This window comes from Providencia sp. PROV267, assembly GCF_028477825.1.
In the GTDB taxonomy this organism is placed as follows: domain Bacteria; phylum Pseudomonadota; class Gammaproteobacteria; order Enterobacterales; family Enterobacteriaceae; genus Providencia; species Providencia stuartii.
Map to the genome: position 1 here is coordinate 1 of NZ_JAMPLX010000018.1, position 56,729 is coordinate 56,729.

Sequence of the window (56,729 nt, forward strand, 5' to 3'; positions counted from 1 at the left end):
TTACTTTAAGTGCTGGTGATGTTGGCGCGTATACAAAGGCAGAAACAGATACTAAAGTTGCTGATGCGAAAAAGGCAAGCTCAGATGCACAAGCGACCGCCAATGCAGCCAACACTGTAGCAAACAATGCGAATAATAACGCGAATGGACGGGTACCAAGTGGGCGCAAAGTAAACAATAAAGCACTGACCGCAGATATAGTACTGAATGCAGGGGACGTGGGCGCGTATACCAAGGCTGAGGTGGATAGCAAATTTGCGGCAGGGAGTGGACTAGGTTATGGACAAACTTGGCAGAATGTTAAAGCTTCACGTGCAGTTGGCACGGTTTACACCAATTCGACAGGGAAACCTATTGTAATACTCGTTACTGCCAGTACTTCTGCAAATGACCGTATGAATGGCGTTAATATTCATGTTAACGGCGTCGTGATTGCGACTTCTATGACTTACGGTAACGGAGCCAAAGCCCCTGTATCTGCAGTTATTCCCCACGGTTCAACTTACAAAATTGACTATCCAAGCGGAACCGTTAGCCCATTTATTCATCAATGGTTTGAGTTGAGGTCATAATGAAATATTACAAAGACAAAAACAATGAAGTATATGCCTATGAATCAGATGGATCACAGGATGCATTTATTGCTGATGATTTAGTCCTTATTGCTGAGCAAGAGGCATTAGCGATCACCAATCCACCTCCAACAAAAGAGCAATTAATCGCTGAAGCCGAGTATCAAAAACAAGCACTATTAAATGAGGCTACCGCCGCAATTGCACCTTTGCAAGATGCCGTTGACCTTGGTATCGCAACAGATGAAGAACGGGAGCAGTTAAGGGTGTGGAAAGAGTATCGAGTAGAGGTGAATAGGGTGGATGTTGGGTTGGGGTTGTGTGTTAATTGGCCAGTTAGTCTAAAGTGACAATACAATAAGGATTTAATGATGTACTGAATTTGCTTTCTATTTGTGCTTATTAGTTGATATTTTCCTTATTCAAATTAGCTCCTTTATCTGAACAGATAAAGTATCCATATTAGCTAATGATTATGTTTTTTTCGTGTATTATCTGTTCAGATAAGCTATTATAAATAGCTAAGGAATGGTGGGGCTTACTCAGAAGGCATTAGTTATGGTTCATATAGAAAATAAACTATTACAAGATATGATAGAAACGCTAAAGGACACACTGGAATGTGAAGTCACTGACTTTAAAGCACTCTCTAATAATATCGGTATTGACTATGTATTTGAGGTTAATACAGAACGAGGGATATGGATCGTGCCCGTTGAGGTGAAAAAACAAGCATATCCAAGAGATGTAAAACATGCTATCTGGATATTTAATGAATTTTGCCAAAAATACAAATATGAGCAAAATGTTATGCCTATATTTGTAGCTGAATTGATTAGCGAAGGCGCAAGAGAAATACTGAAAGCTCATAATATTGGATATTATGAGCTCAATGGAACCTTTTTTGTCAAAAATAAGCAGATACTTATTGATATTCAAAGACCCCGAAAAAGAATGACAAAAACAGGGGGGGTTGATCTCTTTAGCGATGCGCGCGAAATGGTCATTCATGCACTATTACAGTCTCATGGGGATTGGTTTTCTGGTGAGGAGTTAAGCAGTTTTTCTGATACATCAGCATATACGGTTTCTGGTGTTCTCAAAGAACTTGAGCTCAGAGAGTGGGTTGTTAAATCCAATGAAGGTGGGCGTTCTCAAAGGCGTAGATTGGTTAATCCGACCGCCTTACTTAACGCTTGGACTGAAACAATAAAGCAACGTAAGAAAAATAAATTTTATGGCTATATATTTGCATCAGATATAGTGGATTGCGTCATAAATATTGGCCATGAAGTGAACTCCTTCGACAACAACATAAACTGGGCTATCACTGGTGCATTAGCGGCAAATCAAGCCTCACCATTATTAACGGGTGTTAATGTAGCTGAAATTATTGTTCCACAGGGTAAAGCGGAAATATTTGCAAAATCAACAGGCATCAAACAGGCTGAAAAAGGATATAATGTGGTAGTGCATGAGTGGACGGCAGCTGGTTTACAGTTTATAAAAGTGAAAAATGGGTTACCAGTTGCTAGTAACTTCATTCAGTATTTATCTTTATTGGACGGAAAAGGGCGAAATGCGGAACTTGCTGAGCAATTCCGTCGGGAAATTTTGGAGATGTAACCATGGCTGGTCATAGTAAACCTAAAAATAGAACTGGATATTCAGCAATCAATACAGAAATGTGTGAACGTGTTTTAGTTACATTACTAACTACCTTTGGAACAATGAAAGGGACTTTACGCCTAATAGGGGGACTTGTGCCTCGTTATTTAACCCCTGAACAGCCACCTATGATACCTGAGCATTTTGGCACAACTGATGTTGATATAGTACTAAACCTTCAAGTTATTGCAGACGGTGAGAATTATGCATCTTTACACGATCAACTTGTGGAAAAAGGTTTCAGAAAAAATTCTGAGAAAAACTCATGGCGTTGGGAGTTTCCTATTCCTGATGGATCGTCAATACTAGTGGAATTTTTGCAAGGTACTAGCGTTGATGGAAAACCCGGAAGATCAGTTCCAATTGATGGAGAAGGCGTTTCAGCTCTAGTGATCCCTTTCGCAGAAATATCACATGATTGGTACCGCGAAATAGAAATTACGGCGACCCTCTTTGGGGCGAATGGAGTCGAAAATGCAGGTATTTCTATCGAGACTATACGTTTTGCAGATGAAGTCGCATTTATTCTTCTAAAAGCTATTTCATTTGACAATCGTAAAGAACCCAAGGATGCAGCAGATTTAATTCATGTTATGCGTTATGCAGGGAAGCCTAATGAAATTGCAGCAAAATTCCTAAATCGCATAGAAAGTGGTGAGCATCAGGAAGCTATATCCACTGGGTTGGCAGCCTTACAAAAATGCTTTGCTGAAGGCAATGGTGATATAGAAGGATATACGTTAGCTGGCCCAGTTCTTTATGGTCAATTTATGCATGGTGATGACCCAACTCTAGAGGACGAGAGATTGCGAGAACAGCGTTTTGCAGCTGGCTTAGTTACTGAAATTTTAAGGATTATAAGAAAAGGTAGCTCGGTTTCTCAGTAAAATATCATTGATTCATCTATTGCGAATCTTGTTGATAGCTAGATTAGGTTTAAACAAGAACAGCTGAGGCGAATCAATTCGCCTCACATTCCATCAAAACACGCCCATCCCCCCCCAACATCCACCCCCTCCAATCTTTCCCTCACATCCTCATTCACCCGACTTAACGACAACGTAAAATCTATTTTTTTCGCTTTACCGTCAGTAAAAAATTCTGTCCTATCCATAACCAGATTGGTGATTACATACATACCGTGAATCGTTCCTGTGCCCTCAATCAAAGGTAGTGGCTTAGCCACATAGGCCGAGGTTTTTAATAATTCCAGCGACACATCACCGCCAGTGACTTCGGGATAAAGCGTACCGGCCAGTGTGATCTTATCTTCACCGGCGCCAACATACTGCCATTTGGCACTGCGGCCAACACGATCATTTTTCACATGGCGCCGATCTAGTGAGTGGTTAAAGGTTTGATAGGGGGCGGTGCGTAGCTCAAACACAAACATGCCATAAATCATCATCATAATATTAGTCCTGATCTTTTAAGCTGGAACGGCGGCGGCTATCACGTTCACGTAACAAGGTGGTTAATTGCTGTTTCACAATGTCGGCAATTTCTTTTTTATTGCTCATATCAACCCCGTAAAAATTCAACTCAAAAGTATTGTATTCCGGCTGCATGATTTGGCGTTCTGGCCGTGTCGGCGATACTGCCACCGGTACCGCATTTAATTTGGGTTGAATAGGGGCTAAGGTATTAATCAACACATCATTGAATTGTGGAAATAGTGAGGTTTTTCTCGCAGCGATACGGGGCTCTTGATATAGCCCATCAACCGTGGTCACAGCTGGAAAGTTTTTAAACACAATATCGCCGAGTTTATTTCTATCGACACTTTCGGCCGCATCGCTTAACGCGGATTTACTGCCTTTTTGCTTGCTCTTTTTCTCTGCGCCGTCATACACCAAGGTACCGTATTTTTCCGCATTTTCTAGCGGGTTTACGTCATTGGCTTTTTTCTGTAGTTCGCTACTTTTCTCAAGCTGTTTACCGGCAACGGTGACGCTACTGGTGATTTTACTGGTTGCCTCGGCTTGCTGTTTTTGTGCCTGTTCGTTGGCCTTGGCGATTTTCCCTGCATAAGCAGAAACGGAGTTTAGCACCTTGAATGGGTCTTTTTCGTTTGGGTCAACGCCCATGGCACGCGCTGCATCGGCGGCAGCTTCGGCCGCGGAGGGAATAACACCCAGTTTTTCTAATATCCAGCCAAGCCCTTTGGCGACTTGCTGAATGGGAAAGAATAGGGCGCTGATAGCGTTACCCACTACCTCGCCGAACACTTGACCCGCTTCGGTACACGATTTCAATTCTTCCGTAGATAATTGAACTGGTGATAGCAATTCTTTAAACCAATTCCACACCTTGCTGACCGCATTTGAAATACCGTCGAATATCGGGGCGAACGGGGCAAAAGTGGCACTGAAAGCCACACCAATTGGCGCAAGGGCAGCCGTGAAACCATCCCAAAACCCGCTAAAAAAGGCTTTAATCGGCTCCCAATATTGATAAATTAATACCCCAGCGGCCACTATGGCGGCAACAAATAAACCCACAGGGCTCAATAACAAAGAAAACCCACCGCCAATAAGATTAATGGCATTACTGCCTGCGACCATTAAGCCGCCAAAACCTTGACTGCCGGTAAGCATAAATAGACTGAGTCGCATCGCGGCAAACGGCACAATCACCGTGGCAGCGGCAAGGGCTAACGCGCCAAGGGCAGTGACTAAAGTGGCAATTGCTATCGCTCCAACCGCAAGGGCTTGCGTGGTTTTAGGGTGTTCTTTCATCCACTGGCCAACTTTGCCAATAAAACCTGTTAATGATTGGGTGACACGGCGTAAAGGGGAATCGACATTTTCTTGAATCTCAATGCCGAGATCTTCCCATGCAGACTCTAACTGTTTCAGGTCGCCTTTTAAGTTATCAATTTTAACTTTGGCGTTTTTATCGGCTTCACCCTCGGCGCCCATGTTGGCCGTTTTCAGTGCGTCATAGCGGCCATTCATGACTGCATCAATGACGGCGCCCATACCGACCATCGCTTCCTCGCCGAAAATGTCTTTTTTCATGCGAATTTGGCTAGCTTGGTCAAACTTACGCATGCTTTTGCCAACGTCTTTTAAGATTTCGTCGGCATCGCGGAGTTTGCCGCTAGCGTCTTTAACACTGACACCCAGCTTATCAAGGGCGGCTTGGCCTTTGCCGACTGGAGCAACCATGCGCGATAAGCCAGCGCGCAGTGACGTACCCGCCATACTGCCACGAATACCGTTATCTGCCATGGTTCCTGCCATTGCGGCCATACTTTCAAGGCTGACACCAAGTTGTGCAGCAATAGGGCCTGCATACGTCATGGTTTCACCAAGTTGGCGTAGATCGGTATTACTGCGGGTAAAGGTGGCCGTGAGCACATCAGAAACACGGTTCATATCTTCGGCTTTTAATTGAAATTGCGTCAGAACGTTTGAGCCAATGTCGGAAGCCTCACCGAGATCCATATCACCGGCCAATCCCATGTTTAACACGCCACCTAATGCAGCCTTAATGGCATCTGGTGTAAAACCGGCCATTGCTAAAAACTTTTGGCCGGCTGCAACATCAGTAGAGGTATAAGCGGTACTGGCGCCCAATTCTCGCGCTTGCTGACGTAGCATGGCGAGTTGTGGCGAGTTTTTATCTAATCGGGTAAGTGCCTGTACTGTTGACATACCCTCGTCAAAGTCTCGACCAGGAGCAGTGATCCGTGCGCCTGCGTATAATGCGCCTGTACCACCGGCTACCGCCATTGCACCACCCATCGCCAATTTATTTCTGACTTCTTTTGCCTTAGTGTATTGAGTCTGGGCGCGAGTCGTTGCCGCTAACCGGCGCCGTTGTTCATCCAATTGTCGGTTGTAGGCCTCGGTGCGCCTTGTGGCTTGTGCGGTTACATCGGCACTATTGCGTGCTGAAATTCCTTGTCGGTATAATTCGGCTCGTACTGTGGCTAGGCGTTGTTTTTCTTTATCGAGAGTTCGGCCAAGTCTGTCTCGCTCTAAACGTGCAGCGGCAAGTGCTTTTTTTTGTGCTTCGGTTTGTTGATTCAGGGGTGGGTAAGCATCACGCAATGCTTTGACTTTATTTTTAGCGTCATCATAAGCACGAGTATTCTTCTCAATTGATTGAGATAGGCGCTCGAATGTTTTTGCTTGCCCTTGAAGGTTACGTATAGAAGATTGGGTTGTTCTAATTTTAGCAGAAAGCCCCGCGGCGCTACGCTGCGCAGCACCAAGAGGGCCTGATAAAAGGTTCGCAGCACTTAACGACACCCTGATATTTAAATTGCGATCACTCATGATTCATTTCCTGTTCTGGCGGCTGCGCGTTTATGCCATAACAGGATTTCGCCAACCGTCATGGCGTCATATTCAGACGGCGCCCAGTGGAAAACGGTGGCGATATCAGCGATTAACTCATCCGTTTCAATGTTCGGGCATTCGATTACTCGTCCGCGTTGTCTGTCATCTCTTGCGGGGAGTTCGGTACTAAAAAATTAGCAATACCAGTGGCAAGTGCATTAAAGGCAGGGATAGGCAGCAGCGAAACATCACGCTCGCTCATACGGGGTGATGTCACACGCGGCAGCAATTTAATCAGTGAATCCACATCGGAGGTCATCACGTCATACAGTTTTAAGCCACGTAAGGCGCCAACTTGTTTCATCGTGTCGGTGATGGTGATCTCAGTGATTTCTAACCCCGACTCTAATTTGATTGGAGCGTCGAATTGAATAACTTCAGCCATGGTTACTATTCCTATTTAAATAAATATAAAATGGGGGGGGTGATTAAACCCACCGTATTAATTAGTGGCCAATGTTGGCTCGGTGTTTTTCCAGCATGTCTTTGCCGTTGACTTTCCACACCATGTTGAGCAAATCCACTTCAAACGTTTCTTTGTTATTGATGGTGATTTTGCAGTACGTATTTTTGATGGTGTATTTGTGCTGAGTGTTATCACCGGCTTTCGCACTGCCGAAATCCAATTCAGTAAAACGCCCACGAGTTTGAATTTCACACGGAACGGATTCACCGGTTGAATCATTGTAGTAAGAGCCCGCAAAGCGGAATTGCTTACCGTCAATGGTGGCGCCCCAACTTTCCAGCAATTCAGACATTAAGCCCCCCATAGAGGCATCCATATCTAATGCGCCAGAATCAAAGCCCATCATGACAGCAACAGAGCCCACCATACCGGCACCTTGATAATCCTCTGTTTTTAATGACAGCTTTGGTGGGGTGACTTCTTCTACTTGTCCAAGGTAGGTTTGGCCATCAATAAACAGGTCAAACATAAAAAGTTTTTTAGGCATACCCATAATTCAATTTCCTTAGCCCAGTTGATCAAAAACAGCGAAATACTCGTCAGTGAATTCCTGCGTTAAAGACAGGTTTTCCAGTGGCGGTACGGGGGTGTATTTATAGCGAATGTGCGCCTTGCCATCGCGTAAATTTTCTTTCGGGTTATCCGATGGGTCATACCAACATTGGAACCCTAATAAACGGCCTTGCGTGACGAGTTGTGCGCCTTTGCGGTTGATCCCATCAACAATATCTTTCACCAATGAGGGCGTGAGTGTTTTGTCGATATAGCTAAAGTGCGCCTCGGCGATCATTTCAGCCAAGATTTGCGCAGTACGGGTATACACTTCAAAGGTATAAATTTCTTTATCACCGGTGCGATTACCCCAAATGTGGTACCCATCGCGCTTAATCAGCGTGGTGATTTGGTGGCTGTTTAAATCGTTGGCGTCGGTGTCTTTACCTTGTAACGTCCAGTAAATATCCGCGCTAATACCCAAAATACCATTAACCGGCACGTTAGAAATCGACTTATGCCAGCCTTGTTCCGCATCAATCTTGGCACGCAAACCAATAGCGTAAGCGGTGGCGGGGATAACTTCATTTTGGCCGCTTTCTTTGTTGTACGCGATAAATTCAGGATAGATGATCATCACTTCGCGTTGATTGAAATCTTCGCGGTATTTCTTGGCTTCGGCGATGGTCTTGCAACCGTTGGCGCTGATATAGGCAAAGGCTTTGATTTGCTCGGCAAAAATCGCAAGCTGCATGGCAACCGGTTTAGTGTCCAGTTTGGGTACCGCTAAAATACGCGGACGCTCACCGATATTGGCTTCAGCGGTTAGCAATGCATAAAGGCCGGTATAGCGTCCATCGTTACCCGTGCCGCCAATGACTAATTGGTCTTGGGTCTTTTCGCTGCCTTCTTTCGCTTCAGGAACGCGCACAATGACTACTTTTGGGCTGCATTGGTCATCAATCGCTTTTAAAGTAGTGTAAAGCGTACCGGTTTTACCCGCTTTGCTGAGTACCGTTTTAATGCGTGTGACTAATACGGGGGTGTCGAGTGGGAACGCCTCGGGGTCGGCATCTTCTGCGGTGCAGACAATACCAATCACTGAGGTGTCGATATCTCGAATAAGGGTGCTGAGGTCGGTGGTTTCATGGACTTCAACACCGTGATGATATACGGCCATCGTTATTATCTCCTGATGTCTATTTATCTTTATTCTCAGGGATGTTTGATAACAAATCATGTACTTAGGGTTCTCACAGGCACAAGAGAACCACGGATGATTGCTCACCTACGCGCGCGACGACAATCTAGGCATATTGAATTGGCTAGGTGGTGAATATGTCTTTTACGGATTGGACAGAGGGGAATTTAGTCAAAGTTCCTGCATTTGATTTAACGGTCGGTGGCGTGCAGCTCCTGAGCGTCAATGACCGGCTTATGTCATTGACATTAACGGATAATCGGGGTTTTGAGGCTGATACCTTAGAACTCACTATCGATGATACCGACGGTAAAATTGCGTTACCGGCGCGTGGGGCTGAGATTTCCATTTCCCTTGGTTGGCAGGGGGAAGCCTTGGTACACAAAGGGATATATACCGTTGATGAAATTAGCCATTCAGGCCCACCTGACCAAATCACGGTAACTGCCCGTAGCGCGGACTTTCGGCAGGACTTTAACGTCAAACGCGAATACAGCTGGCACGATATCAAAGTACCTGATGTAGTGAGTGCGATAGCGGGGCGTTATAACCTCAAGCCAGCGGTGAGTAAACAATTGATGCACATTGAAATTGACCACGCCGACCAGACCAATGAAAGTGATATTAGCTTTTTAACGCGCATGGCTGAAATGCTCGGCGCGATAGCCACCATTAAAAACGGCAGTCTGTTATTTATTGTGCCTAATCAGGGAGTCACGCAAAGCGGCAAGCCATTGCCCGTCATTACCATTATGCGGGAAAGTGGGGATAGGCATTATTTCAGGTTAGCAGACCGTCAAGCGTACACCGGCGTGCAAGCCTATTGGCTCGATTTGGACTATGGCCAACAAAAGAAAACTAATCTTAAACGCAAGCAAAAACCCAAAAAAGAGAAGTCGAGCAAAAAAGAGGGTGATTACATCGAGGGAGCTGAGGGTAACGTTTTTGTGATGCGACAAACTTTTAAAAACGAACAATCCGCTAAGCGTGCCGCCGCGGCCAAGTGGTCAAAATTACAAAGGGGCGTGGCAGAATTTAATATCACGTTGGCCGAGGGTCGCGCCGATTTATACCCTGAAATGCCTGTCACGGTATCTGGCTTTAAACCGACCATTGATAGTCACCAGTGGGTGATTAGCCGTGTTGTTCACCAAATCGATGGTCACGGCTTTATCACAAGTTTGGAGTTAGAAATAAGGATCAAAGATGTTGGTATTGATGAAGGGTAGGTTCTTCAGAGGTTGGTGTTATTTTTATAAACTTATCCTTTTCAACTAGGTTCACATCGTCATTGTTGACAAATATACATCTAGGGGGAGTTTTTTCAGGTCTAAAGAAATCAAATTCAATTCTTGTGGTTAATGATTTAATATCATCATAGTTACAAAAGATAGAATGCGTTGGTGTTTGAAATGCATTGAAAGCAGTCATTTGAATTTTATTCAGTGTTGCAGGAATAGGTGTGTCAGCATCATGCCATTTTTTTGCTGTTATTTCGATTTTGTTTTTATTAATGAAATGTATGGAGTCAAAGGTTTTATAAGCCAAAAGGTTAAGAATATTAGTGGTGAAGGATAAAAATATTAAATACAGTGATAGATAAACAGTCTTTTTTATGATTCCAATGTTTGGGAGTAAAAGTATCACGTTTGGAATTGTATATAAGATAAGGCACAAGCTAACAAATGGTATGAAAGCATCTTCTAATTGCATTTCACCATCAAGGTTATTTACTAATGCAGAGATAGATAGTATAGACATAGGAATGATAAGCAGTGAAAACAATAATAGCATTATAAATCTATCACGATTTGTTATTCGGTTGTTGCCTTTTTTACTTCTGAAAATATCTTTAAATTCATTAGGGTGTGTCATGAAATAAGGTATTTTTGTTATTGTTTGGAAGGTCTTTTTCACTAAACTGAATAATGCTTTTTGGGCTTTTTTGAAATTAAAAACAGTTTCGGTTAGTACAAATGAAAGGCAAAGAAAGTAAGGCACAGATGCTAAATGATATTTTTTCTCGCTAAAATAACTATAAACTATAATAAAACCAATTGTTAAAAATAAAATGCTAATAGTTTTGTATAAAAGAATTTTGTAAAAATTTAATTTTATTTTTATGATTTTAACATTGTTCTTGTATCGTAATATTAGTAGTGCCATTACTATAAATGTCATGAATGCCATGAGTGTCACATATTTGGGATGATCCACCGTTAAATAAATCATAGAAAATATTACAATTGGACTTATATATATTGATAGTAAATAACTCCAAATAGATAATCTAAAGTTTTGCTTTATATTATTATCATTGGTTATTTCAATGGATAGATTAATAAATTTAAATGTTAAAAATGGAAGACTATAAAATATAAACGTAAAAACAAACCAAGCGATAGAAATAAATATCAGATAAGGGAATAAGTAGCTCTCTTGTAATAAAAAAGAAAAGAAATTTTGAGCATTCAGTGTACTAAGATAAATAAATAATATTATGGGTGATATAAGGACAGATACGGATATCAATAATGTGATTTTAGAAGAATATGAACCTTTAGACATATAATAAAATCCTTTTAATTGATTTTTGTGATGAATAGATTAACCTAACTTAAGGCATACTCCAAACCCAAGGTTAAAAAATGGCGTTCAATTGTCCCCTGTGTGGCGCTGTGACCTATACCAAAACCAGTAAATCCATGAGCAGTGAAACCCGTAGAAGCTATCACCAATGTCAAAACATGCTGTGTGGCTGCTCTTTTACGACAATAACCTCAGTGGAGGTCTATCTAACAAAAACAATTCCACAAGAGTTACCAGAAGGTTTTGAGATCCAGATAGATGAGCTACCTAGATCACATCGAGGAGAGAAACAGATGGAGATGTTTTGATAAACAGTATTATATTAATAACTTGATTAAGATAATAAGGAATGTTGAATTTTGAAAATTTTAAATACAAACAGGGAGTTAAAATCTAATTTAAAAAGGATGATTTCATGTTATAAGTATATTTCTTTTGGTGTTGCATGGGCTACGTCAAAAACGGATTTATATGAGTTGCTTCTTAGCCACAAAAATAAGATAAAAATAGGTGTCATTGGAACTCACTTTTACCAAACGCATCCGGATGTTTTAGATGATTTTTGTATGTCTAAAAAGGTTAAATTCATCTTACAGCCTAATGGAGTTTTCCACCCTAAAATATATCTTTTTTGGAATGATGAATATGATTGGAGCGTAGTTATCGGTAGTGCGAATTTTACATATGGCGCCATGGAAAAAAATACAGAATTATGTGTATTAATCCAGCAAGACGATTCGAATTATGAGCTTGAATATTTTGTTGGTCTAATAAGTAATTATGAAAAAAATGCCCAAAGTATTACTGTAAATGAGGCGAAGAGATATAGAAATATCTGGAATGTTAGATCACGATCCTTAATGAAAATTGCAGAAGTCTATAATAAAAGTAAAAATACTAATATATTACATAGTAAAGTATTAACAATGGATTGGAATGAGCTATATAAAGAAATACAAAATGATCCATATCATGGGTTTAAAGACCGAATAAATTTGTTAAAAAAAATAAATTATTATTTTGAGGGGAATGTACATTTCTCAAATATGGATGTAGGTGTCAGATGTGGTATAGCAGGGCTTAGAAGTGAAGAAATAAAAAATTGGGCTTGGTTTGGTTCCATGATCGGGGCTGGGAAATATTATAATGCCATTAATTCAAATAACATAAATATATCTAATGCACTAGATGAAATATCGTTAAGTGGAACGATAACGAGAGATTCTTACTTGGAATATGTTGAATTGTTTAAGCGAGCGTTTCCTGAAGGGCGGGATGGCGTTGGTATTGCCACACGGCTATTATCTATGAAACGACCTGACCAGTTTATTTGTTATAATGAACAGAATAAAAAAGGGCTTGCAGAAGAGTTCTGTTTATCTAAGCGTAACTTAAATTATGAGGAATATTGGGATTTGATTATTGAAAGAATCATGGTTACTCCTTGGTGGAACTCTGAATGGCCATCCTCAGGAATTGAACGAAGTGCATGGCAAGGCCGAGTAGCGATGCTCGATGTTCTATTTTATAAAGAAAAATAATTATGTTCAATGATAATACTGAATACGAATTATCAAGAGGAAGCGACATAGTTAGGGATGGCATGTTCCTTGAATTAACTGCTGCAAATACTAACCCAATATTACAACTTGCTGAAGTCTTTTACTCGGATGTTACCCTCCAATTTACATTAACTTGTTTTGAGCCGAACATTCCTCTTGAGGTAATTGAAACTTTGATTGAGCAAGCTAAAAAACTCCTCCCACCCATTGAAAAATAAGCAAAAATAAAGCCTCTCGTCAAAAGAGGCTTTATAAGTGTGGTCAATATGTGGACATTAACCATTGACTAAATCCATTTAAATCAATTATTTAACTCACTTTTAGAACGCCGCACTTAGCGCATTTGACTACCTAATCCGCACCAGTACCAGAACCGCTGAATAATTGTTAATTCAGTAGGTTGTACCCAAAGGCACTCGGGGGCGAGTGCCTTTTTTTGTGCATATGATTAAGTCGTGCCGAGATTATTTTAACCGCCTTAGTGAGTGATATTTAAACTAAATCAGTCAGCAAAGATAAAGGAATGTATGCGAGTGAGATTCATTTCATGTACTTAAGGTAAATTTAAGGTTGAGACTATGCACTGATATTCGTTAATGATAAATGGAATTATTATGTTTGATGGCCTTGGTTATGTTATTGCGATCGGTGCGGTGATCTTAATTACTTTATGTATACAAACCAACGAAAGCGATATTAGCTTTTTAACGCGCATGGCTGAAATGCTCGGCGTGATAACCACCATTAAAAACGGCAGTCTGTTATTTATCCTGTCTAATTAGGGGGCACGCAAAGCGGCAAGCTCTTACAGGTGATAACAATCATGTGGGAAAGTGGGGATAGGCATTATTTTTGATTGGCTGACCGGCAAGCGTACACCTGCGTACAAGCTTACTGGTTAGATTTGAACTACGCTCAACAAAAGAAAACCAATCTTAAACGCAAGCAAAAACCCAAAAAAGAGGGCGATTACATCGAGGGCGCGGCAGAATTTAATATTACGTTGGCTGAGGGGTGAGCCAACCTTTACCCTGAAATACCCGTCACGGTAACTGGCTTTAAACCGACCATTGATTGTCACCAGTGGGGTGATTAGCCGAGTGACACACACCATTGATGGGAACGGGTTTATTGCCCATTTAGAACTGGAAATATCGCTAAAAGGAATAGAAATAATTGGATAGTTTATTTTACTAAGCTATCCAAATTTTAAATGAAAATGATATCTTCTGATTTAGCAAGGAAACATCTAGATTTATTTGTTAAATTTGATTTTTCGCTGTTACTTTCATTATTATTGGAATTGAGTATTTTAAAGCTTAACTCGAAAAGATGGGGCCTTTTATCAAATTTGTATCAAAAGACACTCGATTGCGAGTGTCTTTTGTACGAAATTATCATGCAAAATAGCTTATTCTCAAAGCAACATCCCAACAAGCCAAAGAATTATCGCAATCCGAACTAATGAATATCCTCGTGACTGCGGTAAATTAACTCTAATTGCGGATGGCTCCATAAACTGGCGGGGGTCACTGTCGCACGCTCCCAAGGAATATGACCGATAAACCATAATTTCCAAAAGTTAAGTTTGGCTTCGGGGTTTTTACTTAATAAATCTTTAAAAGTTTCAATTTCACCTACGTTAATTGAAAGCGCTGACTGGTAAATATCAAATACAAATTTCGAGCAGAACTGGCGGGAAGAGTGATAATCAAAGCCAGTATGATAAAATTTATTAAGTCTTGAAGGAACTTCTGCAACTAAAGCTGCTTTTTGTTCATCCGTTAGGTGGTGAGTAAGTCGGCGAACACCATATCTTTGCCCAGCCGAACGTTGAATAAAGCGAGTCAAAGTCGTGACAGTTGATAGCGGTACTCGGCTTTCTGCTACTAAATAATCTTGCCCGTTATGACCAATTATCAAGCCAACATGATTGCTCCAACATAAAGAGGCTGACGCTATTTGGCGAAATAACGTAGTGCCAATACTTGTAAAGATAATATCGCCGACCTCGAGGTTTTTAGGGGGAGTATTATTTGTCATTATTCATACCTCTCAATAATTTTAACTCTGTTTGATAGTAATCCCTGACAAAGAGTAACAGCAATGAGAATACGGATTAAAATCGCGTATTAAATTAAATAATACGTTTTCGTTTAGGTTATATTGATTATAGGTTATGCAACTCAATTTATTTTATTGTTTGTAGGGCATGGCTCAATGCGATAATACTACGCGTAATCTCAGTTTCAGTATGTGCAGCATAACCGAATAAAATAGCGTTGTTTTCATGACTATTCATACAATAACGAGACAGTGGCTGTACACCAAAACCTAACTGATGGCAGGTAGAGAGTATAAACGGCAAACTAATTCCCGGCTTTAACCAACAAACAGCATGGATCCCTGAATCTGTTTGCTCAACGTTAAATACATGGGGCAAATAGGTGTTAATTGCACTAATTAATGCATTTTGGCGTGAATAGCAAACTTTACGAACTTTACGCACATGGCGTGCATAATGCCCCTCTTGAATAAACTGTGCTAAAGCGGCTTGTTCTAAGTAACCTGAATGGCTATCACTGTAATATTTCATCATAGTAAAAGGCTCGATCAGAATTTTTGGCACAATTAAAAATCCTAAACGAAAACCCGGATACATCATTTTAGAAAAGGTGCCGGCATAAATAACACGTTGATGTGCATCAAGCCCTTGAAGTGCTTGAATAGGTTTAGATAAATAGCGAAATTCACTGTTGTAGTCATCTTCAAAAATCCATGCTTGATTCTTGTTTGCCCACTCTAATAGCGCTAATCGTTTTGTTAAGCTCAAAGTCGTACCAAGAGGAAATTGATGGGAAGGGGCGGTGTAAACTAAGCAAGCGTCAGGGTAAGTTTGTGCGGCCATCGTAATATTCATTCCATCACTCTCAGAAGGAATTGGGCAAATATTGGCTCCACGAGCAGTTAAAATAGCTCGCGCACTGTCATATCCAGGATCATCTAACCAGACTGAGCTACCTTGTTGTAATAATACGCTTGCGGTTAAATTAATCGCCTGCTGAGTACCATTTACAATAATAATTTGCTCTTCGCTGCAATTAACCCCACGCGTTGAGTGCACATAATCGACTAATATTCTTTTTAGTGGCGGATAACCTGCCGGATGATTGTAGTGAGGAATTTCTTGTTTTGATCTTCTCCAAACCCTTCCTAGTAATCTTCCCCATAAATCATGGGGAAACTGATCAACGCAACCAATGCCGATATTGAACATCTGTTTTTTATTCGTATTAGGCCGAGACGTTTTCCATAATGTCGCTAAATGACTCATCACGGGATTGAGATTAGGTGCAGAATATTGCTGTTTATCGAGAGGATCTGTCTTGGATGTTAATTTAACCAGCTCATCAGGTATGGTTGTAGAAACATAGGTACCAGAGCCTTGACGAGTAACTAAATAACCCTCGTCGATTAATCGTTCAAAACCAGCAATGACTGAATTGCGAGATATCGACATCATTTCAGCAAAAGCACGACTCGAGGGCAGTTTGATCCCCGCAGATAATCGCCCATCAAGAATGGCATTTCTGATGGTGTGATAAACATTTTCTTTAATACAACCTGCTTCTAAGAGTAAATGAGGGAAGAGAGCTTGCGGTTTACGTTTCATTAGAAGTGGATCCTAAATAAATAGCAAAAGTGTATCTTATTTAGTACCAGATTGATATGTAATATAACGCCATTGTTTTATATGTCGAATCGTTAAAGGATATATCATGAATAACAATATGTTACCTGTTACTGTTGAGTTTGTGTCACCCGAGCATTATCCGCAATGGCTAGTTTATTGGTTGCAGTATCAAGAATTTTATAAAGTGGATTTAAGCGAAGAAATCACATTAAAAACATGGGAGCGTTTTTTCGATGAAAATGAGCCTATGTATTGCGCCGTTGCACTTGAAGGTGAAAAAGTGGTTGGTTTTGTCAATTACCTCTACCATCGCTCCACATGGGCGGAAAATAATTTCTGCTATTTGGAAGATTTATTTGTTTCGCCAGACGTAAGGGGGCGTCAGGTAGGAAAACATCTGATTGAATTCGTGCATGAACAAGCAAAAAAACAAGCTTGTGGACGTCTGTATTGGCATACGCAGGAAACCAATTTACGAGGGCAGCGCTTATATGATTGGGTTGCTGAAAAACCAGGTGTGATTGAATATAGAATGCCGTTGTAATCTTTTAGTGATTTATTCATGAGATAGGTTACATACCCACTCATCATCCGAAGATTTTTTATCCTACTTGTGATCTCTTGGCGATTTCTGCCATCCCCACTGTTTTTGCGAGCGGTGGGGCTTTTATCTCCTTTGCTATGCTCATTGTTTTAATTTCAGACAAAGTTCAAAGTAGCTTTTTGTTAAGTTATATCCGACTGTTATTGAAAAATAACAGTAAACAATCACTACATGTGATATTCAAAGGAAAACACCTTGTTGACACCCGTCAACGAAGTAACTACAGTACGGATACAGGAGGGAAATGAAGAGACATCCAAACAAACACATTCAATCAGCGATTGAATATGCTGTCTCTAAAGGCTGGGTTTTGGTATCAGCGGGTCATAGTTCGCATGCCTTTTGCCGTTTACGCTGTGGTGACGCGAATGATGCACATCAAAACCATCAAATGAGCGTGTGGTCCACACCAAGCCGTCCTGAGGATCATGCTAAACAGATCAAACGGAAAGTTGATAGTTGTTATCGGTCTGGAAATTAATTTAAGACGGCATTGCCGCCTGTTTCAAGCGAATAATCTAGGGGATGAGAAAGGTCACCTAGAACGGTATAGATAATAAAATGGTCTCAGTTAAAGGTATCTATTAACGAATCCATTAATGTATGGCGAGTATCAAGGAGAAGACAGTGTCACTATACAATTTCACGTTGGTGCTTTCAGGTGTTAATGCTGATACCCCAGGACTCGAAGATGCGCTGTATGAAAGTGGTTGCGGTGATGCGCTAATCTGTTTTTATGGTAAATCGGTCTATCTAGAATTTGATAGAGAGGCTAAATCATTAGATGATGCAATTGAGTCAGCTATCCATCATGTTGAAACATCTGGGTTAGGGGCAAGAGTAGAATCGGTTGATTCGGTGCTCGTCGGCTTGAGTGATATTGCTGATTTAACACATCTCTCAAGGCAAGCGGTTGCAATGCTGAAAGATGGTAAGCGGGGTGCAGGGGATTTTCCAAACCCAATACAGCGTATTAAAGGCCAATCCCCTTTATGGGATTGGGCTGAGGTTGCTAATTGGTTACAAATTAATGGCAGGTTAAATCACCATCCTGAATTAGTGACGAATGCGAAGGCATTAAGTAAATGGAACTTGGTATTACGATCAAGTGTATGTGATGATTTGCTTGAAGTTGAAGCGATAACGAAAAAAATCGTCGATAATAGGCAAAAAAGAGCAGCATACGCCGATAAAACGAATGTTAAATAACCAATCTTAAAATACTCCCTTATTGACATAAGGGGGTAACTTTAATGCTCATGATATCTAAGCCGCCAGCTACAACTCGAATACTCAATGCTTGTGGTAGCAGGGAAGCCAATTTTCTTGGTTCAATGTTAGAGTGAGTAAGGAATGTTTTAAGTTGCTAGTTGTTTACGTACTTCCATAAGCGCAAAACCTAATAAATTGAGCCCTTTCCAAGTGAGAGGGTTCTCGATATTTTCACTATCTTCAGCAAGGCCGATCCCCCATATTTTATCAACAGGGCTTGCCTCCACTAATATTCTTTCATTGGTATTTAATAAAAATGTTTTTAACTCTTCATTTTGTGAAAACTTAGCAAGATTTGCTGCGACAACAATATTAAATCTATGTTCATCCCATATGCTCTGTTGAAAGCCTCGTACCTCTCTACCGAATGCTTTTGCAGCGCCAGGATTTGGGGCATGGATAATTTTCTCGAAACTTTCATTGTCATCAAATAATCGTGCTTTTTCTGCCATCATAAAATGTTCAGCACTGGCAAAGCGATTGCCTTCAACCATAAAAGTAGCTGGATACCATTGGCTCAGGCAACTCTTGGTAACTTGTTTTTGTTTTGATTGATGACCCCAGAAAAAGAGGTATTTCAATTTTTTACCTGTTCGGTATTGTTTGCAAAGGGTTTGGATATCCATAATAAATTGTTCTAATAAATTTCTATTGGGGTAGCGTATCGATAAATTCTTCGAAATACCATAAGAAAGACCTGTAGTTATAGCTTAAATAGATTGATTAAAAAGTAACTGGCAAGTGTTGAAAATTAAATAAAACGTGAGGCATCAGACATTTTTTATAAATGATATAAAAAGTCGCATTTTCACGCATGAATAGAGCCATTTTTACCTAACTATTACATTTTGTTAACGATACAGTAAGCCCTCTTATTGGGTAAGGTTATTAACGAAAGTAAAGTATAAAAATATGGAACAAATATTGTTAGTTTTATGGCCTTTATTTGCACTGATAGCAATGGGTTTTATATTACGTCGTTCATCGCTGTTTTCGGTTGATTTTTGGCCTAGCGCTGAAAAACTGAACTATTTTATTTTGTTTCCTGCTTTATTGATTAACAGTTTAGCGAGTGCCCCACTTGATAGCCCTAAACTGCCTTATCTCGCAGGTGCGATATTTTTTGTGCTTATTATTAGCAGTGTATTAGTTCTAATTTTTAAATTACTTTTTAAAATGCCAATACCACGGTTTGGTGCTCATATTCAAGGTATTACCCGCTTTAATACTTATTTAGGGCTTGCAATCATAGCCGATTTATTTGGTACTGATGGTATAGCGATTGCTGCCGTCATTATGGCGATACTGGTGCCAAGTTGTAATGTTATTGCGGTCTTAGTATTAACCGCTGGATCTAAAGTTTCTATCAAACAGTTATTTTTACCGATCATTAAAAACCCGTTAATCCTCTCTTGTATTATTGGTATTTTGCTGAACTTATCTCCAATAGGATTACCTTTTGGTTCAGGACAACTATTAAAGCTACTTGCGGCAGCGAGTTTACCATTAGGGTTAATTTGTATTGGCGCGGCATTGCAAACATCGACGCTCAGGAAAGAATTTAAGCCGCTAATGACCTCTACGCTGTTACGTTTATTAGCGATGCCGGTATTAGCGCTTTTAACAGCAAAATTATTCTCATTACCGGAGTTTGAAACCGCGTTATTTGTGATTTTCTTTGCAATACCGACGGCGCCGACGGCTTATATTTTAACTCGTCAACTAAATGGTGATAGTCAGCTTATGGCAGGCATCATCACTTTGCAGACCGTAATTGCTGTCGTGACATTACCATTCATTCTTACCCAGATAATACATTAACTCATTGCTGCTATCGTTATTTAGCTTAAGTGAGGTAATGGGTTTGATAGAGAATCGCTTTGTTAAAATATGGGGTTAATTTTGGGGATAAAATGGTTGTAGGAATAACGCATTATGACAGTTTTAGATAAAATATGTCTAATGGCTATATCTACATTCAAAATTCTGTTTATTGAGAACGCTAATGCCATTTTGTATTAATCAACAACCCCAAATAAACCAAACACTCTCGATTCCCAGTTCACGCGCGATAGAGGCTATTTTTAGTTCACCCGAGAAGCTCACAACCAAAGAATCTGAGTTGATGGGGATAAAAATTAAAGGTATTAAAAATAATACGCTATTTGTCGTTGAAAGTAATACTGGGCAGCCATTAAGCCTCAGCAAAGCAGAATTTCAATGGCTTTTTGAAACCAAGGTTGTAAGGCGTTTACAACCTGAAAAGACGAATTTTTTATCCCCAACGCGAATGTATAAAGGCTTGTTTGAATAATATTAAAGACATACACTGCTGCTTGATAAGGTAATAATATCATTTGATGATAAGGGGTCATGTGTGTCTTTAGAAAAATGTCAAAATAATGAAAATCTATCTATTGATGAGGTATTAGATAAACTTTCATTGCTGTACACAAATGCCATTGATTCTTTAAGAAGTGCCATTGCAGCTTATGTGACTGATGGGCAATTACCTGATGCGGATGCCCGCAAAAAGGGATTATTTGCCTATCCTGAACTATGTGTTGAGTGGCATGGTCAAATTGATCATTGCGTAAAAACGAGGGCATATGCACGTTTTGTTAAGCCCGGACAGTATCGTATTACGGTGACCCAGCCGGATCTATTTCGTCAATATTTAACCGAGCAACTGAGCATTTTACAGCAAGATTATGATGTCACTTTTTCTGTTTACCCCTCACAAACTGAAGTGCCATACCCGTTTGTGATTGATGGTTCTGATTTAGCTTTAGATAGAAGTATGAGTAGCAGTCTAGCGGCTCATTTTCCTATTACAGATCTTGCAGATATTAGTGATGATATTACCGACGGTTTATTTCAATCCGCAGAGGAGATGCCCCTTTCTCACTTTGATGCTTTGCGTGTCGATTTTTCCTTAGCGAGACTGAAACATTATACGGGAACGCCGCCAGAACATGTGCAACCTTATATTTTGTTTACAAATTACAATCGTTATGTCGATGAGTTTGTAAGCTGGGCTTGCGAGCAAGTTAGGGATCCGAATAGTCGTTATGTTGCATTATCCTGTGTAGGGCACAATTATTTAACGGCTGAAAACGCTGACCCACAAATTGCCACGTCTGATCTCACATGGAAAAAATTCCAAATGCCAGCGTATCATCTGATCGCGAAAGAGGGTGTAGGAATAACATTAGTTAATATTGGTGTTGGTCCATCGAATGCAAAAAATATTTGTGATCACTTGGCGGTATTACGGCCACACGCATGGTTAATGATAGGCCATTGCGGCGGCTTACGTGAAAGTCAAAAAATTGGTGACTATATATTAGCTCATGCCTACTTACGTGATGATCATATTTTAGATGATGTTTTACCCCCTGATATTCCCATCCCAAGTATCGCAGAGGTACAAAGGGCACTGTACGATGCAACGAAACAAGTCAGTAATATGCCAGGTGAATTAGTTAAGCAACGGCTAAGAACAGGTACGGTGGTGACAACGGATGATCGTAACTGGGAATTACGCTTTTTTGCAACGGCCCGCCGTTTCAGCTTAAGCCGTGCTGTTGCTGTAGATATGGAAAGTGCGACTATTGCGGCTCAAGGTTATCGTTTTAGGGTGCCATATGGGACGCTATTATGCGTTTCTGATAAACCATTACATGGTGAAATCAAATTACCAGGGCAAGCAAATAGCTTTTATGAAGGGGCAATTTCAGAACATTTGCAGATTGGTATTCGAGCGATTGATCTTTTGCGACAAGAAGGCGATAAGCTGCATTCAAGAAAATTAAGAACCTTTGATGAGCCTCCTTTTAGGTAATAAAAAAGTATAGATACCGAATCAATAACATTTGCAGTGGCAAATGAAAAAATGAGGTATGGGTGAATTAAGCGAGTTATTAACGCCATGGTTGATGAACTAGATATTTCTGAGGTGAGTGAGCTATCGGGCTTACCGCCATCGACGTTGCGCTATTACGAAGAAAAGGGGTTAATTACCCCGATTGGTCGTAAAGGTTTGAAGCGTGTTTATCATGGTAAAGATGTGATGACTCGCTTATCACTTATTGCTTTAGGGAGAGAAGCAAAATTTTCACTTGATGAAATAAGCACCATGTTGAATCAAAGAAATGGACCAACGATTGATCGTGGCTATTTAATAACAAAAGCAGAGGAAATTCAAAAAGTCATTGATGATTTGTCGGCGTTAAAAAAAGGTATTTTGCATATCGTCAATTGCCCTGAAGAAAATCATTTAGCCTGCCCTAAATTTCAAAAAATAATGTCGATAGGCCTACGAAATAGCCGAAAATTCAGCCAATAAGGCATAATCTAGTGGGTATAACCGCGTGATTATCCCACTTTTGATAACAATTTATCCCATTTTCCTTCATAGAAAGCCTTTTAGATCTTAACTACACTTTAGGTATTGCTACACTGATTTAAAGGGTCCTATGTCTACTCACTTCTTAGCATTTGAAAAACCTATCGTCGAACTTAATGAAAGAATCGACGCCTTAGTGGCTTTTAAACAAAATAGCCAACAGCCTGATATTGATTTCGATGAAGAGATCAAGTTGCTGGAGAAAAAATGTTTAGCACTGACAAAGAAAATTTTTTCTCAGCTTGGTGCTTGGGAAATAGTTCAACTTGCAAGGCATCCATTGAGGCCCTATACCCTAGATTATATTTCGCTGATTTTTACGGAATTTCAGGAGCTGGCTGGAGATAGGGCATTTGCGGATGATAAGGCGCTTGTTGGTGGTCTAGCACGCCTTGACGGGCAACCTGTTATGGTTATAGGTCAACAGAAAGGGCGTACCACAAAAGAAAAAGTGATGAGAAATTTCGGTATGCCTTCCCCGGAAGGTTACCGTAAGGCATTAAGGCTAATGAAGATGGCTGAGCGTTTTCATTTACCTGTAGTGATATTCATTGATTCTGCGGGGGCATATCCCGGTATTGGTGCAGAAGAGAGAGGGCAAGCTGAAGCGATAGCACGAAATATTATGGAGATGTCTTGCCTAAAAACACCTATCATTTGCGTGATAACAGGGGAAGGTTGCTCTGGTGGTGCACTGGCAATAGGGGTTGGCGACCGTATTAATATGTTGGAGTACAGCACATATGCGGCAATATCACCGGAAGGTTGTGCTTCAATCCTTTGGAAAGATGTACAAAAAGCGCAAGTTGCTGCGGAAACAATGGGAATGACAGCCAAAAGGCTCAAGGAGCTAGGTATTATTGACACTATTATCCCTGAACCGCTCGGTGGCGCACATCGCGATTATGTATTAGCGAGTGAAAATTTAAAACGGCAGTTGCTTATTGATTTAGAGGTCCTCAAAAAACGGGATGTTGATCTATTATTGGCCGAAAGATATCAGAAAATTATGGCGTTTGGTTACTGTTAAGCATGATATAGTCATTTTTATCTGAAGTCGTTTGGTGATAGAAATGAATATAGAGCAATGGGCGAATGAGTTTGATAATTACCTGCTAAAAAACTGGGTTAATGATGATAATGCCCATGATATTTTTCATCTTAGGCGAGTTTGGCGTACGGCACAAAAAATTATGGAGCCAATAGAACAAGTTAATCCTTTGGTTGTATTGGCTGCCTGTTATTTTCACGATTTTGTCTCATTGCCGAAAAATCACCCCCAAAGACACCAAGCATCTTCTTTAAGTGCTGATAAAGCGGTGAGTATTTTTCAGTCTCATTTTCCAAGCCTACCTGAACATTACTATGAACCGATTGCTCACTGTATTATCACCCATAGTTTTAGTGCTCAGCTCGAACCAAAAACGATTGAAGCGAAAATTGTTCAAGATGCGGATAGGTTAGAAGCACTTGGCGCAATTGGCTTAGCGCGTGTTTTTGCCGTTAGTGGCCAACTGAATAGGGCATTATTTGATGCAAATGATCCTTTTGCACAAAATAGGCCACTGGATGATACTCAATGGGCTTTAGATCACTTTCAGCAAAAATTACTTAAATTACCGAGTACTATGCAAACTTCAATGGGAAGATTGCTCGCCACTCAAAATGCGAATTATTTAGTACAGTTTATGGCGAAATTAAGTGCTGAATTAAAGGGGAATAGTGTCCAGTTTGATGATCATATCATCGAACAGTTTTGGCTCTAATTAAGGTAGTGGCTTGATGTATTCAATAGGGATAGGCGATAAATGTCGGTTGATCTGAATTTATTAAGAGTTTTTGTTTCTGTGGCGTCTCAGGGCAATTTTGCTCGTGCCGCACAACAACTGTCTATGCCGACATCGAATGTTAGCCGGAGTATTAAGCAATTAGAAACTCAGCTCAATTGTCGGTTAATTGAGAGAACAACGCGGAATATGAGGCTGACAGAGCAAGGTGAAATATTATGGAAGCATAGTCAAAATCTCTATGCAGAGCTTGATGATATATTGAGCCAAATAAGCCATCGTGAGAGATTAACAGGAACATTACGGCTCACTATTCCTAGTGAGACGGGAAGCCTACTATTAGCCGACATAATCACCGATTTTGCTCTGTTGCATCCACAATTAACGCTTCATTGTGATACTCAGCTTATGCCTTTAGATGTGATTAATGATGATATCGATTTATTATTAACGTTCCATCGGGGTGAATTAGGCGATAGCAGCTATCATTCGAAATTAATAAAAGCTTGGCCGAGCGTTGTTGTGGCGGCTCCTCATCTTATTGAACAAACGGGCAAGCCGAAAAACCTCACGGAGCTAGCTAATATGCCTTGTATTTCAAGTTTAAGTGCAATAGCCGGTCAGCCATGGATATTTATCGACCAACAAGAACGCCCTCAAAAACTCAATATTAATAGTCGATACCGAGTTAATAGCGGTATTTTAGCTAAAGTTGCTGCATTAAAAGGGATTGGCTATGCCATTTTAGCGATGGAATCTTGCCAACCAGATATTGAGCAAGGTTTACTTGAACTTATTGAGTTTGCTGAGCGACCCGCTCCGATTGAATTACGTGCAGTTTATGCGAGTCGACGTTCATTATCACCGAAGATTGATGCTTTTTTGCAATATTTAATCCCATTATTTGCCAATAAGAAGGTGTAATTGCCAGACTCAATCATGCTGAAGTATGGCGTAATTTCAGGGTGAGTCCTTTTAGAAAATAGCGCAGTAATTGGTCACCACATTCACGGTAGTTTTTATGTTCGGGGTGACGAAATAGGGCGTTAATTTCGGGTTTAGATACTCGAAAATCGGCTTTTTGGTAGATTTCTATCATATCGGTATCTTTTAATGCAAAAGCGATACGGAGTTTTTTAAGGATAATATTATTGTTGATATGTGTTTCAACTGTCGGAGCAGGGTGGTTATCGCTTTTACCTCGACGAAAATAGACTAAACCGTTAAGGAAGTGAACCAAGGTTTTATCATTACACTCCCTATATTCGGGGGAATCATCTTTCTTTAGCCAACTTACTATTTCTGCTTTGGTCACCGTTAAACCAGAGAGCTGCATAATTTCCACCATCTGGTTATCACTAAGGTCTAGCATGTAGCGAATACGACGTAAAACATAATTATTAAGCATGGCTATTGATTTTCCATAAATTAAGTTTTCTAAATCAATCACCAATGATAGTTATCAATGTTGAGATTCAAAAATATTGAGGCGTTTTAAGAAAGGCATACTAGAGAGTAATTTTGTTTTTATCAATATAAGAATGCGTAAAATAGACGATTTTAGCCTATCTTACGCATATTGTGTCTGACGTTGAATTAGCCGATAAAATAGATGAGACTATAAAAAAAGACTAAGGTTAACCCAACAGTTAATAGCATATTTTTCAGTAACGCCGCGGCAACGACGCAAAATAAAGCTCCCCATAAATAGGGGTTATCAGGGAAATCCCGCAACGCATGATTATCTAACAGGATCACCGGAGCACAAATTGCGGTTAATAAGCAAGGTGCTGAATAACCGAGAGCCTGTTTAATAAACAGTGGCAACCTAACAGGAAGCTGTGGGATCAGAAAAACGTAGCGTAAAGAGAAAACAATAACCGTCAGTGTCAGGATCAATACCCAAATCATTTTTCTTCCTTAAGTAATCGAGAAACCATAACTGAAACACACATCCCCCCAACACCCGCGATGACAATCGCACTACTTATTGAATATAGTGAGAGGGTAACGGCCACAACTAGTGAAAATATCACGCCACAAATTGTGCTTATTTTCTTTGTCAGTGGAACAACAATCGCTAATAGTGTCGCAACCACAGAAAAGTCTAAATGTAAGCGGCTTAGGTCAGTAATGAAATTGGCCATCATAATGCCAAGAAGGCTGGTGATTAACCAAACAATATAAAAACTGAATCCAGCACCAAATAAATAAGGAAAACTGAGTGGCTGCCGTTTAGCAGCACTAATAGCAAATAGTTCGTCTGTTAATAAAAAGCCAATGCTTAAACGTTGAGTGGCAGTAAAATCCTTAACATGAGGCCGCATTGTTAGGCCGTATAGCAAATGCTGTGAAGTAATAAAGAAGACAGATATAATAATAGTGATATAACCCGCCCCAGAATTAAGTAAACCTAAAGTAACAAGTTGTGCTGCGCCAGCAAATATCATCGCTGACATAGAAATACTTTGCCAAAATGAAAGTCCGGCTTCAACAGCCATTGAACCTGCTAAAACACCCCATGGGATCACTGCTAAATTCAATGGAGTCATGTGCAGAGCCCCATGAGTAAAAGCACGTTGCCATTGGCTACGTTGTTGTGAATACATTGATTTAATACCTTTTTTGCTTCGTTATTTTTATCATACTGTCGAGTTGAGATGGCTGATAGAATAAAATTGCTCTTGATATGAGTGTATTATCACCAATGCCATGGCATAAAAGTAAATAACTAGCCTTTAATTTACACAATGTGGACAATTTGCACGCAATATCCCCAGCTATCTTTTAAGCAATAATAAAAGCGGTTATTCAGCCGATAACGGAAATAAGGGCTAGCATAAATGAATGCCGCCACTGGTAATATGCCGCGTATATTGGCTAGGTGTGACCCCAATGGATTTCTTAAAATGCCGTGTGAAATGGCTCTGATCAGAAAAACCACACTGGTTTGAAACATCAGTAGGTTTCTCCCCTTGTAATAGCAATTTTTTAGCTTTGTATAATCTTGCTTGGATTAAAAATGTATGGGGGGTTGTGCCTGTATGTAATTTAAACTGACGTAGAAAATGCCACTGACTTACCCCAGCAATTGCTGCTAACTCACTTAGGGAATGATCCTGCTCTGCGGTGCTCATGATTAGGTCACAAATATCCTGCATACGTTGTTTTGCAGGGGGAATATCATTGGGTTGTACTCGGCTTTTGTTGTATTTCAAAATAAGCCAGCTCATTGATGAGAGTAATAAGGTCTCTTTGAATAAGGTGTTATTGGGTTGTAATAATAAATTAAATAGTAAATTTAACTGAGCTGCTAAACCGGGATCTTGGATCACTGCGTTAGGGAACCAAGGGATCACTCCGTAGTTATCCGTTTTTAAATCTAAGGTTAAGCGTTGAAACATTTCAGGGGTAGGATAAATAGCTTTATAGGCCCAGCCGCCAGCTACAGCAGAAGAGCCTGTATGGATTTCATCCGCATTCACCACAATAATGTCGCCTTTAGGTGCATAATGGTTTTCACCAGTACGAAAAAATTGCTGAGCACCATCTTCAATCACACCAATACAAAAGCCTTCATGGCTATGGCGGGAAAATTTTTGTTGATGGTACTGGGCTTCTATCATTTCTAAGCCACCCAGTTCTCGCAAATGAAAATAATTGGCACTTTCCATCCCAATACCTACTCTTTACCCATGATAAAAACGGAATATAAACACACAGTTATATTGCATTAAACATATGCTATTTATACCCTTAATCTTAATTATTTTCACTATCACTACCCAATGACCTATTTTGGGTTATTATTTCAATTATTTTTAATATTACGGAATAAAAACCCAAGATAAATGTTAGTGTCAATACGATTCTATTTTTAGTTTATTTCGTGAATTATTGGTTCATTAAATTCAATATTTTTAGATTATTCAATCTAGTTTTTGGTCTATACATGGCATATTTGACCATATTTTTATTTGCGCATAGTGATATCTTTTATAGTAAGATAACCCCGTGTATCATAGTCAATATTAACTGAATATGTTTATTTTTTGTTATAACTTTTATTAAGTTAGCGGGTTCCTTATGCTTGAAAATCTTGGTATCACAAATTTATGGACGTATTTAATCGGTGTAATTTTTATTACATTGGTGCCAGGCCCAAATTCTTTGTTTGTGTTAACGAGTAGTGCAAAGTATGGCATTAAAAATGGTTATAAAGCCGCGCTAGGCGTATTTACGGGTGACGCGATACTGATTTTTTTATCGTTTTTAGGGGTTGCTTCACTGGTTAAAACATCACCTATCTTTTTTAGTGTAATTAAGTATGTTGGCGCTACCTATTTAGTTTATTTAGGAATAAAAACGCTGTATAGCGTCTTTCATAAAAAAGAGCCGGTTGGGGATGTGGATGCAATAGTATTAGCAGCGAAAGGAACATACCAAAAAGCGGTGTTTTTAAGTTTGCTTAATCCTAAAATGATCATTTTTTATGTGTCATTTTTTATTCAGTTTATTGATCCTGCTTATCCTAATGCAGGCATACCGTTTTTTATTTTAGGCAGCATTCTTGAAGCATGCAGTATGATTTATCTATCAATGCTGATTTTTGGTGCTGTTGCTGTTACTAACATGGTAAAACATAACAAAAAAATGTCTAAATTATCTAATAGCTGCATTGGTGCTATCTTCTTAATGTTTGGGGCTAAATTAGCGTTAGCCGCCTAGTTTTTAGGGGTATATGATGATGCCGGCCATGAGCCGGCTTTTTTATCACTGTAATCTCGAAACAATTCTCAAGTCTCTAATACAACCCGTCGTCCAAAATTGTGCTCTGAATTTCAGTATCATGTGATTTGGAGTGGAATTATTGCGGTACAAATGTGTTCAGAAATAGTCTGGCTAATGGAACGGTGAAAGAGCACGTTTGGCTTCCAACATAGATAAACGACATAATAAAATTAAAATTATTCTGTGAGAAAAGGATGTATACCTGATGAAGCATTTAGTCAAAATTGCCAGCCGTTATGCAAAGCCATCTATTATCAATGATTATATTGAATGTGGTTATGTTGCTGCCGCGCTAGAAGCGGAAGATGGTGAAATTTATACAGGTATTAGCATTGATACGGCGTGCTCTCTGGGTTTTTGTGCAGAGCATGGCGCTGTTGCTGAATTACTCAAAGCAGGAAAGTCGGTCATTAAGTCGATGGTTGCCGTTGATTCCGCTGGAAATGTTGTACCGCCTTGTGGGCGTTGTCGAGAATTAGTTAGTCAATTATCCAATAAAAATAAGCAGACGCTCGTTGGGGTCGATAATGAAACTCAAGTCACCTTAGAGCAATTGATGCCTTATGATTGGAAAGCCACACAAAATAGAGAACAATAGAATGATGACGCAAGAGGATAAACATTTCACGGCAACGACATTGCTGCGTAATCAAAAAGGGGAGTTTTTATTACATAAGCATCGCAAATTAGGGTGTTGGCTCCCACCGGGAGGGCATTTAGAAGATAATGAAGAGCCTCAAGATGCGGTAATGCGTGAAGTACGGGAAGAAACAGGGTTAGATTGCCGCGTGATTGATTGCGCCTATCCAACAGCAACCAAGGTAACGGGTTGTGAAAAAGTCACTGCTTTGCCCATGCCTTTAGCCATCTTAAAAGAGTTTATAACTGATAAAGAAAAAGGGGATCATTGGCATATTGATATGGTGTATTTATGTGAGCTTGTATCGCCAGATAAAACGCCTGATCCTGCATTTTGTTGGGTGCCTTTTGAAGAGCTAGCCAATCTCAATATCCCACATGATCTACTGCAATTGGCAAGCATGGTAAATGAAACTAACTTGTTGAAATAAAATTTATTTTATATTTAAAAACAACAATGAAACACCGAGCGCCATTAATAACAGACCAATTATTTTATCCACCACGAATTGGTAATTGAGAACTTGGTTGCGTATGACGGGCGCTGCGAAGAATAACGCGATCAAACTGAACCATAGCCAATGAACAAAAGAGATAAAAAACCCATAACTCAAATTAAGCATTAATGAGTGAGAATTTTGGAGCACTTGCGTATATACAGAAACGACAAATAGCATGGTTTTAGGATTTAATGCATTAGTTAAAAAGCCCATTTTAAAGGCGGAAAATCCTGTAGGTTTAGGTATTTCACCGGTTTCTGTATTGATTTTTTGTTTATTGGTAAATGAGTTAAATCCAATATAAATTAAATATCCCACACCAAATAATTTCACAATAGTAAAAAGCGTCGGTGAGTTCATGATAAGCAGTGTTACACCGAATACAGTATAAAAAACATGAACCTGCACCCCAAAGGCTATACCTAATGCTGCAAGCAACCCAATTTTTGTGCCATAGGCATAACTACTACGTGTCACCATGGCAAAGTCGGGACCTGGACTAATTACCGCTAAAATAGTCATGGCTGCCATAGCAATAAGTTCATTCATGTTAACTGTCCTTAATAGGTAATAAAAACTGATATTAAAAATTGCTGATATAAATCATCTTGTTTATTAATTAACTGTATTATCAATAGATTGTATTTAGTTAAAAAGCGATTTATGCTGACGTAAATCTGTCAGTTTTTGTTACCTATATGATGAAATTACCACCATTATCCTCATTACGTTTCTTTGATGCCGCCGCGCGTCATGGCAGCTTTGTTAAAGCGGCGGATGAACTCCATGTCACGCATAGTGCTATCAGTCGCCAAATACGTTTGCTTGAAGAACAGATTGGTATTGAATTATTTGAGCGGCGTAACCGAGCGGTTTTTTTAACGTTGGCAGGCAAAAAGCTATATCAAACAACGAGTGAAATCTTTGCTCAATTGGATAAGACATTAGCAGAGCTTGGCAGTGTCGTTGATAGTAATGTGGTGAGTATTTCTTGTGAACCCACTATTGCTATGAAATGGCTTATTCCTCGATTAACGCAATTTTATCAGCAATTTCCTCATATTACGGTGCATTTGATTGCGGCAGGAGGGCCTATTGATTTCACTAAAGCAGGTGTTGATCTTGCTTTTAGGCGTAATGATTTTAAGTGGAATAGCCATATTTATGCTGAAGAAGTGTGTCGTGAAAGGATGGGGTTAGTGCAGCGGCCCGATTTACATTGGCACGATGGCTCCAGCGACATTGCGTTACTGTATCCAGCCTCTCGTCCCTCTGTTTGGGAGCAATGGCAACAGCAGATGGGCAATAGTCAGCAAGGTAATCGACAGGTTTCATATGAACATTTTTACCTTTGCATTCAGGCGGCCATTTCTGGTCAAGGGGTTGCGATTGCTTCATTTTTAATGGTTGAAGATGAGTTGCAATCAGGTCAATTAACCGCGCCTTATGGTTTTATCGAAGATGGTTCAGCTTATTATTTGTTGTCGCCCAAACCACCTGTTGTCGGAAGTGCTTTGCACCTATTTATTGAGTGGCTAAAAGATTGCCTTCAAGAAAGCTATACACTAACCCAAAAGGAGTAGCACAGATTTTACTTTACACTCGAATTGTTTATTCTTTCAGCAAAACCATGTGATAAATAAAGATTTTGTCACATAACTATTTTATAGCGTGTTATATTTCCAGACTTGGGTTTGTCGGTTTATTAAGTGGAGTGAGTAATGAGTAAATTACGGGTAGGTGTCATTTTTGGTGGTAAATCAACAGAGCATGAAGTGTCATTGCAGTCAGCGAAGAACATCATTAATGGTCTTGATCGCGATAGATTTGATGTATGCTTAATCGGCATTAACAAACAGGGGCATTGGCATGAATATGATGAAGCTGATTTTTTAATCCATGCAAATGATCCCGCTCGTATTGCACTAAGTACGCCAAAACGCAGTATCGCTATTATCCCTGGTAAAACAACCCAGCAATTTATTTCCCTTGAAGATGCTCAGCCACTCCCTCAAATTGATGTTATTTTCCCCATTGTGCACGGTAATTTGGGTGAAGACGGCTCTTTGCAAGGGTTATTGCGTATGGCTAATTTACCTTTTGTTGGCCCAGGTGTTTTAGGCTCTTCAGCCTGTATGGATAAAGATATCACTAAGCGATTACTACGCGATGCGGGGCTACATGTTGCACCTTTTATTACGCTGACAGCGTCGGATCGCACTGAAGCCAACTATGAAGCGGTTGTTAAACAATTAGGCCTCCCATTATTTATTAAACCGGCTAACCAAGGCTCTTCTGTTGGGATCAGTAAAGTGACTAATGAGTCTGAGTTTAAGGCAGCATTGGATTTCGCTTTCTTGTTCGATATGAAAGTCTTGATCGAAAGTGCAGTGAAAGGCCGTGAGATAGAATGTGCGGTATTAGGGAACGAACAGCCATTGGCAAGTCCATGTGGCGAAATTGTTCTACATGATAGCTTCTACGCTTATCACACCAAATATATCGATGAAAATGGTGCGTCTGTGGTAGCACCAGCGGATTTAGATGTTGAAGTGAGTGATAAAATACGGGAAATTGCATTACAGGCTTATCGTGCACTCAATTGCAGTGGTATGTCTCGCGTTGATGTTTTCTTGACCGAAGATAATCACGTTATTATCAATGAAATTAATACACTACCAGGGTTTACGAATATCAGTATGTACCCTAAATTGTGGCAACAGGGCGGGATGACATATCAAGCGTTGATCAGCCGCCTTATTGAACTAGGCATTGAAAAATATCAACAAACCATCGCTTTAAAAACAGCGTGTGATGTTAATTAATTGACTAATATCGCGGTATTTTATTAGCGTGCGATGTCACGCTAATAAAACATCGGTTAGTTTATGCCTTAATCTCGGTGATGCTGCGCAACATTTTTTTGCAGTTGCGTTAAGAATAACTGGGTTTCTTTTGGCGTCGTTAATCGAATAAAACGTATATGTTGATACTGTTTATCCGCCATACTGGCTATCCTAGGCCATTTACTTTTGTGATAGGTCGTTATCATCCATATTAGGATGGAATCACGACTAAAAAAGACATTTTTCCACGACTCATAATTCCCTGTATCCGGCCAAAGCTCTTGTTTGCTTCTGATCCGTGAGAACACTCGACGCACCGATTGATAAAGCGTCCGTAAGAATGAGTAATCAAGCCAAATCACCAGCTCAACCTCTTTCCATTTAATGGGTTGTGTCCGGGTATAGTTACCATCAAGTACCCAGCCGTTTGGTGCATTTTGCAGGGCTTGCGATAATTTCTTATACAATTGCTCATCGGTTGCGGGTTGCCAATTTTTTTGCCAATGAAGAGCATCCATTTCTATATATGGAACAGCGTAAAGTGACGCTAATTGCCGGGCAAAGGTGCTTTTACCACTGCCACTACAGCCAATAACATTAATTTTCATGAGTTAAATCATTTTATGGTAGATATGCCGTTCAGGTTTACTGAAGGGTAAAGTTGCACAAAAGCGTTCTGGAAAACGAAGCTTATCAGTGAATTATTCTATTTGATCAAACAAAAAATGCTCAATGTCTTGATGTCACTATTCAGGCAAAACATAAGCAGTACCAACTTATGGTTCAAGAAAAGCGGCATTGGTTTTAACGTAAGAGACTCACAAGGTGCATGGTGATAACGACACCCACACCTTGTTTATTGCGATAAGAGATCAAACTATGCGTGATGTTACTAGTACTTTTGCTGCCGTAGGGGCTAATTGCCAGACTAATAAATTACTTGCACCAGACATAGTTAATATAACGGAATAAAGGTTCAAATCCGAACTTTTTGTATAGGTCGAAACCGGCTTCTGAGGCATCAAGGAAGCAGTGTTCAACACCTTGTTGATGACAAAATGCTAATGCATAAGCGATTAATTGTGTCGCGTAGCCTTTCCCTTGGTGTGCTGGCTCCGTACCAATATCATCAAAACGTGCAAGGCTACCTTCAATAGTGACGGTCATCGATGTTGCTGGCTCTCCAGCGACTAAGAGGACAAGATGAAATTGTGGCGCACCTTGCAATAAAGCATCTTCATGATAGCGGACATATTCATTGACAACCTTATCGTGTTCATCCGAAATATAAAACGCAGATACTAAAGGCTTAGCCCACAATGAAAGGTCATGGTTCGCAAACACAATATCCACTTGATTTTCAGGCAGTTCTACAGGGAGTTGTTTATCAAGTGATAATGCCATTGCTGTTGTGACGCTGTCACGTTTGTAGCCTAAGGCGAGTGCCTCATTGACAATATCTTGCTGCATTTCTTCGGGAACAACCAGTGTATGATTTTTCTTTTGTGCAACAAAAAGGTGATGAGCCTGCTTAAATGCTTGAATCGATGATTCTGGTTGAAGATAAATAAAGTTAAATACAGGCGAGTTTAGAGGAGTAAGGTAACATATAGTATGTTGTTCGATCTGGATACTGTGCTCACAAATCGATGTCCAAAATGTTTTTTCGATGGACTGATAATGCCTTAAGTAGTAGAGCGGAATATTCATGTTTCAGTTACCTGACGCAAAGCGTGTTAATCGATAGGGGCTAAGTGCTGTCTGCTCTATGCCATGTATTATTTCATCTTGTGCCAAATGGCAAATTAATGGTGCAAGTGTGATAGCAGCGTGCATACTAATAATATATAAACCACTGAAATCAGCAACTTTACCGATAATTGGCATCTCATCCTGTGGCATAGGTCGCATTCCTATGAAAGCATTTTCTAAGCGTAATCTATTTGTACCTATAAATGAATTTTGAATAACGGATAGCGCATTTTGTGCGATATTCACTGCACTATGCTCGGGGCGCTCATCGATGTAACCCTCGGCACAACATAATTAGATTGAAATCATCGGATAGAATGATTTTGTATAAGCACCTTAATAGAGATTAAGGTGCATGTTTAATTATTGGGTTAGTCAGGGCGTTTTAAGGTGAAAATCTTATTTAATTGTCAGCTTTAGACTCTCACCAATTTAGAGACAAACGCAATAATGACTAATAATGCGGCGATCGTGAGTAGAGCGGTCGCTAATGTAAACTGAAAGGCAACAAAACCAATGGCGGCGGGTCCTGCGAGGATACCAAGGTAACCCAGCGTCGAAACCGCTGGGACAGCTAACGCTTCAGGCATCGTATTTTGCTTACCTATCGATGAAAACATCACAGGTACAATATTAGAACAGCCAGCACCAACCAGCGCATAACCTATAATTGCGATGGATAAGTAAGGTGATAATACCGCGATCATAAAGCCTATACAGGCTAAAAGAGCGCCCCAGAACACCACCCGCGCAGAGCCGACACGCATTACTATTTTATCTCCAGTTAAACGGCCAATTGTCATTGTTGTGGCGAAGGCTGCAAAGCCCAATCCACCAAGGGATTCTTCTAGACCGTGGTGCTCGATTAAAAATACGGCACTCCAATCTAGTACCGTACCTTCCGCGAGGAAAATAGCAAAGCAAATAATACCAATGACTAGAACAATACCTTTGGGTATCGCGATAAGAGGGCCAGTTGGTGCATTGGCATAACTTAAAAAACCTTTGAAGCTGATAGACAACAACAGTAATGAAACCAATGAAATAATAATTGCAGCAGCAATTGGTGGTGTACCCATTAATAAAATGGCACTCATAGCACCAGCCCCTACAATTCCACCTACACTATAGTAACCATGAAAACCCGATATGATGGGCTTCTCAGAAGCTTTGTCTACAATCACTGCTTGTATGTTCATGGCACAATCTGTTAGCCCAATACCGACACCAAAAAGCAATAAGCCAACAATCAATATACCGATATGTGATATTGCAGGGAGTAAAGGGAGTAGCAAGCAAAAGGCGATGGTCGAGGCCACCATCAGTTTACGACAGCCAAATTTTGCAGCAATAGCCCCGGTTAAAGGCATCGCAATCAGCGCACCGACGCCAAAGCAGAGAAGTAATAATCCAAGTGTGGCGTCATTTGCGCCCGTATTGGCTTTGACAAAAGGGACAATTGCTGCCCATGAAGCGGTCGCAAAACCTGCAATAAAAAAGATAATCCGTGTTGCCACTTGCTCTTTTTTGGCTGGTGGCGTAGTCGGTGTTGTTTCTAATAATTCAGGAGATAGAGTCATTTTATCAATATATTTAGTTTAGTTATTAAATTATCTATGATGAAGAGTATCTAAACGTGGATCATCTAATATCGGGTGGCGTATTTCCCTTTTCTGTCCATTTCTTCTTATCAGTGCGATGGCCCATTTGTCAGTCTATATAATAATAAAGGTTAAAGGATCAATATGATAGGGTTCTCATGCGAAACCAAAAAAATATTATCTATACTTAGCTATATTGATTTTGAAAAATAGCACGGTATCTCGAATGAGATAGAGATAATCAGTATGGCATTGTGGTTATATGTATTAAATTTATGACTTAGGGAAGTATATTAGGTATTAATAGCGCCTAGTTAAACAAGATTAATCAATTAATGTGTTCGATTACTGTTAGATACAATACAAGTTGATCATTCAGCGTTAAGGCGTGTTTTTAGAAAAAATAGGACACGACCACTTGCAGCCGTGCCACGAAAATTGTTTCACAATAGAATATCAGAATGCAAAAGTCCCAAGTGCTGACAACAGAATTTAGTCAACAAAATAAAATAATAATATATGATAACGAGTATGCAATATTCAGCATACCTTTATACATTAGCGTTTTCTCAGCATAATGAAATATTAAATTTCATTATGCTTTTACCTAATTTTATTTAGTTGAACTTTATTCAGAAGACAGCATTTTTAGTCCATGTTTAGCGCACTCTGATGTCTATAATCATGTCGTTATATTTTATGATTATAAATACGGTAAAAAATGAAAATAGGCTCTGTTATTTTATTATTAGTGGCTTTTACACTCACGGCTCACGCAGAAAAGGGTCCTGAGTTACAAAAAATTCAGGATAAACAAGGGAAAGAGATACATTACTACATAATAAAGCAAAGCGATAAAACAGCAAAAAATGTATTAGTGTTGATCCAAGGCTCTGATTGCAAAAGTGTTATTAATAACACTAAGATGATAAAAAATTTTGGCGCGGCATTTCCTAATAATGATATTTTACTGGTTGAAAAAACGGGATTAGATAGCCAAGTTGGAAAAAATGAGGATGAAGCATTAGTCGAAAATTGTCCTGTTGATTATATGAAAAATGATTCTCCATTAGAAAGAGCAGAGAATTATTTATTTTTAATTGGGCATTTAAAAAACCATTATCAACATATTATTTTGCTTGGAGGAAGTGAAGGGGCGGTAGTGACAAATTTAATTGTTTCTAACACGGATATGATCCAAGCCTCCATCTCATTGAATGGTGGCGGTCAGTTTTTTATTAACGATGTTATTTATAATATTGAAAAAACATTGCCTAATGAAGAAGTCGCGCAATCTATTGAAGGTTTTAAACAATTCGCTAAATCTGTAATACAAAATAAATTAGATGATAACCAATTTCCGAGTGAACATGGGGAAAAGTGGTGGCGTGAAATGCTAACAGTGAATAACCAAAAACTGCTTCAATCGATAAAAACACCTCACTTAGTGATTCAAACAATGGATGATATCAATGTAGATCCCCATAGTGTTGTGCGAATGATGGGGAAAATTAATAATCCACAGGTATCGTTTAAAACATATCAGGGGTTAGATCACTTTTTCCTCGATCAAGAAGGAAAGTCACAAACAGAATTGATTGTGAAAGATATTAACGAGTGGTATCAAACCATAAACTAACTACTGTTTTAACGCCTCCTCCAAAAAACCTTCCGGGGAGGAGGTTCATTATCAATACGCTAATCAAGATAGTCTGTTAGGCGCTTGCAAAATAAACACCGCCAATCTAATACAGTTTTCACTATTTTTATTTTTTAGTGGCATTGAAACCATGGCAGTTGCTCTTTTCACAGATAAAAACATAGAAACCTTGTTTTAAATAATGATTAAAAATGGTTTATGTGGGAATGAGTAGCCATCAATCCACTATTCAACAATAAAGCTGTGGTAACGAAAAAGGGGGGTAAACCCTAATTTTTTGTAGATAGATAACCCATCGCTTGATGCCTCAAGAAAACAACGTTCGACCCCATTTTGCGTGCAGGTTTTTAAAGCATGTTTAATCAATAAGGTTGCCAACCCTTGACGCTGATATTGTGTATCTGTACCGATATCGTCTAGGCGAGCCATGCTACCGTTTAAGGTTAGAGTTAACGCACTGACAGGGGTATTGCCATGAAATAATACATAGTGTAGAAGTTGCCCCTTTCGCTGTAAGGCTCTTTGGTGATAACGGATATATTCGTTGATGACTGTTGGATCATCCTCACTGTCAGGGGCTGCAAACGCAGTAATTAATGGCTGTGCCCATTCAGTCAGCTGTTCATTACTTAAGGTAATCCTATAGCCTTCAGGCAGTAAACAGTCAGTATGATCCACCATCTTTGATGAGGTTAGTACCATTGCCGTTGTTTCTCCATCACTTTCATACTGGTTCTTAGTCATAATTGGCGCGAGCTGTGGCAACACTTTTTCATGTACGACAAGGACATAAGGTTTTTTTTGTTCAAAAAACAGTGCATTGCCTGCTTTAAAATCAGCGATTGATGCGCCGGAGTGTAAGTAGATAAAACTAAAGGCGGGAATAGGAAGTTCAGAGAAATATGCGATAGCTGTATCACTGATGCTTACGGTATTTTTGCAAATTCCTGACCAGAAATGACGCTCTTGTTGATAAAAACACAGCTCATTATTTTTCATTCAATTATCTCATTTATCAGTCTTATTATCCTAAAAGCCAGTCTACAAGAAGCGGATTTTCCTTAATAGCGTGCCTCACCAATAGCGCATTTTTAGACCTATAATTTTGCTATTCTGTACAGTGGAACTGAAAAATACTATACTCCCCCTATGTATATGATGGATGACTAACGATGCCACATTCACCAAAAGAAAAAAAAGCGGTTCTGACTCGGGTCAGGAAATTAAAAGGACAACTGCTGGCACTGGAATCGGCTCTAGAAGATGAAGTGGAGTGCAGTGCTGTGTTGCAGCAAATTGCGGCAATTAGAGGAGCGGTCAATGGGTTGATGGCGGGGGTTTTAGAGAGCCATCTACGAGAAGGATTACAGGAGTCTGCAACTACGCAGAGCCAAAAAGAGTCAGTTGATGACGCTATTTCTCTTATTCGAACATACCTGCGTTAAAAATAAGGAATCAATATGAAATCACGTGCAGCGGTCGCATTTGGGCCTGGGGAACCACTGAAAATTGTTGAAATTGATGTGATGCCACCTAAGGCGGGAGAAGTATTAGTAAAAATTAGTCATACCGGTGTTTGTCATACTGACGCATTTACTTTATCAGGGGATGATCCTGAAGGCTTATTTCCTGTTGTGTTAGGCCATGAAGGGGCTGGTGTCGTGGTTGAGGTCGGGGAAGGTGTCACAAGTGTAAAACCGGGTGATCACGTGATCCCTTTATATACGGCAGAGTGTGGCGAATGTGTATTTTGTCAATCAGGTAAAACAAACTTGTGTGTATCCGTTCGCGCAACACAAGGTAAAGGTGTTATGCCAGATGGTACAACCCGCTTTTCTTATAATGGCCAACCGCTCTACCATTATATGGGATGTTCTACTTTCAGTGAATATACCGTGGTTGCAGAGGTGTCATTAGCGAAAATTAATCCAGAAGCCAATCACCAAGAGGTATGTCTATTGGGTTGCGGTGTCACAACGGGGATCGGCGCGGTACATAATACAGCTAAAGTTCAAGAAGGCGATTCTGTTGCAGTGTTTGGCCTAGGGGGTATTGGCCTTGCCGTTATCCAAGGAGCAAGGCAAGCAAAAGCAGGGCGTATTATTGCAATTGATACTAATCCTGCAAAATTTGAGTTAGCGCGCCAATTTGGTGCGACAGATTGTTTGAACCCTAACGATTTTGATAAGCCGATTCAGCAAGTCCTTATTGAAATGACAGAATGGGGTGTTGATCATACCTTTGAATGTATTGGTAATGTTAATGTGATGAGAGCTGCGCTAGAGAGTGCGCATCGTGGTTGGGGCCAATCCATTATCATTGGTGTTGCAGGTGCAGGACAAGAAATCTCGACGCGTCCGTTCCAACTGGTAACAGGGCGTTCATGGCGAGGAACGGCATTTGGCGGTGTAAAAGGTCGCAGCCAACTTCCAGGAATGGTCGAAGATGCCATGAAAGGGGATATTGAGTTAGCGCCTTTCGTGACTCATACACTGCCTCTGGAAAAGATTAATGAAGCCTTTGACTTAATGCATGAAGGTAAATCCATTCGTACAGTGATCCATTACGATTAATTGTCCGCAAGCCCGAAATGTCGGGCTTATCTTACATTCAAATTGATAAGGAGATTGTATGGAAAGGATTGAACGTCACGCCTGTTTTGGCGGCTGGCAAGATGTCTATCAGCACCATTCTACCGTATTGAATTGCGATATGAGGTTTGCGGCTTTTTTACCTTCTGAGGCAGCGAACAAACAATACCCGGTTATTTACTGGTTATCGGGTTTAACTTGTAATGAACAAAACTTTATTACAAAAGCTGGCGCACAGCAGTTTGCAGCAGAGCATGGTGTTATTTTGATCGCACCTGATACCAGCCCTCGAGGTGAACAGGTTGCTGATGATGAGGCATATGATTTAGGGCAAGGTGCAGGGTTCTATTTAAATGCAATAAGAGAACCCTGGGTTAGCCATTATAAAATGTATGACTATATTGTCTCCGAACTGCCCGCATTGGTCGAAGCGAACTTACCCGCCAATGGTAAACGTGCCATTTGTGGGCATTCTATGGGGGGGCATGGTGCATTGATGATTGGCCTACGTAACTCAGACCGTTACTGTAGTTTATCGGCTTTTGCGCCAATCGTTGCTCCCACACAAGTACCATGGGGGCAAAAGGCATTTTCTGCTTATCTAGGTGAGGATAAATCGCTTTGGTCTCGCTATGATACCATCAATTTATTGAATGAGGCGCAATCGACACCGCCGATGTTGGTTGATGTGGGAACGGCAGATCCTTTTTACCAAGAACAATTACAACCTGAATTATTTGATGAAGTGTGCAAGCGTAAACGCCATAATTTCACATTAAATTTACGTGAAGGCTATGACCACAGCTATTATTTTATTGCTAGCTTTATTGGTGATCATATTGCATTTCATGCACGTTATCTTAAGTCGTAATTATCGGTTGGTGATGAAATTGTCATCACCAACCCCTATTTTTTATACAGGGATTTGATGTGAATACAGTGCCAGACACAATCACGTTTTATGAGCGGCTGCTACCTTTGGTTATCTCAGGTAAAAAAGTCATTACTATTCGTGATCAACATGAAAGCCATTACGTACCGCACTCAGTTGTTAAGGTGTTTGCTCTTGAAACGGGGAAGTACTATACGGATATAGAAATCCTCTCTGTTGAACCGATCGATTACGATGATATTTCGGAGTATCACGCAACACAGGAGGCGATGACGCTGGATAATTTAAAAAGCCTTATTCGTGAAATTTATCCAACAGAGCAATCACTGTTTGTTATCCATTACCGTTTAGTGGAATAGGATTAATTGAACGAAAAGATTGAGATAGCTTTATTTTTAAGCACATGTTTGGAGGGCAATTAAATGGTATCGAGGAGAGGCTATTTAAGGAAAAAGCCCCTCATACCGTGGTTAAAAGTTATTTTTGGCGTGCGGCGACGCGTTTTTTCATATCATTGAGTCGCTGCATCAAGGCTTCGATTTCTTCGGAATAAACGTCAGTAAACTCTTTATCGAGTACAGTGATTTCATCATCATAGACTTCGACAAAGGCACCATCTTTGCGAACACCCCATACATGATTACCGTCACCATAGATTGTGAGTAAAGGGAGAACATCTGTGATTTCAAAACGCTCAACAAGCTGTTTATAAGCTTCTAAAATACTTGCCCATTCAGGGAGATCATCGGTATCTATACCAAGGAGCACTACACCACAATGGAATGTCCATGCAGGAGCCACATCAAATAATTTTGCTTCAGGCCATACAGACTCTTTGGCCATAATGCATAGCCCATTGGTTTTCATTGAGAATGTGGTGAATTCTTCAGGAATTTTAATCCCCGTTGATGTCTCAATAAAAGAGACAGCTTCTGCCGTTGGTGGAACTGAGGCAACGGCGTGAAATTCTTCTTTATTGATGGGCTTTAATGCCTTCCAAATTTGCTCATGAAATTGTTCTGGCGTCATGACAAGCTACTCCTTTCTCTATGATTTGTCGCGCAAATTTTATTATATAAAAAACAGAAATCATGTAGGCAAGTTCCGAATGACCCATCGTCGCAATAAGCTCCCTTTTACTTGAGTGAAAATGTGGTTTTCATTATCGTCCACTAAGCAAACTAGATTACTTTCCCCATAATAAACTCAAGGCTTTGTTGAGTATGGCGGGTAAATATAACCTCTTTGAGTTTATGCATGCCATTTGCTTGATAAAAACTGAGCGCCGAGTGGTTATCAGCGAGAACATCTAACCATAATAGGGTATCACCATGCTGCTTAGTCAGAGCTTCAATCTGCTTAAATACGAGGGAGCCATTGCCTTGCCCCGTTTGGCTAGGTAAAAAGTAGAGCTTATTGAGTTGGGTTCCCTGAATTGTTTCATCAGGGATAGTGGAATGGTAAGTTAATTTGACTAACCCGATAGGTTGGGAATTCTCAATCACAAACCACTCAATATTCGATTGCTGCATGTCACTTATAATTTTAAAGGGAGAGTATTCATGATAAACATAGCTGGCTAGCTCATCTGCATTTTTCCATCGCTTTGCAAAGTGATAGAGGTAGCTTTCCATGCCTATCTTATAGAGTAATTGTGCGTCTTGTTCTGTCGCTTTTCGGAGTATGATTTTCATAAATATATTATTTTTCAGATTGTTAATATTATAAGTACATCATAGCAAGCATTTCTTCATCATCTTCATCTAACCCAATCTCTTGAAAACCAAATGATGAGTAAAATGATTTTGCGACGCTATTTTTAGGGTTATAGCAAATTTCAATGGCTTGCAATGAATTATCTTGCTTAATTTCTGCTAGGGCTAACGCCATTGCTTGACGGCCAATACCATGATTTTGATGTGACTTATCAATCATAAAGCGCCAAATAGCAACGGTGTTATCTGATTTCGGTACCCACATAAAAAAGCCTACGGGGGTATCACCCAGATAAATGCCTCTAGTGACATACTCCTTATTATATGCTGCTTCAAGCAGAGACCATGTATTTGAAGCAACAAAATCTTCTTGTTCTTCAAACACCTCAAGTAATGATATTGCTTCGTAATTTTCTTTGGTTATTGTACGTAATTGAAGATTCATCTTTGCCTCCCATATCGAATAATTAGTCTATACAACTCATTATTCAATGCCTACAGAAACGTCCGTATAGCGCATTTTTGGCGCGAAAAAAGAGTGAGGAGATGAACAGGTTGGCTGATTGACGGTGTTTAACCATGGCGCTTCTTATTTGTTTAAGAAGCGTAAATCTAGGTGAATACCGCTGATTTATAGATCAATTGATGTTGGGAACGCTGTTTTGCATAGGGGATATGAAGGGGATTATCAGCCTAAGTTAATCGCGGTAAATGAGAAGACGGCTCACAATAGCATGAGCCGTTTTTAATTATTGATTAACTATTTTGTTGATTTCGGGATAAGCAAATAGGGCTGGTGCGCCCCCTGTATGCACAAACAGGACCGGCGTTTTTTCATTTGAGTTTTCTAAATAATCGATTAAACCAGCCATTGCTTTGCCTGTATAAACAGGATCTAACAAAATTCCCTCACTGCGAGCCAGTAGGGTGATAGCGTTTAGGCCTGCTTGATTTGGCATGCCATACATAGGTTCAAAGAATCCATCCCAGAGCGCTATTTCTGGCGTTTTTAAAATAGCGAGTAGTTCAGCTAATTCCCGCTGTATTTTTTCAACTTTTGGTGCCTGATCTTGCTTAAAACGTGACACTGTCACACCTATGACTTGAGAGTGAGGTAACAGCTCTTGTAGGCCGATAGCCAGACCTGCATGGGTGCCCGCGCTGCCCGAAGCCACAATGACTTTATCAAACTCCACTTCTAAAGGCTTTTGTTGAGCAATTTCGATGGCACATTGAACATAGCCAAGAGCGCCAAGGGCATTAGAGCCACCGACAGGAACAATATAAGCATCTTCTAATGCTAATGTTTGAATGAGTTCTTCCATTTGAGCTTGAGGGTCGGTTAAAGCCTCACACATGACAGATTCAGCCCCAAATAGATTGGTCAGCAATTTATTGCCGTTATGCAAAAAATTAGGGTCGTCACTTTGTATAGGGTTCTCCAGTAAAGCAATACATCTTAGCCCATACATAGCCGCAACTGCCGCCGTTTGGCGCACATGATTAGATTGAATTGCACCTGCGGTAACAATCACTTTTGCCTTTTTCTCTAATGCGTCAGCAATAAGAAACTCTAATTTTCGTAGTTTGTTTCCTCCCATCGCGAGAGGCGAAATGTCATCACGTTTAATAAAGATCTCACGACCATATACACGAGATAAGTTTTCAAGTCGTTCAAGGGGAGTCGAGCTTTTGTTCAAACTCAACTTGGTAAATTGGGCTAGTTTTTGTTGTAGTGACATGTCAACTTCCTCGGAAACTAATGTGAAAAACCTAAGTATAGATAAATAGCGAGTACCATACTTGCAGTGACTAATGCATAGGGCATTTGTGTTCGAATATGCTCAATATGATCACAATCTGTCGCCATTGACGCGACGATCGCATCAGCGGAAATGGGTGAGGTCATATCACCAAAGATTGATCCAGAAATGGCGGCACCTATCATATATTCAATAGGCATACCGACGGATATCCCTAGCTGCACGCCAATAGGGATCATAATGGCAAAGGTGCCCCATGAAGTTCCTGTTGCCAACGACATAATGGCGCTAATGATAAAAACAAAGCCAATAGAGAAGCCGGGAGCCATCACCCCTTGTGTGACGCTGGCAATATAAGTCCCTGTATTTAGCTCCGCTGAAACATTCCCCATTAAAAAGGCTAAGATCATAATTGAGCTGATTTTTAGCATATTGGCATAGCCAATGAATAATTCTTGAAAGAAATGCTCAATATTGAGCAATCGACGCCCAATAAACCAGCAAAAAGAGACAGCAGTACCAAACATGACTCCCCAATAAACGGACGTTGAGCCACTTCCTTTACTAAAATCACCATCACCAGTGATATACAAGGCAACGGGAACCATTAATACAGTTGAAAGGATAGGAATGAAAAAGTTCAAAACGGAGTGAGCATTGGGGTGATCAATAATATCCGTTTCGTCATCTGCGTCATGCTGCTGAGAATCGGCTTCCACGGTATGATTAGCCTGATATCGCATCTCAGCCTTTTTCATTGGGCCCCAAGATATATTCGTGAATACGTAGAATAAAATAGTGGCAAGCGACAACCAAGCCATCAAATTATAACCGATTGATTTAATCAAAATATCAAAAGGTTCACCAGTGATAAGCCCTTGTGAGATCTGGACGCCAATTAATCCCATAATCACTGCCCCCCAACCGTTGATAACCGCGGAAGAGCAAACAGAAACACAAGCGGTTTGGATGATATAAGACATTTTTTCCGGTGCGACGGCGTATTTGCGTGCGAGGTTTTTAGTCGAAGCGCCTGCGACTAGCTGATTAATGGAGCTTTCTATGAAAATTAATGAGGTGATCAAAATAGCCAAAAGTTGAGTGGTGACTCGGTTTTTGACTAGCTGTGTCCGATTGGAAAGTAGTTGGACTAATGCGCGAACGCCTCCCGTGACTACAACTAAGCGCATAATTCCACCAATCATCACCATAAAGACTATCGTGCGTGTATTTCCCGGTGATGCGAAGGTATCAATAACGCCATCGACAGTTCCTTTGATCCCAAGCAATATATTGTGGTCATGAATAACGGTAAAGCCGACCAAGATCCCTAGCATGAGCGAAAGCATGACTTGGCGGGTGAGGATCGCCAACAGAATAGTGACGATGGGAGTAATAACTGTCCAAATACCATAATCTTGCATGTGGTTACCTATTTGCAATGAATTTTTTATTTTAAAATTATAATTATCGAAAAATCATAGCACTGATAGGTAAGATTAATGAATAGATAACTGTTTATTCGCAGCGTTTTGTAACAAAAAAATCGGCCTGAATCGACCGGAAGTGTATAAAAATGATAGTTATAGGCAAAAGAGCCATTAGGCAATAGCTCTTTTACTGTTGTTTATGAACAAAGAAATTATGTGCGGTTTTTCCATTCTTGATAAGTGATCCGACTTATTTCTTCAATTTTCGTTTCACCTATTAATTCCATGTATTTGGGTTCAAGGGTGCCGTAATGGGTTAATCCGCATTTTTCTTGAACGGCTTTAGATTGCAGATTGCCTTGAAAATAACCACTCCATAAGTTCTCTAATTTTAAATCGGCAAATCCGTGGCGAATGATCTCGCGAACCGCTTCAGGGATTAAGCCTCGCCCCCAGAATGGCACTCCTATCCAATAACTGATTTCAGCATCGTTTTTTCCGATAGGTAATTGGCTATCAGCCTGCATGGACAGACCAATTAAACCAATAGCACGGTTATCTTCTTTTAAAGCGACAGCATAAACTTCGTCACGCATAAACATCGTTTTGATGATGGAGCGGCTTTCTTCAACACTTTTATGAGGGGGCCAACCCGCGATAGGTCCAACACGTTCATCTTTCGCGTATTCATACAAGTCGTTAGCATCGCTTTCTTGCCAAGGGCGCAAAATTAGCCTTTCAGTATAAAGTTTCATCGAGATTTTCCTTATTGTTTTCTAGATACTGCCTATTTTAGGTATTTTTGTGATAGAAATAAGCGCAAAACCTCGTTACTTTAGGTACTTTTGCCAACACATTATCCATATTGACGCTCACAGAGGGCCTGCATGCTGAACTCATTTAATCACCGATATTGTGTACCTCATGTTATAAGCACGGGGGAGACAACGTTGGCAAGATCACAGTTAACGCCACTTGTACCAACCTATGTCGCCGTATTGATTTGTAAAAGAGGAAGAGCCGTTTTTAATATTAATTTTAAAAAATATGTCGTAAAAGCAAATGACATCATTGTGTTGTATGACGATACGTTTGTCATGGTGCAACAGTGTTCAGGGGCTTCTCTGTTTGATTATTTTTTACTTGAAAAGAATTTTGCAGTTGATGTCGCTTTTCAGTTACCAAATCCACTGTTTGCATTTTTTAATGCGTCGCCGGTGCTATCTGTGGAGCAAGCTGATTTGGCTGCGTTACAGCAATGGCAAGCGTTATTCGATTTTATTATTCAACAACAGGGCGAATACGTAACGACCATGTTATGCCATCATGTGCAAAATTTCTTTCTATTGATAGCCAATAAAATGCCACCAACACCCCTTAAACAAAAAGCACAACAAAGCCGTAAAGAACAGTTGTGCTGGCGTTTTTGGGATATGATCACACAGTATTGTAAAGAGCATCGAGACGTCCAATTTTATGCACGGAAATTAGCCGTCACACCATTTTATTTGTCTCAAATCACCAGCGATTTTTTTAATGATACCCCAAAGGCGTTGATTGATAGGCAAGTTGTGCTCGAAATCAAAGCGTTGTTAGGTGGTGGAGATAAATCAATCAAAGAAGTGGCGGCGCAACTCAACTTTGAGGACACCTCTTATCTCTGTCGATATTTTAAACGGCATACAGGGCTAACCTTATCTAATTTTAAAAAAGGTCATCGTCGTGATGTTACTGACTAATCAGCTTGTCTCAATCTGCGTGCCATGCTTTTTCACAAAATCAATAAAACAGCGTAACCTAGGTGAAACCGCTTGGTTGCGATAGTAAACAGCATGAATAGGTTATTTTACCTCATCGGTCTGTTCAGTTAGAACCTGCACTAATTGGCCATTTGCGAGTGCCTCATAGCTAACGAAATCAGAAGAAAGTAAGATCCCACAGCCTTGAACCGCTAAGTGGAATAACACTTCACCGCTGGCTGCGGCAATATCTGGCGTTATTTTAAGTGGTGTGCCATCTGCCATTTTTATCGGCCAAATATTTAATGTTTCCGGAGCAGTAAAACCTAGCAAACGATGGTGAATTAAATCATCAACGCTGCTGGGAACACCATATTTTTTGAGATAAGCAGGGCTAGCAAGTAGCCGTTTTTGACTATAACCAATTAATGTTGCATTTAATGATGAATCTTTTAGAGAGCCGATCCGAAAGGCGACATCTGTTTTTTTCTCTAATAGGTTAGTAAACCCTTCAAAATTAGTAATTTCTAACTCAATTTGTGGGTACTGCTCACTAAATAATGGGAGCAAAGGTGCTATTACACGGGTTAAAAAAGGCGTCGACGCATCAATACGCAACTTCCCAGATGGAATGGTTTGACGTGCTGATAACATCTCTTCGGCTTCTTGAGCAAGCTGGACTATCTCTCGCGCCTTTTGCAAAAATGCTCCCCCTTCATCACTGAGTTTAATTTTACGTGTTGTGCGATAAATCAGGGTTGTTTGTATTTTTTCTTCAAGCCTAAGAAGGGTACGACTAACTGTTGATATTGTCATATTCAACTGTTCTGCCGCTGCGGTAATAGAGCCGCAGTCAACCACGCTAATAAATACTTGCAACTCTTCAAAGGTCATTTTCATTTTTGCAATTCCGGCAAAAGTTTTTCTCACCTTAACGGCTTTTTCATGACACATCAATATGAAAAGATCACGCCACTTTAGTGTACTCAATAAAAAATAAGCATTTATTAGCAAGGTCTATTTATGAGAATCAATGTCGCACTTTTTGCATTATCGATAGGTGCATTCGCTATCGGCGTAACTGAATTTTCCCCGATGGGGATGTTGCCTTATATTGCCAGCAACTTGAATGTGGCTATTCCTTCTGTCGGATCAATTGTGATTATTTACGCGTTAGGTGTCATGATTGGTGCTCCTATAATGACATTGGTATTAGTTAAATATCGCCCTAAATACGCACTGATCTTACTTATGTCTATATTTACCATAGGCAATTTATTATCTGCGATGTCACCTGGTTTAGTGACGCTGTCACTTTCTCGATTGGTGACTAGCTTAAATCATGGTGCATTTTTCGGGTTAGGGGCAATGGTTGCCGCGAGTGTTGTTCCTCCTGGTAAGCAAGCTAGTGCAATCGCTGCGATGTTTATGGGGTTAACGATCGCCAATATAGGTGGAGTACCTTTGATGACAAAACTGACCCAAGTCATAGGGTGGCGACAGGCTTTTTTTGTCATTTCAGGGTTAGGCGTTATCACACTCATTAGTTTAGTCTTGGCGTTGCCTCGCCATTTAAAGGGTCAAGTTGTCAACGTTCGGGCTGAATTGCGTATTTTACGAAAACCCCAAGTGATGTTAGGCATGTTAAGTACGGTGTTAGGAGCTAGTGCGATGTTTACCTTGTATACTTATGTCGCACCGATGTTAATGCAATTTATTGATGCTTCTGACTCAATGATCACACTAATGCTGGTGATTATCGGTGTCGGTTTTTCTATCGGTAACTATCTTGGTGGGCGATTTGCGGATCGCACTTTATATGGAACATTGTTTGTGTTCTTTGGCATGTTGGCCTTAAGTATGGTTATTTTCCCAATGATAGGTACGACAGCAATAGGTGCCGGACTAGGGTTAGCCCTGTGGAGTATTTTTAGTTTTGGCATTGTTCCCCCTTTGCAAATTTTAGTCATGAAAGCCGCGGTTGGGGCGCAAGCGTTAGCATCTTCGGTGAATGTAGGCGCTTTTAACCTCGGTAATGCGATTGGTGCAGCGATTGGGGCTAGCGTATTATCATTTGGCTACAGTTACTCAACGGTGAGTTATATGGGAACGTTAGTCGCATTATTAGGTATTGTGGTTTTATGGTTGAAAGTACGTCAAAACTTACGAAAAGAAAGTACTCAGCCAGCGGTCTGCATCTGTGACTAATGCGACTAAAAAGCAAGAGATGGAGTTTGTTGCTGCCTTATTTAACGAATAATGGCGGCAACACACGATAGAAATGGAGTATGACTATGGCAACAGTAAACAAATGGTTAAGTGATGAAGCACGTTGGCAAGCGATTGTTGCCCGCGATAAAGCCGCGGATGGTCATTTTGTTTATGGTGTCCGTACTTCACGCATTTACTGCCATCCGTCAGCCGCGGGGCGTTTACCGAAACGAGAGAATATCGAGTTTTTTGATAACGAACAACAGGCGTTAGATAAAGGCTACCGGCCCGGTAAACGTAGCACGAAAGAGGCTGCTCAACTTGAACAATTTTACCAAGAAAAAATTGCACAAGCCTGCCGCTATATAGAACAAAGCGGTACGTCAGTGAAACTCAATGATATTGCCGCTTTTGTGGGGATCAGTCGCTATCACTTTCATCGCTTATTCAAAGCTCAAACAGGGCTTACCCCAAAAGCTTATGCTGATGCTTACCGGCATGGGAAGCTGCGTCAGCAATTACAGCAGCAATCGCGTATTACTGATGCGATTTATGATGCTGGATTTAGTTCAGATAGCCGTTTTTATGAAACCTCGGCGGAGCGCTTAGGCATGACGCCAACAGCATGGAAAACTGGTGGCGAGGGAGCAAAAATCTACTTTGCATTAGCCATGTGCTCATTAGGCGATATTTTAGTGGCGCAAAGTTCAGTCGGGGTCTGTGCTATTTTGTTGGGCGACAATCCTGAAAAACTGCTCAAAGACTTACAAGATAAGTTTCCTCATGCTGAATTAATCGGGGGAGATAGTGAGTTTGAAACGTTGGTTGCACAAGTAATCGGTTTTGTTGAAGCCCCCGAAATTGGATTAAATTTACCCTTAGATATTCGCGGTACAGCATTTCAGCAACGTGTTTGGCAAGCATTGCGCACTATCCCTGTTGGCACAACGGTCAGTTACAGTGATATTGCTAAACAGATAGGTCATCCAAAAGCAGTAAGAGCGGTTGCCGGCGCTTGTGCGGCAAATATGCTGGCTGTGGCAATTCCTTGCCATCGAGTGGTGCGAAATGATGGCGCTTTGTCCGGTTATCGCTGGGGTATTGCACGTAAACGTCAGTTGTTGGATAAAGAAGCGGTGAGTAAATGATTCGTTTAACAAATAATCACAACGCAAAATTGTTTGCTATAATTATATCTCGTTAACACTTTTTCAACCTAATATGGGCAAATGACCTATTGTGACTATCGTTCGTTTTGTATGTTTTGATTCATTCTAAGCAACATATTGAAAGGAATTTAAGATGGTCACAAGTATCTATAAAGATTTATCTCTAGCGCCGGCTGGCGAACAAAAAATTGCTTGGGTGCGTGCTCATATGCCGCTATTGCGTGCTTTAGAAGCTCGCTTTAGTAAAGAGAAGCCTTTTGCGGGCAAACGCATTGCATTATCTATCCATTTAGAAGCGAAAACCGCTTATCTTGCTCAAGTTTTTGCCGCTGGCGGTGCGAAAGTATCGGTGACTGGCAGTAACCCTATGTCGACTAAGGACGATATCGTAGCGGCATTAGTGAAAAGTGGTATCAATACATTTGCAATTCATGGTGCTAGCGCCGAAGAATACCAACAATTTGTAAAAGAGACACTGGCATGTGAGCCTCATATCGTTATCGATGATGGTGGCGATTTAGTGCATGAATTACACAGTGTTTATCCTGAATATGCAGGTCATGTTATTGGCGCTTGTGAAGAAACAACTACTGGCGTGTTAAGGGCGATGGCTCGTGAAAAAAGCCATGAGCTAAATTTCCCGGTGATCTCCATTAATGGGGCGCAGTCTAAGCATCTCTTTGATAACCGTTATGGTACAGGGCAATCTACGTTTGATGGCATTATGCGCACAACTAACCTAGTGATTGCGGGTAAAAAAGTGGTTGTTGCGGGTTATGGCTGGTGTGGTAAAGGCTGTGCGATGCGTGCAAAAGGCCTTGGTGCTGAAGTCATTATTACTGAAATCGACCCAATCAAAGCGCTTGAAGCGAAGATGGATGGTTTTGAAGTCATGACGATGGAAGCCGCAGCACCACTAGGTGATATTTTTGTGACCGCAACGGGTTGCTGTGATGTGCTGACTGAGGTGCATTTCAGTTTAATGAAAGAAGGGGCGATCATTAGTAATACCGGACATTTTGAAGACGAAATTAACCTTAATGCGTTGCAAGAATTGTGTGTGAGTACCTATGAAGCACGTCAAAATATTGAAGCCTACTGCTTGAAAAATGGTCGTACCGTTTATTTGTTGGGGCGTGGAGCACTGGTCAATATCGCTTGTGCCGATGGTCATCCAGCAGAAATTATGGATATGAGTTTCGCTTTACAAGCCTTAGGCGCAGAATATCTACTCAAACATGCGCTGGATAAAAAAGTGTATGCTGTTTCCGATGAAATCGACAGTGAAGTGGCGCGATTAAAATTACAAGATATGGGTGTTTCCTTCGATACTCTCAGTGATAGGCAGTACCAGTATTTAAATGCCTTTGAACTGAAATAAAAGTTAAAAGTAGGCGGAGGACGCTGATGTCGATACTGAATAGCCTTTTAGGTATTGCTGTCATATTATTGGTTGCATACCTTTGTTCTAACAACCGCCGTAGGATAAGCCTACGGCTCGTTTCCATCGCACTATTAATGCAATTTACTTTTGCATTTTGTATGTTATATCTGCCAGCTGGCAAGCGCGTTATGATGTGGATGGCGGATAAAGTCACCGCATTATTAGACTATACACAAACAGGCACACAATTTTTGTTAGGGGGCTTAGCCACTGACAAAATGTTTGATCTGCTTGGTGCCGATGGGTTTATTTTTGTATTTAAAGTACTACCTGTACTGGTGTTTTTATCTGCACTATCGGCCTTACTGTTTCATGTAGGTATTATGCAGAAACTGATCATCTTGATTGGTGGAGCATTACACCGTTTGCTTGGAACATCACGAGCGGAATCAATGTCTTCAGCTGCAAATATTTTTTTAGGGGTGACGGAAGCGCCGTTAGTGATCCGCCCTTATTTAAAATATTTATCCTCTTCAGAATTTTTCACCATTTTGGTTGGGGGAATAGCCTCAATTGCGGGAACCGTGTTACTTGGTTACGCCCAGTATGGCGTGAAAATTGAGTATTTACTGGCGGCTTCCTTTATGTCGGCCCCAGCAGGATTACTGTTTGCGAAATTGTTTTACCCTGAAACTAAAGAGAACAGTGATAAATATACAACGGTCAGCTCCATGAAAGGCGAAAAATCTGAATACCGTAATAGCATTGATGCGGTAACTCAGGGGGCTAGCGTCGGGGTTAGTATGGCGCTGAATATTGCGGGTATGCTCTTGGCTTTGTTAGCTATTATTGCAATGTTCGATGGCATAATGATGTGGGCAACTAGCTTTACTGGTTATGAAATTTCGCTCACCCAGTTGATTGGTTGGCTATTTTCACCGATAGCATGGCTGTTAGGCGTTGATTGGAATGAAGCTCAGTTCGCAGGGCAGTTATTAGGTCAGAAAGTATTATTCAATGAATTTATTGCATATGCTAATCTACAGCCTTATTTAGATGGTTCTATTTTGCCAGCGACAGGCGAAGCATTGAGCGTTAAGACACAAGTGATCCTCTCGTTTGCTCTGTGTGGTTTTACTAACATAGGTACAATAGGGATTGCGATAGGTGGCATCGGTGCGATGTGTCCTGAACGTCGTGGTGAATTGACGAGTATTGCATTCAAAGCATTTGGTGCGGCTATTTTGGCGAACTTAATGAACGGTGCTATAGCAGGGCTAATTTTAGGTTAATCATAGTGATGGGTGGCAGGTATGATGGATGAAACTCCTTTTCGCGAGTTGTGGCTAAAGTTCAGTGAACAAGAGCTACTTCCCGATGTTGATTGGTTATTTCGTCATGCGCCACCCTCAGTCAAAAATACCTTTTGTACCATTCATTTACAAGAAGGGTACAAACTGATCCATCAAGGCACAGAAAACCAATACACCTATATTATCATTGAAGGTGAGTTTGTGGTGAACAAACTCGCTGATAGCGGTAAAGAGCTCGCTTTAACATTCTGTTATAAAGGTGAATTTCTTGGTGAGATGGAAGCATTGTGCCAGCAAAAATATTATCGCTATGATGTGATTGCATTAACGGACGCACGAGTGATCCGTATCCCATCTGATAGTTTTTTAGTTTGGTTATCTCAAGACCACCGCTTATCCATTCTTTTAAATCGACAATTGGCGAAACGCTCATTAATTAATGGAGAACAACGATTGATGACCGCCGTTGATTCCATTGAAAAGAACTTGCTGTACATTTTAACGCAACTATCGAGCCACCAAATTCGTTTACCGAGAGAGACGTTAGCCGCAATTTTAGGTACTTCACGTCGCCATTTGGATAAAGTTTTATTTAAGTTGAAAGAACAAGGTATTATACAGCAAGAAGGCCACATCATTTTATTAGCTCCGCGTTAATTAAGGAAAGCTATCACTATTTCATGACTGAAAATAACATCATGAATTAAAAGGATAGCTTCTTATAACATAGCGTAATCGCTCGTTTTATTTATCGAGTATAGGAAAAATAAAAATAATTTAAGCTTTTTACACTTAGGGTTAACTATAATTAAGAATCAATAAACTTTTATAGATAACATTAATATGAAAATGCTTTTTTGTTTACCCTATTGATAATTATTGATTTTTATATTTTTTGGTTTTTATATTTTTCAAATTTCTTTCTGGTTTTAAAGTGATAATAAATCGCTTTTATTGGATTGGTTAATTTTTTCAATATCCAAACGATAGGCTCTATTAAAATTAATTTAGAATAAGGTTTACCACCTTTGTTATGTTCATATTCCATATAACCCCCTTGTACCTTTAAATTTATAATTAGGTTTGCATAGAGAATAATCATAAAAAAGTGACAGATAGCGTTTTTTGCATAATACAGATCAAATATGGGTAGTTTTGTATTACATTAATGCGATATGCAAACGGTTAAGGGCTGAATGATGTTACTGTACAAACAGATCGCGCAGACATTACAGGAAAAAATTCATCGAGGAGACTTTTTAAGTGGTGAAAAACTTCCTTCAGTGAGGGAGATAGGGCGTGAACATGAGGTCAGCTTAACAACAGCGCAGCTTGCTTATCGTGAGCTAGAAAAAATGCAACTGATCTATGCGGTACCTAAATCAGGCTATTTTGTTATTCCAAACAAAACCGAGGCTCTACTGCCTAAGGCGGTAAACTACATACAAAAACCAGTACATATCGCTCAATGGAACCCAACTATTGATTTTTTACGCGTAGAAGAGCGCGATAATATCACTTCATTATCTTGCGCGGTTCCGAATATCGATAACAAAACATTAGAGCCGCTGTGGCAAGAAATGAATATGCTCAGCCGTCGTAAAAATCGCTTAATGTTAGAGTATGATTGCTTACAAGGATTGCCAGCATTGCGTGAGCAAATTCATCATATTTCTGATCATAAAACCCTGTTTACGCCTGACGATATCGTGACGACGACAAGTGGTCATCAAGCATTATCGCTGTCTATTCAAGCATCGACGCAAGGCGATGATGTGATAGCGGTAGAATCACCGACATTTCCTGGTTTATTGCAGACACTGTATGGATTAGGCAGAAGAATTATTGAAATCCCAACAGATCCACAGACAGGGATCAAATTAGAACGGGTACAAGAGGCTTTTCATCGTTGGTCAGTAAAAGCTATTGTGGTAACACCGACTTGCAATAACCCTATGGGCTGCTCCATGCCTGAAACACATAAGCAGCAGCTATTGCAACTGGCAACTCAATATGGCGTGACGATCATTGAAAATGACATTCTTGCGGGATTAGCGTATGAATATCCG

The 56,729-nt window shown here is 40.3% G+C and carries 62 protein-coding genes and 2 pseudogenes (1 of these 64 running past the window's edge); 36 read left to right on the forward strand and 28 right to left on the reverse strand.

Annotated elements, in window-relative coordinates; all coding sequences use genetic code 11:
- From PR709_RS12355 to PR709_RS12370, 4 genes and pseudogenes are all read left to right on the forward strand, one after another.
- A pseudogene (locus tag PR709_RS12355) lies at positions 1-572 on the forward strand (phage tail protein); the annotation flags it as partial.
- On the forward strand, positions 572-922 hold the full coding sequence (locus tag PR709_RS12360) for a tail fiber assembly protein (protein ID WP_004919670.1): 351 nt from the start codon (positions 572-574) through the stop codon (positions 920-922). The pseudogene PR709_RS12355 and the gene PR709_RS12360, both read left to right, overlap by 1 nt.
- 208 nt (positions 923-1,130) lie before the next feature.
- On the forward strand, positions 1,131-2,198 hold the full coding sequence (locus PR709_RS12365; protein WP_052309248.1) for a hypothetical protein: 1,068 nt from the start codon (positions 1,131-1,133) through the stop codon (positions 2,196-2,198).
- A 2-nt stretch (positions 2,199-2,200) separates the two neighbouring features.
- The gene (locus tag PR709_RS12370) at positions 2,201-3,127 is read left to right on the forward strand and encodes a hypothetical protein (protein WP_004919673.1); all 927 of its coding nucleotides are present in this window, start codon (positions 2,201-2,203) and stop codon (positions 3,125-3,127) included.
- A gap of 83 nt (positions 3,128-3,210) precedes the next feature.
- On the opposite strand, the gene PR709_RS12375 is transcribed toward PR709_RS12370, so the two are convergent.
- The 6 genes from PR709_RS12375 to PR709_RS12400 form a co-directional block, all read right to left on the reverse strand.
- Positions 3,211-3,651, reverse strand: coding sequence for a phage tail protein (locus PR709_RS12375; RefSeq protein WP_004919675.1), 441 nt, complete (start codon positions 3,649-3,651; stop codon positions 3,211-3,213).
- A gap of 4 nt (positions 3,652-3,655) precedes the next feature.
- Positions 3,656-6,526: a phage tail tape measure protein gene (locus tag PR709_RS12380; protein WP_004919677.1), complete on the reverse strand. Its 2,871-nt coding sequence runs from the start codon at positions 6,524-6,526 to the stop codon at positions 3,656-3,658.
- Positions 6,523-6,672: a GpE family phage tail protein gene (locus tag PR709_RS12385; protein ID WP_319867245.1), complete on the reverse strand. Its 150-nt coding sequence runs from the start codon at positions 6,670-6,672 to the stop codon at positions 6,523-6,525. The genes PR709_RS12380 and PR709_RS12385 overlap by 4 nt, the downstream gene beginning before the upstream one ends.
- Positions 6,672-6,974: a hypothetical protein gene (locus tag PR709_RS12390; protein WP_004919679.1), complete on the reverse strand. Its 303-nt coding sequence runs from the start codon at positions 6,972-6,974 to the stop codon at positions 6,672-6,674. The genes PR709_RS12385 and PR709_RS12390 overlap by 1 nt, the downstream gene beginning before the upstream one ends.
- Positions 6,975-7,035: 61 nt before the next feature.
- Positions 7,036-7,548: a phage major tail tube protein gene (locus tag PR709_RS12395; RefSeq protein ID WP_004919682.1), complete on the reverse strand. Its 513-nt coding sequence runs from the start codon at positions 7,546-7,548 to the stop codon at positions 7,036-7,038.
- 12 nt (positions 7,549-7,560) lie between these two features.
- Positions 7,561-8,727 carry a phage tail sheath subtilisin-like domain-containing protein gene (locus PR709_RS12400; RefSeq protein ID WP_042116578.1) on the reverse strand — a complete coding sequence of 389 codons (1,167 nt, stop codon included), beginning with the start codon at positions 8,725-8,727 and terminating at the stop codon, positions 7,561-7,563.
- 158 nt (positions 8,728-8,885) lie between these two features.
- Between PR709_RS12400 and PR709_RS12405 the strand changes: the two genes are divergently transcribed.
- Positions 8,886-9,977 (forward strand): phage late control D family protein, encoded by a 1,092-nt coding sequence (locus PR709_RS12405; RefSeq protein WP_004919685.1) that lies wholly within the window; start codon positions 8,886-8,888, stop codon positions 9,975-9,977.
- On the opposite strand, the gene PR709_RS12410 is transcribed toward PR709_RS12405, so the two are convergent.
- Positions 9,949-11,316: a hypothetical protein gene (locus PR709_RS12410; protein ID WP_004919687.1), complete on the reverse strand. Its 1,368-nt coding sequence runs from the start codon at positions 11,314-11,316 to the stop codon at positions 9,949-9,951. The genes PR709_RS12405 and PR709_RS12410 overlap by 29 nt on opposite strands.
- Before the next feature lie 80 nt (positions 11,317-11,396).
- Here PR709_RS12410 and PR709_RS12415 point away from each other — a divergent pair, with 80 nt between their 5' ends.
- The 4 genes and pseudogenes from PR709_RS12415 to PR709_RS12430 all read left to right on the forward strand — a co-directional run.
- Positions 11,397-11,645, forward strand: coding sequence for an ogr/Delta-like zinc finger family protein (locus tag PR709_RS12415; RefSeq protein ID WP_071599652.1), 249 nt, complete (start codon positions 11,397-11,399; stop codon positions 11,643-11,645).
- A gap of 51 nt (positions 11,646-11,696) precedes the next feature.
- Positions 11,697-12,878 (forward strand): phospholipase D family protein, encoded by a 1,182-nt coding sequence (locus tag PR709_RS12420; RefSeq protein ID WP_148493744.1) that lies wholly within the window; start codon positions 11,697-11,699, stop codon positions 12,876-12,878.
- Between the two features lie 2 nt (positions 12,879-12,880).
- Complete coding sequence (locus PR709_RS12425; RefSeq protein ID WP_004919695.1) at positions 12,881-13,117, forward strand: hypothetical protein; 237 nt, start codon at positions 12,881-12,883, stop codon at positions 13,115-13,117.
- A 459-nt stretch (positions 13,118-13,576) separates the two neighbouring features.
- Positions 13,577-14,083: pseudogene (locus PR709_RS12430) on the forward strand (phage late control D family protein); the annotation flags it as partial.
- 277 nt (positions 14,084-14,360) lie between these two features.
- On the opposite strand, the gene PR709_RS12435 reads toward PR709_RS12430, so the two are convergent.
- Both PR709_RS12435 and pdxR read right to left on the reverse strand, forming a co-directional pair.
- Positions 14,361-14,942 (reverse strand): YebB family permuted papain-like enzyme, encoded by a 582-nt coding sequence (locus PR709_RS12435; protein ID WP_004919702.1) that lies wholly within the window; start codon positions 14,940-14,942, stop codon positions 14,361-14,363.
- Between the two features lie 148 nt (positions 14,943-15,090).
- Positions 15,091-16,572 (reverse strand): MocR-like pyridoxine biosynthesis transcription factor PdxR, encoded by a 1,482-nt coding sequence (gene pdxR, locus PR709_RS12440; protein ID WP_004919704.1) that lies wholly within the window; start codon positions 16,570-16,572, stop codon positions 15,091-15,093.
- 106 nt (positions 16,573-16,678) lie between these two features.
- Here pdxR and PR709_RS12445 point away from each other — a divergent pair, with 106 nt between their 5' ends.
- The 3 genes from PR709_RS12445 (at position 16,679) to PR709_RS12455 (ending at position 18,406) form a co-directional block, all read left to right on the forward strand.
- Positions 16,679-17,137, forward strand: a complete 459-nt coding sequence (locus PR709_RS12445) for a GNAT family N-acetyltransferase (RefSeq protein ID WP_004919706.1) — start codon at positions 16,679-16,681, stop codon at positions 17,135-17,137.
- A gap of 304 nt (positions 17,138-17,441) precedes the next feature.
- Positions 17,442-17,678 (forward strand): hypothetical protein, encoded by a 237-nt coding sequence (locus PR709_RS12450; RefSeq protein ID WP_004919708.1) that lies wholly within the window; start codon positions 17,442-17,444, stop codon positions 17,676-17,678.
- Between the two features lie 146 nt (positions 17,679-17,824).
- Positions 17,825-18,406 carry a helix-turn-helix transcriptional regulator gene (locus PR709_RS12455; protein ID WP_042116580.1) on the forward strand — a complete coding sequence of 194 codons (582 nt, stop codon included), beginning with the start codon at positions 17,825-17,827 and terminating at the stop codon, positions 18,404-18,406.
- 149 nt (positions 18,407-18,555) lie between these two features.
- Here the strand turns inward: PR709_RS12455 and PR709_RS12460 are convergent, their stop codons facing one another.
- Complete coding sequence (locus tag PR709_RS12460) at positions 18,556-19,095, reverse strand: NADAR family protein (protein ID WP_004919711.1); 540 nt, start codon at positions 19,093-19,095, stop codon at positions 18,556-18,558.
- A 286-nt stretch (positions 19,096-19,381) separates the two neighbouring features.
- On the opposite strand from PR709_RS12460, the gene PR709_RS12465 reads away from it, so the two are divergent.
- The 7 genes from PR709_RS12465 to PR709_RS12495 all read left to right on the forward strand — a co-directional run bounded on the left by PR709_RS12465 (position 19,382) and on the right by PR709_RS12495 (position 25,588).
- Positions 19,382-20,290, forward strand: coding sequence for an AEC family transporter (locus PR709_RS12465; RefSeq protein ID WP_272570910.1), 909 nt, complete (start codon positions 19,382-19,384; stop codon positions 20,288-20,290).
- Between the two features lie 184 nt (positions 20,291-20,474).
- The gene (locus tag PR709_RS12470) at positions 20,475-20,783 is read left to right on the forward strand and encodes a hypothetical protein (RefSeq protein ID WP_004919715.1); all 309 of its coding nucleotides are present in this window, start codon (positions 20,475-20,477) and stop codon (positions 20,781-20,783) included.
- A 63-nt stretch (positions 20,784-20,846) separates the two neighbouring features.
- Entirely contained in the window at positions 20,847-22,313 is a 1,467-nt protein-coding gene (locus PR709_RS12475; protein ID WP_272570911.1) for an AMP nucleosidase, read from the forward strand.
- An 87-nt stretch (positions 22,314-22,400) separates the two neighbouring features.
- Entirely contained in the window at positions 22,401-22,817 is a 417-nt protein-coding gene (locus PR709_RS12480; protein WP_004919718.1) for a helix-turn-helix domain-containing protein, read from the forward strand.
- Positions 22,818-22,947: 130 nt separating this feature from the next.
- Complete coding sequence (gene accA, locus PR709_RS12485; RefSeq protein WP_004919721.1) at positions 22,948-23,907, forward strand: acetyl-CoA carboxylase carboxyl transferase subunit alpha; 960 nt, start codon at positions 22,948-22,950, stop codon at positions 23,905-23,907.
- A 43-nt stretch (positions 23,908-23,950) separates the two neighbouring features.
- Positions 23,951-24,643, forward strand: coding sequence for a phosphohydrolase (locus tag PR709_RS12490; RefSeq protein WP_004919724.1), 693 nt, complete (start codon positions 23,951-23,953; stop codon positions 24,641-24,643).
- A 42-nt stretch (positions 24,644-24,685) separates the two neighbouring features.
- A complete protein-coding gene (locus tag PR709_RS12495) occupies positions 24,686-25,588 on the forward strand; it encodes a LysR family transcriptional regulator (RefSeq protein WP_004919726.1) in 903 nt (300 codons plus the stop codon).
- 13 nt (positions 25,589-25,601) lie between these two features.
- On the opposite strand, the gene PR709_RS12500 is transcribed toward PR709_RS12495, so the two are convergent.
- The 4 genes from PR709_RS12500 to PR709_RS12515 form a co-directional block, all read right to left on the reverse strand.
- Positions 25,602-26,072: a DUF1456 family protein gene (locus PR709_RS12500; RefSeq protein ID WP_042116583.1), complete on the reverse strand. Its 471-nt coding sequence runs from the start codon at positions 26,070-26,072 to the stop codon at positions 25,602-25,604.
- Between the two features lie 188 nt (positions 26,073-26,260).
- Positions 26,261-26,575 (reverse strand): AzlD domain-containing protein, encoded by a 315-nt coding sequence (locus tag PR709_RS12505; RefSeq protein ID WP_004919731.1) that lies wholly within the window; start codon positions 26,573-26,575, stop codon positions 26,261-26,263.
- On the reverse strand, positions 26,572-27,273 hold the full coding sequence (locus tag PR709_RS12510) for an AzlC family ABC transporter permease (RefSeq protein WP_004919733.1): 702 nt from the start codon (positions 27,271-27,273) through the stop codon (positions 26,572-26,574). The genes PR709_RS12505 and PR709_RS12510 overlap by 4 nt, the downstream gene beginning before the upstream one ends.
- A gap of 225 nt (positions 27,274-27,498) precedes the next feature.
- Entirely contained in the window at positions 27,499-28,338 is an 840-nt protein-coding gene (locus PR709_RS12515; protein WP_272570912.1) for an AraC family transcriptional regulator, read from the reverse strand.
- A 412-nt stretch (positions 28,339-28,750) separates the two neighbouring features.
- Between PR709_RS12515 and leuE the strand changes: the two genes are divergently transcribed.
- From leuE to PR709_RS12530, 3 genes are all read left to right on the forward strand, one after another.
- Positions 28,751-29,392, forward strand: a complete 642-nt coding sequence (gene leuE / locus PR709_RS12520) for a leucine efflux protein LeuE (protein WP_004919739.1) — start codon at positions 28,751-28,753, stop codon at positions 29,390-29,392.
- Positions 29,393-29,660: 268 nt separating this feature from the next.
- Complete coding sequence (locus PR709_RS12525; protein ID WP_014658342.1) at positions 29,661-30,053, forward strand: cytidine deaminase family protein; 393 nt, start codon at positions 29,661-29,663, stop codon at positions 30,051-30,053.
- 1 nt (position 30,054) lies between these two features.
- On the forward strand, positions 30,055-30,525 hold the full coding sequence (locus tag PR709_RS12530; protein WP_148493747.1) for an NUDIX hydrolase: 471 nt from the start codon (positions 30,055-30,057) through the stop codon (positions 30,523-30,525).
- 3 nt (positions 30,526-30,528) lie between these two features.
- Here PR709_RS12530 and PR709_RS12535 read toward each other — a convergent pair whose 3' ends face one another.
- On the reverse strand, positions 30,529-31,143 hold the full coding sequence (locus tag PR709_RS12535; protein ID WP_272570913.1) for a LysE family translocator: 615 nt from the start codon (positions 31,141-31,143) through the stop codon (positions 30,529-30,531).
- A 149-nt stretch (positions 31,144-31,292) separates the two neighbouring features.
- Between PR709_RS12535 and PR709_RS12540 the strand changes: the two genes are divergently transcribed.
- Together PR709_RS12540 and ddlA are read left to right on the forward strand one after the other, a co-directional pair.
- Positions 31,293-32,177 carry a LysR substrate-binding domain-containing protein gene (locus tag PR709_RS12540; protein ID WP_004919746.1) on the forward strand — a complete coding sequence of 295 codons (885 nt, stop codon included), beginning with the start codon at positions 31,293-31,295 and terminating at the stop codon, positions 32,175-32,177.
- A 138-nt stretch (positions 32,178-32,315) separates the two neighbouring features.
- Complete coding sequence (gene ddlA, locus PR709_RS12545; protein ID WP_004919748.1) at positions 32,316-33,419, forward strand: D-alanine--D-alanine ligase; 1,104 nt, start codon at positions 32,316-32,318, stop codon at positions 33,417-33,419.
- Positions 33,420-33,487: 68 nt separating this feature from the next.
- On the opposite strand, the gene PR709_RS12550 is transcribed toward ddlA, so the two are convergent.
- From PR709_RS12550 to PR709_RS12565, 4 genes are all read right to left on the reverse strand, one after another.
- A complete protein-coding gene (locus tag PR709_RS12550) occupies positions 33,488-34,048 on the reverse strand; it encodes a hypothetical protein (RefSeq protein WP_004919752.1) in 561 nt (186 codons plus the stop codon).
- Between the two features lie 328 nt (positions 34,049-34,376).
- Complete coding sequence (locus PR709_RS12555) at positions 34,377-35,150, reverse strand: GNAT family N-acetyltransferase (RefSeq protein ID WP_004919757.1); 774 nt, start codon at positions 35,148-35,150, stop codon at positions 34,377-34,379.
- Between the two features lie 3 nt (positions 35,151-35,153).
- Positions 35,154-35,342, reverse strand: a complete 189-nt coding sequence (locus PR709_RS12560; protein ID WP_042116586.1) for an FAD-binding oxidoreductase — start codon at positions 35,340-35,342, stop codon at positions 35,154-35,156.
- Between the two features lie 266 nt (positions 35,343-35,608).
- Entirely contained in the window at positions 35,609-36,772 is a 1,164-nt protein-coding gene (locus PR709_RS12565; RefSeq protein ID WP_004919762.1) for an MFS transporter, read from the reverse strand.
- A gap of 742 nt (positions 36,773-37,514) precedes the next feature.
- Between PR709_RS12565 and PR709_RS12570 the strand changes: the two genes are divergently transcribed.
- Complete coding sequence (locus PR709_RS12570) at positions 37,515-38,432, forward strand: acyl-CoA thioester hydrolase/BAAT C-terminal domain-containing protein (RefSeq protein WP_004919764.1); 918 nt, start codon at positions 37,515-37,517, stop codon at positions 38,430-38,432.
- 246 nt (positions 38,433-38,678) lie between these two features.
- On the opposite strand, the gene PR709_RS12575 is transcribed toward PR709_RS12570, so the two are convergent.
- Positions 38,679-39,452, reverse strand: a complete 774-nt coding sequence (locus PR709_RS12575) for a GNAT family N-acetyltransferase (RefSeq protein ID WP_004919771.1) — start codon at positions 39,450-39,452, stop codon at positions 38,679-38,681.
- A gap of 173 nt (positions 39,453-39,625) precedes the next feature.
- Here PR709_RS12575 and frmR point away from each other — a divergent pair, with 173 nt between their 5' ends.
- The 4 genes from frmR to yqfB are packed head-to-tail and all read left to right on the forward strand — an operon-like array spanning position 39,626 to position 42,295.
- Positions 39,626-39,898, forward strand: a complete 273-nt coding sequence (gene frmR, locus PR709_RS12580) for a formaldehyde-responsive transcriptional repressor FrmR (RefSeq protein WP_004919776.1) — start codon at positions 39,626-39,628, stop codon at positions 39,896-39,898.
- Positions 39,899-39,913: 15 nt separating this feature from the next.
- On the forward strand, positions 39,914-41,026 hold the full coding sequence (locus PR709_RS12585) for an S-(hydroxymethyl)glutathione dehydrogenase/class III alcohol dehydrogenase (protein ID WP_004919779.1): 1,113 nt from the start codon (positions 39,914-39,916) through the stop codon (positions 41,024-41,026).
- 58 nt (positions 41,027-41,084) lie between these two features.
- The gene (fghA, locus tag PR709_RS12590) at positions 41,085-41,915 is read left to right on the forward strand and encodes an S-formylglutathione hydrolase (RefSeq protein WP_004919781.1); all 831 of its coding nucleotides are present in this window, start codon (positions 41,085-41,087) and stop codon (positions 41,913-41,915) included.
- 59 nt (positions 41,916-41,974) lie between these two features.
- Positions 41,975-42,295 carry a N(4)-acetylcytidine aminohydrolase gene (yqfB, locus tag PR709_RS12595; RefSeq protein WP_036940233.1) on the forward strand — a complete coding sequence of 107 codons (321 nt, stop codon included), beginning with the start codon at positions 41,975-41,977 and terminating at the stop codon, positions 42,293-42,295.
- Positions 42,296-42,413: 118 nt separating this feature from the next.
- Here the strand turns inward: yqfB and PR709_RS12600 are convergent, their stop codons facing one another.
- The 6 genes from PR709_RS12600 to PR709_RS12625 form a co-directional block, all read right to left on the reverse strand.
- Positions 42,414-42,965 (reverse strand): SMI1/KNR4 family protein, encoded by a 552-nt coding sequence (locus PR709_RS12600; RefSeq protein WP_004919786.1) that lies wholly within the window; start codon positions 42,963-42,965, stop codon positions 42,414-42,416.
- Between the two features lie 152 nt (positions 42,966-43,117).
- Complete coding sequence (locus PR709_RS12605; RefSeq protein ID WP_004919788.1) at positions 43,118-43,630, reverse strand: GNAT family N-acetyltransferase; 513 nt, start codon at positions 43,628-43,630, stop codon at positions 43,118-43,120.
- A gap of 28 nt (positions 43,631-43,658) precedes the next feature.
- Entirely contained in the window at positions 43,659-44,096 is a 438-nt protein-coding gene (locus tag PR709_RS12610; RefSeq protein WP_004919790.1) for a GNAT family N-acetyltransferase, read from the reverse strand.
- Between the two features lie 304 nt (positions 44,097-44,400).
- Positions 44,401-45,393: a D-cysteine desulfhydrase gene (locus tag PR709_RS12615; protein WP_004919792.1), complete on the reverse strand. Its 993-nt coding sequence runs from the start codon at positions 45,391-45,393 to the stop codon at positions 44,401-44,403.
- A 17-nt stretch (positions 45,394-45,410) separates the two neighbouring features.
- Positions 45,411-46,838 carry a Na+/H+ antiporter NhaC family protein gene (locus tag PR709_RS12620; RefSeq protein WP_004919795.1) on the reverse strand — a complete coding sequence of 476 codons (1,428 nt, stop codon included), beginning with the start codon at positions 46,836-46,838 and terminating at the stop codon, positions 45,411-45,413.
- 218 nt (positions 46,839-47,056) lie between these two features.
- The gene (locus PR709_RS12625) at positions 47,057-47,599 is read right to left on the reverse strand and encodes a GNAT family N-acetyltransferase (protein WP_004919796.1); all 543 of its coding nucleotides are present in this window, start codon (positions 47,597-47,599) and stop codon (positions 47,057-47,059) included.
- A gap of 195 nt (positions 47,600-47,794) precedes the next feature.
- Between PR709_RS12625 and PR709_RS12630 the strand changes: the two genes are divergently transcribed.
- Positions 47,795-48,583, forward strand: a complete 789-nt coding sequence (locus PR709_RS12630) for a helix-turn-helix domain-containing protein (protein WP_101495220.1) — start codon at positions 47,795-47,797, stop codon at positions 48,581-48,583.
- 102 nt (positions 48,584-48,685) lie between these two features.
- On the opposite strand, the gene PR709_RS12635 is transcribed toward PR709_RS12630, so the two are convergent.
- A complete protein-coding gene (locus tag PR709_RS12635) occupies positions 48,686-49,483 on the reverse strand; it encodes a LysR family transcriptional regulator (RefSeq protein WP_336298063.1) in 798 nt (265 codons plus the stop codon).
- 123 nt (positions 49,484-49,606) lie between these two features.
- Here PR709_RS12635 and PR709_RS12640 point away from each other — a divergent pair, with 123 nt between their 5' ends.
- The 5 genes from PR709_RS12640 (at position 49,607) to PR709_RS12660 (ending at position 55,317) form a co-directional block, all read left to right on the forward strand.
- Positions 49,607-50,791: an MFS transporter gene (locus PR709_RS12640; RefSeq protein ID WP_004919808.1), complete on the forward strand. Its 1,185-nt coding sequence runs from the start codon at positions 49,607-49,609 to the stop codon at positions 50,789-50,791.
- 86 nt (positions 50,792-50,877) lie between these two features.
- Positions 50,878-51,942, forward strand: coding sequence for a bifunctional DNA-binding transcriptional regulator/O6-methylguanine-DNA methyltransferase Ada (ada, locus tag PR709_RS12645; RefSeq protein WP_042116590.1), 1,065 nt, complete (start codon positions 50,878-50,880; stop codon positions 51,940-51,942).
- Positions 51,943-52,096: 154 nt separating this feature from the next.
- Entirely contained in the window at positions 52,097-53,344 is a 1,248-nt protein-coding gene (locus PR709_RS12650; protein WP_004919812.1) for an adenosylhomocysteinase, read from the forward strand.
- A gap of 26 nt (positions 53,345-53,370) precedes the next feature.
- Positions 53,371-54,639, forward strand: coding sequence for a NupC/NupG family nucleoside CNT transporter (locus tag PR709_RS12655; protein WP_014658360.1), 1,269 nt, complete (start codon positions 53,371-53,373; stop codon positions 54,637-54,639).
- 21 nt (positions 54,640-54,660) lie between these two features.
- Entirely contained in the window at positions 54,661-55,317 is a 657-nt protein-coding gene (locus PR709_RS12660) for a Crp/Fnr family transcriptional regulator (protein ID WP_004919818.1), read from the forward strand.
- 229 nt (positions 55,318-55,546) lie between these two features.
- On the opposite strand, the gene PR709_RS12665 is transcribed toward PR709_RS12660, so the two are convergent.
- Positions 55,547-55,708, reverse strand: coding sequence for a hypothetical protein (locus PR709_RS12665; RefSeq protein WP_154598661.1), 162 nt, complete (start codon positions 55,706-55,708; stop codon positions 55,547-55,549).
- A 148-nt stretch (positions 55,709-55,856) separates the two neighbouring features.
- On the opposite strand from PR709_RS12665, the gene PR709_RS12670 reads away from it, so the two are divergent.
- On the forward strand, positions 55,857-56,729 hold the 5' portion of the coding sequence (locus PR709_RS12670; protein WP_004919824.1) for an aminotransferase-like domain-containing protein. 537 nt of this gene lie beyond the right edge of the window; 873 of the gene's 1,410 nt are visible here — the first part of the coding sequence; the start codon lies at positions 55,857-55,859; the stop codon falls past the right edge of the window.

What these genes read in the sequence shown, in the direction of transcription:
- PR709_RS12360 (WP_004919670.1), top strand. Translation starts at nt 572, where the DNA reads ATGAAATATTACAAAGACAAAAACAATGAAGTATATGCCTATGAATCA.
- PR709_RS12365 (WP_052309248.1), top strand. Translation starts at nt 1,131, where the DNA reads ATGGTTCATATAGAAAATAAACTATTACAAGATATGATAGAAACGCTA.
- PR709_RS12370 (WP_004919673.1), top strand. Translation starts at nt 2,201, where the DNA reads ATGGCTGGTCATAGTAAACCTAAAAATAGAACTGGATATTCAGCAATC.
- PR709_RS12375 (WP_004919675.1), bottom strand. Translation starts at nt 3,651, where the DNA reads ATGATGATGATTTATGGCATGTTTGTGTTTGAGCTACGCACCGCCCCC.
- PR709_RS12380 (WP_004919677.1), bottom strand. Translation starts at nt 6,526, where the DNA reads ATGAGTGATCGCAATTTAAATATCAGGGTGTCGTTAAGTGCTGCGAAC.
- PR709_RS12390 (WP_004919679.1), bottom strand. Translation starts at nt 6,974, where the DNA reads ATGGCTGAAGTTATTCAATTCGACGCTCCAATCAAATTAGAGTCGGGG.
- PR709_RS12395 (WP_004919682.1), bottom strand. Translation starts at nt 7,548, where the DNA reads ATGGGTATGCCTAAAAAACTTTTTATGTTTGACCTGTTTATTGATGGC.
- PR709_RS12400 (WP_042116578.1), bottom strand. Translation starts at nt 8,727, where the DNA reads ATGGCCGTATATCATCACGGTGTTGAAGTCCATGAAACCACCGACCTC.
- PR709_RS12405 (WP_004919685.1), top strand. Translation starts at nt 8,886, where the DNA reads ATGTCTTTTACGGATTGGACAGAGGGGAATTTAGTCAAAGTTCCTGCA.
- PR709_RS12410 (WP_004919687.1), bottom strand. Translation starts at nt 11,316, where the DNA reads ATGTCTAAAGGTTCATATTCTTCTAAAATCACATTATTGATATCCGTA.
- PR709_RS12415 (WP_071599652.1), top strand. Translation starts at nt 11,397, where the DNA reads ATGGCGTTCAATTGTCCCCTGTGTGGCGCTGTGACCTATACCAAAACC.
- PR709_RS12425 (WP_004919695.1), top strand. Translation starts at nt 12,881, where the DNA reads ATGTTCAATGATAATACTGAATACGAATTATCAAGAGGAAGCGACATA.
- PR709_RS12435 (WP_004919702.1), bottom strand. Translation starts at nt 14,942, where the DNA reads ATGACAAATAATACTCCCCCTAAAAACCTCGAGGTCGGCGATATTATC.
- pdxR (WP_004919704.1), bottom strand. Translation starts at nt 16,572, where the DNA reads ATGAAACGTAAACCGCAAGCTCTCTTCCCTCATTTACTCTTAGAAGCA.
- PR709_RS12445 (WP_004919706.1), top strand. Translation starts at nt 16,679, where the DNA reads ATGAATAACAATATGTTACCTGTTACTGTTGAGTTTGTGTCACCCGAG.
- PR709_RS12450 (WP_004919708.1), top strand. Translation starts at nt 17,442, where the DNA reads ATGAAGAGACATCCAAACAAACACATTCAATCAGCGATTGAATATGCT.
- PR709_RS12460 (WP_004919711.1), bottom strand. Translation starts at nt 19,095, where the DNA reads ATGGATATCCAAACCCTTTGCAAACAATACCGAACAGGTAAAAAATTG.
- PR709_RS12465 (WP_272570910.1), top strand. Translation starts at nt 19,382, where the DNA reads ATGGAACAAATATTGTTAGTTTTATGGCCTTTATTTGCACTGATAGCA.
- PR709_RS12470 (WP_004919715.1), top strand. Translation starts at nt 20,475, where the DNA reads ATGCCATTTTGTATTAATCAACAACCCCAAATAAACCAAACACTCTCG.
- PR709_RS12480 (WP_004919718.1), top strand. Translation starts at nt 22,401, where the DNA reads ATGGTTGATGAACTAGATATTTCTGAGGTGAGTGAGCTATCGGGCTTA.
- accA (WP_004919721.1), top strand. Translation starts at nt 22,948, where the DNA reads ATGTCTACTCACTTCTTAGCATTTGAAAAACCTATCGTCGAACTTAAT.
- PR709_RS12490 (WP_004919724.1), top strand. Translation starts at nt 23,951, where the DNA reads ATGAATATAGAGCAATGGGCGAATGAGTTTGATAATTACCTGCTAAAA.
- PR709_RS12495 (WP_004919726.1), top strand. Translation starts at nt 24,686, where the DNA reads ATGTCGGTTGATCTGAATTTATTAAGAGTTTTTGTTTCTGTGGCGTCT.
- PR709_RS12500 (WP_042116583.1), bottom strand. Translation starts at nt 26,072, where the DNA reads ATGCTTAATAATTATGTTTTACGTCGTATTCGCTACATGCTAGACCTT.
- PR709_RS12505 (WP_004919731.1), bottom strand. Translation starts at nt 26,575, where the DNA reads ATGATTTGGGTATTGATCCTGACACTGACGGTTATTGTTTTCTCTTTA.
- PR709_RS12510 (WP_004919733.1), bottom strand. Translation starts at nt 27,273, where the DNA reads ATGTATTCACAACAACGTAGCCAATGGCAACGTGCTTTTACTCATGGG.
- PR709_RS12515 (WP_272570912.1), bottom strand. Translation starts at nt 28,338, where the DNA reads ATGGAAAGTGCCAATTATTTTCATTTGCGAGAACTGGGTGGCTTAGAA.
- leuE (WP_004919739.1), top strand. Translation starts at nt 28,751, where the DNA reads ATGCTTGAAAATCTTGGTATCACAAATTTATGGACGTATTTAATCGGT.
- PR709_RS12525 (WP_014658342.1), top strand. Translation starts at nt 29,661, where the DNA reads ATGAAGCATTTAGTCAAAATTGCCAGCCGTTATGCAAAGCCATCTATT.
- PR709_RS12530 (WP_148493747.1), top strand. Translation starts at nt 30,055, where the DNA reads ATGATGACGCAAGAGGATAAACATTTCACGGCAACGACATTGCTGCGT.
- PR709_RS12535 (WP_272570913.1), bottom strand. Translation starts at nt 31,143, where the DNA reads ATGAATGAACTTATTGCTATGGCAGCCATGACTATTTTAGCGGTAATT.
- PR709_RS12540 (WP_004919746.1), top strand. Translation starts at nt 31,293, where the DNA reads ATGATGAAATTACCACCATTATCCTCATTACGTTTCTTTGATGCCGCC.
- ddlA (WP_004919748.1), top strand. Translation starts at nt 32,316, where the DNA reads ATGAGTAAATTACGGGTAGGTGTCATTTTTGGTGGTAAATCAACAGAG.
- PR709_RS12550 (WP_004919752.1), bottom strand. Translation starts at nt 34,048, where the DNA reads ATGAAAATTAATGTTATTGGCTGTAGTGGCAGTGGTAAAAGCACCTTT.
- PR709_RS12555 (WP_004919757.1), bottom strand. Translation starts at nt 35,150, where the DNA reads ATGAATATTCCGCTCTACTACTTAAGGCATTATCAGTCCATCGAAAAA.
- PR709_RS12560 (WP_042116586.1), bottom strand. Translation starts at nt 35,342, where the DNA reads ATGCCACAGGATGAGATGCCAATTATCGGTAAAGTTGCTGATTTCAGT.
- PR709_RS12565 (WP_004919762.1), bottom strand. Translation starts at nt 36,772, where the DNA reads ATGACTCTATCTCCTGAATTATTAGAAACAACACCGACTACGCCACCA.
- PR709_RS12570 (WP_004919764.1), top strand. Translation starts at nt 37,515, where the DNA reads ATGAAAATAGGCTCTGTTATTTTATTATTAGTGGCTTTTACACTCACG.
- PR709_RS12575 (WP_004919771.1), bottom strand. Translation starts at nt 39,452, where the DNA reads ATGAAAAATAATGAGCTGTGTTTTTATCAACAAGAGCGTCATTTCTGG.
- frmR (WP_004919776.1), top strand. Translation starts at nt 39,626, where the DNA reads ATGCCACATTCACCAAAAGAAAAAAAAGCGGTTCTGACTCGGGTCAGG.
- PR709_RS12585 (WP_004919779.1), top strand. Translation starts at nt 39,914, where the DNA reads ATGAAATCACGTGCAGCGGTCGCATTTGGGCCTGGGGAACCACTGAAA.
- fghA (WP_004919781.1), top strand. Translation starts at nt 41,085, where the DNA reads ATGGAAAGGATTGAACGTCACGCCTGTTTTGGCGGCTGGCAAGATGTC.
- PR709_RS12600 (WP_004919786.1), bottom strand. Translation starts at nt 42,965, where the DNA reads ATGACGCCAGAACAATTTCATGAGCAAATTTGGAAGGCATTAAAGCCC.
- PR709_RS12605 (WP_004919788.1), bottom strand. Translation starts at nt 43,630, where the DNA reads ATGAAAATCATACTCCGAAAAGCGACAGAACAAGACGCACAATTACTC.
- PR709_RS12610 (WP_004919790.1), bottom strand. Translation starts at nt 44,096, where the DNA reads ATGAATCTTCAATTACGTACAATAACCAAAGAAAATTACGAAGCAATA.
- PR709_RS12615 (WP_004919792.1), bottom strand. Translation starts at nt 45,393, where the DNA reads ATGTCACTACAACAAAAACTAGCCCAATTTACCAAGTTGAGTTTGAAC.
- PR709_RS12620 (WP_004919795.1), bottom strand. Translation starts at nt 46,838, where the DNA reads ATGCAAGATTATGGTATTTGGACAGTTATTACTCCCATCGTCACTATT.
- PR709_RS12625 (WP_004919796.1), bottom strand. Translation starts at nt 47,599, where the DNA reads ATGAAACTTTATACTGAAAGGCTAATTTTGCGCCCTTGGCAAGAAAGC.
- PR709_RS12635 (WP_336298063.1), bottom strand. Translation starts at nt 49,483, where the DNA reads ATGAAAATGACCTTTGAAGAGTTGCAAGTATTTATTAGCGTGGTTGAC.
- PR709_RS12640 (WP_004919808.1), top strand. Translation starts at nt 49,607, where the DNA reads ATGAGAATCAATGTCGCACTTTTTGCATTATCGATAGGTGCATTCGCT.
- ada (WP_042116590.1), top strand. Translation starts at nt 50,878, where the DNA reads ATGGCAACAGTAAACAAATGGTTAAGTGATGAAGCACGTTGGCAAGCG.
- PR709_RS12650 (WP_004919812.1), top strand. Translation starts at nt 52,097, where the DNA reads ATGGTCACAAGTATCTATAAAGATTTATCTCTAGCGCCGGCTGGCGAA.
- PR709_RS12655 (WP_014658360.1), top strand. Translation starts at nt 53,371, where the DNA reads ATGTCGATACTGAATAGCCTTTTAGGTATTGCTGTCATATTATTGGTT.
- PR709_RS12660 (WP_004919818.1), top strand. Translation starts at nt 54,661, where the DNA reads ATGATGGATGAAACTCCTTTTCGCGAGTTGTGGCTAAAGTTCAGTGAA.
- PR709_RS12665 (WP_154598661.1), bottom strand. Translation starts at nt 55,708, where the DNA reads ATGGAATATGAACATAACAAAGGTGGTAAACCTTATTCTAAATTAATT.